Below are 56,694 nucleotides of genomic sequence, written 5' to 3' on the forward strand. Positions count from 1 at the left end.
AGCTCAATGGGCATGATCCGTATGCCTATTTGAAGGATGTACTCACACGCTTGCCCACTCAGCCCGCCAGCCGTATTGCTGAACTGTTGCCGCATAATTGGCAACCACAGACAGCGATGTAAAAAAAACAGGTTAAAGAAAACCGCTGTCAAGATGAGATGGCCGAACGCTTACTGTTGATAGGAAAATGCCTGCATTAATTAAACAATGCAGGCATTTTTTATACACAAAATATTTATTGAAGCATTAAAAAAAACCAGCTTCATGGTTTGGCATTTTTCTGTGCCACATAACGGGCCAGCAGTTTATCCAGCTGATTGGCAAATGCTTTCTGGTCTGCGTGGTTAAAGGCTTTAGGCCCACCGGTTTCAATGCCACTGCTACGCAATTCTTCCATCATGTCGCGAATCGCCAACCTTTCCCGAATATTTTCTGGTGAATACAGCTCACCGCGCGGATTCAAGGCGGTTGCTTTTTTATCAATGACTTCGGCGGCCAACGGGATATCGGCCGTGATCACCAAGTCACCTGCCTGTGCCTGAGCAACAATATAGGCATCTGCCACATCAAACCCTTTGGGCACCTGTCGGGCCTGAATAAAAACAGAAGGCGGTACCATTAACATCTGATTCGCCACCAGGGTTGTATGGATTTCCCAGCGCTTGGCTGCCCGAAACAGAATTTGTTTGATAACAACGGGACAGGCATCAGCATCCACCCAGATTTTCATCATTTATTATATTTTTCCACTATTATTGAATTTAAAAATCGATTCACGCGGTTTTCCACACCAAAAGGTTGCAGCACCCTTATACGTAATGCATAACCAGCTTATGATTCTGAACTGGTACAATTTTGGCATCCACACCAAACAAACGCTGCAGGTTTTGAGGTGTTATAACATCATTTGGCTTTCCGTGCAGCACCAATTCGCCCTGCTTCATGCCCATGATGCTATCGGCATAGGCCGAAGCATAATTGATGTCGTGCAATACAATAATAATCGTCCGCTTGTACTCATCGGCAATCTGACGCAACAAACCCATTAAATGACGGGCATGGAACATATCCAGATTATTCAAGGGCTCATCCAGTAGCAGGTAATCGGTCGACTGGCAAAACACCATCGCCACTAAAGCACGTTGCCGTTGTCCTCCCGATAAATCCGCCACAAACCGTGATGCCAGCTCTGCCAGATTAAACTGCTTCAGGGTTTGTTCCACAATTTCATGATCCTCTTGGCCCGGGTTGCCTTTATGATAGGGAAATCGTCCAAACATTAACAGTTCCCGCACGGTAATGCGGCTGGTGATACTATTGTCCTGCCGCATAATAGCCAATTTTTTGGCAATCTCACTATTGGGTGTTTTGGACAAGTTTATCCCGTCAAAACTGATACGGCCAGCTTTCAGGGGAGTCAAGCGCGCCATCAACGATAGCAAGGTGGATTTGCCTGCCCCGTTAGGACCAACCAAAGCGGTAATGCCCCCTTTTTCAATCGTTGCACATATGTTTTTCAGAATAGGTAAACGGCCCACCTGATAACTGACCTGATCCAATACAATCATAATGCCTTTCTCTTCAAGAGGAATACCAGAAATACAATCCCGCCCAGAAACTCAACCACCACGCTTAGCACGGCTTTCATGCCCAACACATGCTCAAACAGCATTTGTCCTGACACCAAACACAAAGCACCCACCAGGAAAGCAGCCGGTATTAATATTGCATGACGGTGCGTTTTCATTAACACATAGGTAATACCCGATACCAGCAAACCGAAAAAACTCACCGGGCCCACCAGGGCAGTGGACACCGACACCAAAATGGCAATCAGGAATAAAACAAGCATATTGCAGCGACGGTAAGAAATACCCAGATTAATGGCATGCTCCCGGCCCAATGCCATGACATCCAGAATGTGTCGCAAGCGCCAGATCACAAAACTGACTCCCACAATAAGCACCAAACTGATTTGCAGCAATGAGGTGTTCACCACATTGAATTGGGCAAAGCTGGCATTTTGCACCACGGCAAAATCATCGGGATCAATAATCCGCTGGATAAAACTGGCCAGGCTGCGAAACAGCACCCCTAAAATGACTCCAACAAGAATCATGCGATATAAGTCTCCCGTATTGCTAAAAAGCAATGAAGAAAATATCAACAGGGAGGCGATCAGCATAATGCCGATTTCAATCGAGAACTTAAACGAAGGGTCGAGCATGGCGTAGCCAAGCCCGCCGAGCAACAGCACCAGCGCACTTTGAATTAATAAATACAGGGAGTCAAATCCCATTATATAAGGCGTTAATATACGATTGGCCGTGAGTGTCTGGAACAATACCGTGGAAATGGAAATGGCATAAGCAACCAGCAACAAGGCAAGCAGTTTGCCGCCACGAAAAGGCAGCACAAAATCCCAGTTGCCCGAACTGTTAACCGTCATGAACAAGACCATGGATACAAGCAGGCCACATGACATTATGATTAGTTTTTTAGCGTACATGAGCGGGCTTTACAAATAGCAGATAAAGGAAAACCAGGGTGCCCACAATACCAATAATGGTGCCTACCGGAATTTCATACGGGTAATTGGCCAGACGCCCGATTAAATCACAGGCCAGAACAAGGCCTGCCCCCATAATGGCAATCCATGGCAAGGTAACGCGCAGATTATCGCCCATCAGGCGGCTGATAATGTTGGGAACCACCAGACCAATAAAGGGAATAGCACCCACCGTGACAACCACAATCGCTGTAATAATGGCCACAATACCCAAACCAATAGAAACAATGGTGCCATAATCCAAACCCAGATTGGTGCTCATTTCCTTGCCAAGGCCGGCAATCGTAAACTGGTTGGCGAATAGATAGGCAATCACACCCAGAATACCGGTTAGCCACAACAGTTCATAACGCCCTGCCAGTACACTGGAAAAATCACCGTTGATCCAGGCTGCCAGAAACTGCATCATATCCATTTCAAAGGCAATGAATGTAGCCACCGCTCCAATTACACCACCATAAATGATACCCAGCAGCGGTACCATCAGGTACGCAGTAGGCGGCAAACGACGGGCTATCAGCATGAACCCATATAAACCGATCAGAGCCGTGATACAGGAGACGAGCATTTTAAACATCAGCGAAGCACCGGGATACAGTAAAGTAACGGCAATAAGCCCCAGTGTTGCGCTTTGCGTGGTCCCTACCATAGACGGCTCAACAAAGCGGTTTTTCATGATCATTTGCATGATCAGACCGGCAATGGACATGGATGCCCCGGTAAGGATAATAGCCAGGGTACGGGGAAAACGGCTGGTGAGGAAAACGTTTAATGCCTGCGGATCATTGAATAATGATCCCAGGCTAACATCACTGACGCCAACAAACAAACTGGCCACCACCAGAAAAAAAATAGTGGCCAGTACAAGAATTTTTATTTTCATGCTGAAGATTCAGGAATTTATTTACTACCCTTGAAGGCTTGGGTCAGCAACTCGAGTTCAGCCATCAGTTGATGATAACCGCCGGAAGCAAGATATGAAGAAGCATCCAGATAAATGACCTGGTTCTTGCTAAAAGCGGTTGTGTTTTTCAACAAGGGATTGTCCAGCACCACTTTGGCATTCTCACCTTTGGCATTAATGGCAGAGGTACGATCCATGACAATAATCCAGTCCGGATTGAGTTTTTGTATAAATTCAAATGAAACCGGTTGACCATGGTTCGCATCATTTTTATTCAAATCAGCCGGCTCAATGCCAATCTCATTAAACAAATAGCCAAACCGTGACTCAGCGCCAAACGAGGCAATTTTTGGACCATTGACCATAATCATCAGGGCCTTGCCCTTGCCTTTGACCGCTTCCTGTGCCTGCTTCAGGGCATTTTCAAGATTGGCGATTAATGTGGCCGCCTCTTTTTCTTTCTTGAAGATTTTTCCATACGTGGCGATACGCTCAAATCCTTGTTTAAACGCTTCCTTGCCATTCAGGGTCATGTCCAGCGTTGTACCCACTTTGGAAAGTACGTCATAATTGGGGGCCATGCGGCCACCAACCACAATCAAGTCAGGCCCCATGCCACTTAAAGCTTCAAGATCAGGGTCTTTGACAGTGCCAATATGTACATCCGCTTTTTCAGACATATCAGCCAGGTAGTCCACATAGACATCCTTGATGACGCCTTTGGGCTGAATACCCAAAGCTTTCAAGCTATCCAGCGCGGCAATATCATATACAGCCAACGATTCAAGCGAATCAGGAACCTTGACGGTACCTCGGGCAGTTTCCACTTCAGTGGCATGCACCAATGAAAAAGCGGCGCTTGCCAAACAGACAAAAGACTTAAGAAAAAACGATTTCATGTGTTCACCAGTGATACAAATCCACATCACAGCACATGAGATTTCTTTATCAGACCAAAATACAACAAGAAAATCGGCAACATGGTTTCACTGAAAGCATGTGCTGTGAGACATTATTTTCGCACAAATAAATGCGAATCATTCTTATTGTCTTATTTTTTACAATAGAACACAAGCAAAAATGATTAATGTTTCATCTTTAATGGATTCATTACAATTACTCAGGGCAAATGAGATGGCTTATTTCATCCACACCTGAAATAATATTTACGGCTGAAAGGCACCCACGAAAATGGCCGGATCCACCCGGGTATCATTAAGACTTACGTTCCAGTGTAAATGCGGACCGGTAGAGCGGCCTGTTGTGCCCACCTTTCCAAGCTGCTCGCCTCTTTTAATGGTTTGTCCTTTTTTGACATCAATGCTTGAAAGATGACAATACATGGTGACCATGCCCTGCCCGTGATCAATAAAAACTGTTTTACCATTGAAATAATAATCATCCACGATAGTCACTACCCCATCGGCCGGGGCTTTGACAGGCGTACCGGCCGGCACGGCAATATCCAGCCCGGAATGAGGATTACGCTCTTGTCCATTAAAGAAACGGCGCAGTCCAAACGGACTGGAGTAGCGACCACCTTCTACAGGACGGTCAAGAATGACATTGCTGGGACTGCCCGGCCTGAAATTGGCGTAAGCATTGGTTTGGGCTGCCAATTCACGCTTGATGCGGGCCAGATGCTCTTCGGAAGGCGTGACATATTTATTGGACTGCAACTTGATATGCTGCTCTTTATATTTCTTTGCCTGGACCTGAAACGGCACCTGTTGTGAACGGTTTGATGTTTTAAGCTGAAGCTGGTGCTGGCCCGATTTGCTTTTAAGCGGAATACCAACAATAGCCAGATACTCGGACGTATTGCCATTGGCCACTACCATTACCGGCTTGTTGCGGTAATGAACGCTGGGCGATTGCTGATGTTCGCCAAGACTGACGACTGCAATTCCTCCTGGAACCGGATGATGCAATTTATCCTTGATGTAACTGCTGGCCAGAGAAAGGCCAGACATGAAAAAAAGCACGACCCCCCCAATTATTCCAATCGTTGATTTCATGCTTTTCACACTGCTTCCTTGCTAATATCTAGTGATTCTCTTTGGCGTGGTTGATTGTATACTTCGGAATCTCGATGACAAGATCGTTATTGGCTATTTTAGCCTGGCAAGACAATCGGGAGGTGGATTTCAATCCCCACGCCCTATCCAGCAAATCCTCTTCATCATCGGTCGCCTCTTCCAAAGAAGAAAAGCCTTCCTTGATCACAACGTGACAAGTCGTACAGGCACATGACAGTTCACAGGCATGTTCAATTTCAATATGATTGTCCAACAAAACACGGCAAATGGACTCCCCCACAGGAGCATTTTCAATCACGGCCCCCTCTGGGCACAGTGACTCATGTGGCAATATGGTTATCTTGGGCATTTATTTTCCAATTATGCTATTTGATCTAAGGTTTTACCTGAAAGCGCCTGACGAATACTGCGATCCATGCGGCGGGCCGCGAAATCATCAGTCGCCTGGGACAAAGCTTGTACGGCCTCACGAATATCATCGGTTGCGCCACTCTCTGAGCACTTTACGGCTTCAGCCAACAAACGCTGAATATGTGCCAGTTCATCAACCTGCAACAAATCTCCATCTTTTTCGATCGCCGCCTCAATGGACTCCACCAATTGGCGGACTTCAACCTGCTGTTCACGATGCATGCGCATTTTGGCATCTTCATCAGATTTTTCAATACTGTCCTGCAGCATTAAGGAAATCTCATCATCAGACAAACCATACGAAGGTTTAACAGTTACTGCCGCTTCTATACCGGTGCTTTGCTCACGGGCAGTCACGCTAAGCAGGCCATCCGCATCAACCTGAAAGGTTACCCGGATACGTGCGGCACCCGCCACCATGGACGGAATACCGCGCAATTCGAAACGCGCCAATGAACGGCAATGATCAACCAGCTCACGTTCCCCCTGAACCACATGTATGCTCATGGCGGTTTGACCGTCTTTGAATGTCGTGAACTCCTGGGCGCGGGCAACAGGAATGGTACTGTTTCGCGGAATCACTTTTTCCACCAGACCACCCATGGTTTCAAGACCCAATGACAGCGGCGTGACATCAAGCAACAACCAGTCATCATCGGCACCACGATTGCCTGCCAGTAAATTGGCCTGCAATGCGGCACCCAGGGCCACCACTTCATCAGGGTTCAGGTTGATCAAAGGTTCCTGTTTAAAGAAATCAGCCACCATGTTGCGAATCACCGGCATGCGGGTAGCACCGCCCACCATGACAACCCCCTTGATATCCTTCACATCGAGTGAGGCATCTTTCAAGGTTTGCTTGATCCGATCCAATGAACGATTTACCAGGTCTTTGGCAATATTCTCAAAATGATTGCGGGGGAAATTCTGGTCGATGTGCAAGCCATCAGACAGGGATATCTGAAAAACGGCACGTGAATGATCGGTGAGTTTTTCACGTACTTGCTTGGCCAGGGTACGCAAGGCCCGCTTGTCACCAGCAGTGAGCTTGCTTTTATCATGATGCTTCATGACATCGTTGATGATCAGCTCATCAAAGTCATCACCCCCCAATTGCGTATCGCCACTGGTGGCGATAACCTCGAACACACCCTTGCTGAGCTTGAGGATGGAGATATCAAAGGTGCCACCACCCAGATCATAGACCGCATAAATACCTTCAGCGGCGTTATCCAGGCCATAAGCAATGGCGGCTGCAGTGGGCTCATTGATCAGCCGCAACACGTTAAGACCGGCCAAACGCGCGGCATCACGGGTAGCCTGACGCTGGGCATCATCAAAATAAGCCGGTACGGTAATGACTGCACCCACCAATTCGTCACCCAGCACATCTTCTGCCTGCTGACGCAATTTGGCCAGAATTTGCGCTGAAACCTCGACGGGGCTTACCGGTCCCTGAACCGTTCCAAGACGAACCATTCCAGGTTCATCGATAAGCGTATAAGGTAGTGCGTATGTCGAGGCTTCATCAAATGAACGGCCCATCAGACGCTTGACAGAAACAATGGTGTTCAGCGGATCTGAATCCTGCTTTTTAACTGCAGGATAACCAATTTCAACATCACCGTTTTGCAGATAACGCACCACAGAAGGCAGAAGTTTTTTTCCGTTTTTATCGGTCAGGATATCGGCAACACTGTTGCGTACCGAAGCAACCAGAGAATGGGTTGTACCCAAGTCTATACCAACCGCCAGACGACGTTGGTGGGGTGCGGGTGAAGCGCCAGGTTCTGAAATTTGTAAGAGGGCCATATTGTACTTCGTAATTAATAAGTTAAAGTTTACAGTGCCTTAACTTCCTGATGCATTTTATTGACAAACATCCATTCGCGAACCCTTTTGGTCGCGCCGGCATAATCTTGTCGGGCATCGATTAAATGTTTCATTTCATCAAACAGTTCAAGCTGTTTTGCCTGAATTTCCAGCAGGAGCGCATCCAACCCATGACGCTGTGAATCGTTACGAACATCATCAAGCTGCTCGCGCCACTGCATCTGGGTCATCAGAAATTCCGTCCCCATTGCCGTATTGCTTTCTGCCTCAATGGGAAAACCTGCAAGCTCACACATGTAAGCAGCCCTGCTTAAAGGATTTTTCAGGGTTTGGTAGGCATCGTTCACACGCGCTGCCCACTGCACAGCAACCCTTTTTTCAGCCGCCGATGCCGTGGCAAAACGATCAGGATGAACCCTGGACGAAGCCTGTTTCCAGGCCTGTTCCAGGGCCTCCTGAGAAAGGTCGAACTGCTTGGGTAAATTCAATAAACTGAAATGATTATCCAAAGAAATTCCACCTATACTGTGAATGATTCACCGCAACCGCAGCTGGCTTTCTCGTTGGGGTTTGAAAACTTGAAGCCTTCATTCAAACCCTCACGCGCGTAATCCAGTTCGGTGCCGTCAATATAAGCAAGACTTTTCGGATCGACAAAAATTTTCACACCAAAACTCTCGAACAGAACGTCGCTATCATCAGGTGTATCGACATACTCAAGCTTGTATGCCATGCCTGAACAACCTGTCGTTCTCACACCCAGGCGCAAGCCAACGCCCTTGCCTCGTCTATTCAGGTAGTCCTGAATGTGATTTGCCGCTTTTTGAGTTAATGTAATTGCCATAATCAGCTCGTATGTTTTTCCTTGTAATCCTGGACGGCTGCCTTGATCGCATCCTCAGCCAGAATTGAACAGTGAATTTTTACCGGTGGCAAGGCAAGCTCTTCGGCAATTTGGGTATTGCGAATATCCAATGCCTGATCCAGCGTTTTGCCTTTGACCCATTCGGTGACCAGTGAACTGGAAGCAATGGCAGAGCCACAACCATAGGTTTTAAATTTGGCATCTTCAATAACACCTTCTTTATTAACCTTGATTTGCAGTTTCATTACGTCACCACAGGCAGGTGCACCTACCATGCCGGTACCCACCGCATCATCGTCTTTGTCAAAAGAACCAACGTTACGCGGGTTTTCATAGTGGTCTAAAACTTTATTACTGTAAGCCATGATAATACTCCTGCTTTAAATTAGTGAGCGGCCCATTGAACCGTATCAAGATCAATGCCCTCTTTGGCCATTTCCCACAAGGGAGACATGTCACGCAGTTTGCCTACGCGTGATTTGATCAGTTCAACAGCGAAATCAATTTCTTCTTCGGTGGTAAAACGGCCAATGGTGAAACGGATTGAGCTGTGTGCCAATTCATCGTTCCTGCCCAGTGCTCGCAATACATAAGAAGGCTCCAGACTGGCAGAGGTACAGGCTGATCCACTTGAGACCGCCAATTCCTTGATGGCCATAATCAGGGACTCACCTTCCACATAGTTGAAGCTGACATTCAGGTTGTGAGGCACACGCTGATCCATATCGCCATTCAGGTAGACCTCTTCAATTTCTGACAGGCCATTCCACAAACGGTCACGCAATGCGCGAATACGTTCGTTTTCTTCCTGCATATGCAATTTAGCCAAATGGAAAGCCTCTCCCATGCCCACAATCTGGTGAGTTGCCAGGGTACCCGAACGGAAACCGCGCTCATGACCGCCACCGTGCATTTGCGCTTCGATGCGGATACGTGGTTTACGACGGATATACAAGGCACCAATACCTTTGGGACCATATGTCTTGTGGGCCGAGAACGACATCAGATCAACCTTGAGCGTTTGCAGATCGATATCTACTTTACCGGTTGCCTGGGCCGCATCAACGTGAAACACGATACCTTTTTCACGGCATAGCTCACCAATTGAGGCAATATCCTGTACAACACCAATTTCATTATTTACAAACATGACGGAAATCAGGATGGTGTCGGGACGAATAGCCGCTTTCAGCACGTCAAGATCAATCAGACCATTTTCCTGAACGTCAAGATAAGTAACTTCAAAACCCTGACGCTCCAGTTCACGTGTCGTATCCAGGACGGCCTTGTGTTCGGTTTTGATCGTGATGATGTGCTTGCCACGCTCTGCATAGAAATGAGCGGCACCTTTGATCGCAAGGTTGTTTGATTCAGTAGCACCCGACGTCCAGACAATTTCCCTTGGGTCTGCGTTGACCAGCTCAGCCACCTGTTTACGGGCATTTTCAACGGCTTCTTCCGCTTCCCAGCCAAAAGCATGGCTACGTGAAGCCGGATTACCAAAATGCTCATATAACCAGGGCACCATTTTTTCCACAACTTCGGGATCGACCGGGGTCGTGGCGGAATAATCTAAATATATCGGGCGCTTTGCCATAACATCAAACTCCAAAATTTATACAATGACGGAAGACAGGGAATCGGTTTTTCTTTGCATCATGACACTGCTTGTTTGCGGTGCCTGGTTCAACTGACGCATACGCTGCTGGTCGACTAAATCCTGAAGCGTTACTGAATCCAGGTAATCAACCATTTTTCGGTTCAGGTTAGTCCAGAGATCGTGTGTCATGCATTTCCCTGATAAATGTCCGTCTTTACCAGAGGAACACTCGGATTTATTGCCACAACTGGTCGCATCCAAGGGTTCATCCACAGCAAAAATAATATCGGCGATTGTAATTTCTCTTGCGAATCGGGCCAGAATATAACCACCGCCTGGTCCACGAATACTTTCCACCAACTCGTGACGACGCAACTTCCCGAACAGCTGTTCAAGATATGAAAGAGAAATATTTTGTCTTTCGCTGACTGTTGATAAAGTTATGGGGCCGCTGTTCTGGCGTAAGGCCAGATCAATCATTGCCGTGACAGCAAATCGACCTTTCGTAGTTAATCGCATAATAAATTCCTTGCCACAATAGCCGAGTAATTTACTCAAGTATATCAAATAGTCGACTAATTTACTAGGATTTATTATTGATACAGGAAATTTTGCACAAATATTGTCATATTTGTGCAAAAGTCAGATTTTAAAGGGATTATGCAGCTTGATATTGTTTGACACGCTTGCTGACTATCTCAAAAACCCCCTGGCAGGCATCTTCAAGGTAATCCAGCATTTTGAAGAAACCGTCCAGACCACCGTAATAAGGATCAGGCACGGTTGCTTCTTCGTAATCATTGGCGAAACGCATTAACAGCATGAGTTTATGTCGCAGGGGCTTGGGACAGATTTGCTGCATGTAGGAAAGATTATCCCAGTCCATGGCCAGAATCAGATCATATTCGGTAAAATCCTCTACCGTAACCTGACGGGCGCGGTGCTGGGAAATATCATAGCCACGCTTGCGGGCTGCCAGTTGTGCTCGACCATCGGGCGCATCACCAATATGGTAGTTATGAGTACCTGCCGAATCAACCTGAATTGAGTTTTGCAGGCCTGCCTCTTGGACGAGACGACGCAATACCCCCTCGGCACTCGGCGAGCGACAGATATTGCCCATACAGACGAAAAGTACTTTAGTAACCATAGCCCTATAGTTTGAGGGAAAACCCCAGTAATGGCAAGCTATTTTTAATCATGCTCAATAAGTGAGCATTTTTTAAAAATATTTTTTGCCTTAAAAAACAACAAGTTAAAGAACGACAAATTTTACAAGCAATTTTCTTAAATCATACACACTTTAAAATCAAGTGAAAATAGATATTTGACAAAATTAAATAAGCCTTAAGAAAACAGCAGCACAATGCCCGCTCAAAAGACCGCACTAACCAACTCGATCGATTTGAGTCTTGCCTCGACATCATAAATCCGCGCCGTCATCATCAACTCATCCACACCCGTCATTTCCACAAACCTTGAAATCCCATGAGCTACTGTTTGTGGGCTGCCCACCATGGAGTAAGCAAGCTTGCGCTCAACACTGAGACGCTCTGCTGGCGAAACATGATCATCCAGATTTTCAACCGGCGGCTGAAGTTTTCCGGGGACATTTCTCAGAAGCTGCACTGATGCCATCTGATGAGAGGTAAAGTAGTACCGGGCAAGCTCATCGGTGGATGCCGCCACAACATTCACACAGGCACTTGCATAGGGCTTGTCAAGATAAGCCGAAGGCCTGAATGAAGAACGGTAAACTGACAAGGCATTCATCAGATCGGCAGGCGCAAAGTGTGACGCAAAAGAAAAAGGCAAACCCAGATAAGCCGCCAATTGCGCACTGTATAAACTGGACCCCAGCAACCACACCGGCACCCGAACACCTGCCGCAGGAACCGCCACTATTTGCTGCCCCTCTTCGGGCTGGCGAAAATAATACTGAAGCTCCTGAACATCTTGCGGGAAATTTTCCGCACTGGCCTGCAAATCCCGTCGCAGCGCCCGGGCTGTATTCATATCCGTGCCTGGCGCCCTGCCCAGCCCCAAATCAATCCGGTCAGGATACAAAGAAGCCAAAGTGCCAAATTGTTCCGCAATAATCAGGGGTGAATGATTAGGCAACATGACACCACCCGACCCGACGCGAATGTGACTGGTTCCGGCAGCTATATAGCCAACAGCCACCGCAGTGGCAGAACTGGCGATACCCGGTATATTATGGTGCTCGGCAAGCCAAAAACGTGTAAAACCACATTCTTCGGCTTTTTTTGCCAGCAACAAAGAATTTCGAAGTGCATCGCCCACCGTCTCTTTTTGATTGATCGGTGATAAATCCAGGATAGAAAAGGGAACCAAAGCAATACCTAATTTTCAAAATAAACAAAGCAATAACTTACACTATTTACCTGAAAGCGTCTTTAAAAACTTTTCATCATCAGGGCTTAACAAGCCTTGACGTCTTGCCTGGACAATCAGCTCAGGACGACGCTCAAGCGTCAGCTTAAGAGACATCTGACGACGCCAGGTGGATATATTCTTATGATGTCCCGACAACAAGATATCGGGAACCGACTCACCCTCGAACACCTCGGGACGCGTATAGTGCGGACTATCAAGCAGGCCGGACAAAGACTCATGAAAAGAATCCTGCAAAGCCGAGGCCGCATCATTGAGCACTGACGGCAATAACCTGACCGCTGCATCAATCATGGCCAAGGCCGCGATTTCCCCACCTGACAGGACAAAATCACCCAGTGAAATTTCCTCATCGACATAATGATCGATAAAACGCTGGTCTATCCCCTCATAACGTCCGCAAACAAAGGTAACACCACCCGAATTTGCCAACTCCTGGGCCTTATGCTGATTAAAGGGTTTGCCAGTTGGACTAAGCAGAACCACTTTTGCAGGCGAGGCATTTTCCTGCTGACGATCCTGACGGATATCCTGTACCGCCCTTTTTAATGGCTCGGCCAGCATGACCATGCCAGGCCCCCCACCGTAAGGACGATCATCAACCGTCTGGTGAATATCCGAAGTATAAACACGGGGATTCCACGTTTTAAGTTGCCAGATAGCCTGCCGGTGCGCCCTTCCCGTTACCCCCAGGTCACGGACCACGGAGAAAATTTCGGGAAACAGGGTAATGACATCAATTCGCATCAAAAATCTACCGGCCAATCTGTCTCGATTCGCTTTTGCTTGATATCCACAAACGGCACATGCGCCTGCACAAACGGCACCAGGAGTTCTTTTACCCGACCCTTGTCATCTTTCAGGAAAACCGGATTACCCTGCTCATCAATACCTTGTCTGCCAATATGAAGCACGGCATGCGCGCCATTATCGGAAACGTCCTGCACAAGGCCCAATAAAACGGGTTCAGGGGCATCGGCCGTACTGTAAACAGAACAGCCAATCAAATCAACCCAATAAAACTCATCATCTGACGCGCTTGGAAAACACGCACGTGACACAAAGATAGAGGTTCCCTTAAGTGCCTCGGCCTGATCCCTGTCATCGCACCCCGCAAGAAGTGCCACAATAGCACCCCCATGTTCACGAGCACGTGAAACACTGACAAGACGATACGGTTCTTGCTGCACACCCGTTCGGGAAAAACGGGCCAGCCACCATTCTTTTACATTAAGCAAAATGCTTTCCTGGGCGGAATGCGGCTGAACCTTCACCATGCCACGCACACCATAAGCCGATACAATACGGCCCAGTTCTACTAGATCATCTGGAGTTGCCATTAACCCACCACACCCATTTACGCAAAAAAACAGAAGCCAGCTCACAAAAAACAAAACGACCGCCAGCCATCGCAAACGGTCGAATCATTTTGTCTGACAGAAAAACTATCAGGCAGCTGCTTTGGCAGAAAACTCTTTAACCAAACGCTGTACAACAGGTGACAGTTGCGCACCATTACCAACCCAGTGGTTCAAACGATCAAGTTCGATACGCAGGGCCTCTGCACCTTCTTTGGCAACAGGATTGTAAAAACCAACGCGCTCGATGAAGCGACCATCACGACGATTGCGTGAATCAGCGGCAACAATGTTGTAAAATGGGCGTTTTTTTGAGCCACCACGGGCTAGACGAATCACCACCATAGGTAGTCCTTTCTTGTAAAATTAAATAAATATGAAACGAGTGATTATATCAACAGATGAAGACAGAATGCAATCTTAATTTATAAAGCCAGTCAAAAGCAAGAGACTAACACCCCGCTTTTGACATATAGGCAACATACACTATCTTCGTTTAAGGTAATGCACCGCGCTGGCATCAAGAACCTCTTGGGCCACCAGCTCATTTTTGGTCTGGGTCGCAAAAGCCTGGAAATCCTTAATGGCATTTTTATCAGTCGTAATGACCTTCAGGACCTGTCCACTTTCTATGGTAGCCAGAGCCTTTTTAGCCTTAAGGATTGGAAGTGGACAAACCAAACCACTGGTATCCACCTCCAAAACATAAGAATATTTCTCAGACATGTTTATACTTTGGCCTCAACCCAGGCACGAACTCCGGCAATCGCAGCATCCAAAGCCTGAAGGTCGGTACCGCCACCCATTGCCATATCGGGGCGGCCACCGCCTTTGCCTCCGATTTGCGTGGAAACATGAGACACCAGATCGCCAGCCTTGACTTTACCGGTAGTATCGGCCGTGACACCGGCCGCAACACTGATTTTGCCATCGGCCTCTGCCGCCAGCACAATCACCGCAGTCTTCAGCTTGTCTTTCAGCTGATCAATCATACCGCGCAGTGATTTAGGGTCAGCCCCTTTAATGACTGCCGCCAACACCTTGATACCATTCACATCCACCGCCTGGGATGACAGATCGGCACTGGCTGCGGAAGCGACTTTGGCCTTGAGCTGATCCACCTCTTTTTCAAGAGAACGGATATGTTCTTGTGCCTGACGGGCCTTTTCAACCAGTTCGGCTGGATTAGCCTTCAGGTGAGCCGCTGCTTGCTGAACCGATTTGTTAAGGTTACGAACCCAGGCCAGTGCATTGCTGCCGGTAATGGCCTCGATTCGACGAATCCCCGCTGCCACACCGCCCTCGGACACAATCTTGAACAGACCGATATCACCGGTACGATGCACATGAGTACCCCCACACAACTCACGGGAAAAGCCAATGTCCAGCACACGAACCTCGTCACCATACTTCTCGCCAAACAGGGCCATCGCACCACCAGCCACAGCATCATCAAAAGACATCAGCTGCGCGGTAACGTCAGTATTGTTAAGGATTTCAGCATTGACAATATCTTCCACCCGGCTGATTTCTTCGGCGGTAACAGGTGCATCATGCGCAAAGTCAAAACGGGTTTTATCAGGATCCACCAAAGAACCGCGCTGCTGCACGTGTTCGCCCAGCACCTGACGCAACGCCTTATGCATGAGATGAGTCACCGAGTGATTGCGCATGGTGCGCTGGCGACGCTCGACATCGACATGCGCATCAAGCAGATCACCGGTCTTGATCGTTCCCAAGGTAACGGTACCATGATGACCAAAAACATTGGATTGGATTTTTTGGGTGTCATGAACATTGAATTGACTGCCAAAACCGGCCAGAATGCCGGTATCACCCACCTGGCCACCCGATTCCGCATAGAATGGCGTGTTATCAAGGACAATAACAGCATCCTGCCCTTCGGCAGCAGACTCAACCAATGCGCCATCCACATAAACAGCCAGCACCTTGGCATTGGTTTGCAAATGCTCATACCCCTCAAAACGGGTTTGCTCACCAGAATAGCTCAAGGCCTGCGCCATTTTGAACTTGCCACTTGCCCTGGCCATTTCACGCTGACGATTCATGGCCTCTTCATAGCCCCGCTCATCCACCTCATAGCCCCGCTCACGACAAATATCTGCCGTCAGGTCAAAGGGAAAACCAAAGGTATCATAAAGCGTAAAGGCCGTTTCACCATTAAGGGCGCCACCTTTAGCTGTGGATTCCAATTCGGCGTCCAGGATTTTCATGCCTTTTTCAAGGGTTTCCTGGAAGCGCTCCTCTTCTTGCTTAAGCACCTGGGTTACACGCTCCTGATGCTGGACCAGTTCTGGATAGGCTTCGCCCATTTCCTTGACCAGGTCGGCCACCAGTTTATGGAAGAACGGCTTGGCCTGACCCAATTGATAACCATGACGCAATGCACGGCGAATAATGCGACGCAATACATAACCACGGCCTTCATTGCCGGGAATAACACCATCAACAATCATGAAACTGCAGGCACGAATATGATCGGCAATGACTTTAAGGGAGTTGTTCTCAAGATCGGCCACACCCGTTTCACGGGCAGCCGCCTTGATCAGGTTCTGGAACAGATCGATTTGATAGTTGGAATGCACATGCTGCAAAACAGCAGAAACACGCTCCAGGCCCATACCGGTATCCACACAAGGACGAGGCAGCGGATGCATGACACCGGCCGCATCGCGATCGAACTGCATGAACACCAGGTTCCAGATTTCGATATAACGATCCCCGTCTTCCTCGGGAGAGCCCGGTGGGCCACCCCAGACATCGGGACCATGATCATAGAAAATTTCCGAGCAGGGTCCACAAGGACCAGTATCGGCCATTTGCCAGAAGTTGTCGGACGCATAGCGCGCGCCCTTGTTGTCGCCAATACGAATGATTCGCTCTACCGGAACACCTACCTCTTTGTTCCAGATTTCATACGCCTCGTCATCTTCATGATAAACCGTTACCCAAAGCTTTTCAGCAGGCAGATGGTAAACCTGCGTAAGCAGTTCCCATGCGTTCTTGATGGCTTCCCGTTTGAAGTAGTCACCAAAGCTGAAATTGCCAAGCATTTCAAAGAAGGTGTGATGGCGAGCGGTATAACCCACATTTTCAAGGTCATTATGCTTGCCACCTGCACGCAGGCATCGCTGTGAAGAGGTTGCCCGTTTGTACGGACGGGTTTCTTTACCGGTAAAGACATCCTTGAATTGCACCATGCCTGAGTTGGTAAACAACAGGGTTGGATCATTTCCGGGCACCAATGACGAAGATGGAACAATGGTGTGGCCTTTAGACTCAAAGAACTGTAGAAACTTTTGTCTTATTTCTGCTGATTTCATCGTGTAAAAGTGGCTGAATAAATTTGATTTAACCGCCAATTATAAGGGGTGTTTAGCAAATAAGTGCATTTTTGACACTTGAGCATGCTAAATGCCCCCTCCAAGGCCACATAAAAACGCCTGCTCACATTCTAAAGACAGGTTTATTGGATGTTGTTTTCTTGCCAGTGACGTGCCCGCACCACCCGGTTTCCCGCCCTTAAGGACAGCTCAGCCCAGTTTCCCTTGATAATAATGTAAGGATCATTGCGATAATAAGGCAAGGGTTTCTCGCCTTTGGCCTGAACGGCAAAGATTGCCGGTATGGCGGCCTCTGGCTCAAATTGCAACCATATTTCATTGCCCGTGCTAAAAACCTGCAAAGGTGCAATCTCGGGATCGCCGCTTAAAGACCAATCAAAGGAATATTGGTTAACACTGCGATTGGATACTTCCCATTGGGGATAAAGACGTTTACGGACCAACCATTCGGGTTGTGTTGCACAGCCCGTGAGCATGCCTGCCACCAGCACACAGGCAAAAGGACGAATTATTCCTGCCATGATTAACCTGACTCAAGTTACGAAACCCAATCATCATGCAACGCAGGACACCACCCGACAAGCTGCGACATTTACGGACGGACAAAAACGCAGCGTGACGGGAAGGTGGTTTCAGGCCAAGAATCAGGCCTTGGCCGCATCCAGCCGGGCCACATCGGCTTCGGAAGTGAACGAGTCGGCATAAAACTCGTTTTCGGGAAGACTGCAATTGGCCACAAATTCCTTGCGCGCACTGCTGACCATGATTGGCGCACCACAGGCATAAACCTGATGCGATGACAAATCAGGGAAATCCTCGATAATGGCCTTGTGTACAAACCCTGTCCGGCCTGTCCAGTTGTCTTCGGGCAAGGCGTCTGAAATAACCGGCACAAAGGTAAAGAATGGTAACTGCGCTTCCCACTGGCTAACCAGTTCGCTCATGTACAAGTCTTTGGGTCTGCGGCCGCCCCAATACAGAGTTACGGGTCGGGTAATGCCCTTTTCAATAATGACTTCCATCATGGCTTTTACAGGCGCAAAACCGGTTCCACTTACTACAAACACAATGGGTTTGTCCGAGTCTTCACGCAAAAAGAACGAGCCCAGCGGACCTTCCGCACGCAAAATCTCACGCACCTTCATTTGTGTTTCACCAGCACCAAAAACATGATCGGTAAATACGCCACCCGGCATATGACGGATATGCAACTCTACCGGCTCGTTACCGTTAGGGGCAGAAGCCATGGAATAACTGCGACGACGTCCATCCTTAAGAATGAATTCCACATATTGGCCGGCATAGTAAAGAAATGGCTCAGCGGCAGGCATTTGCAATTTCAGTACCATGACATCATCGGCCACTTTTTCCATATCTACCACTCGAACAGGCATTTTCCTGACCTGAATATCGCTGGCCATGCGGATTTCGTGACTTTCAATTTCAAGATGACTGGTTGCCGTTGCCTGGCAGAACAGGGTTAAACCCTGTTCCCGCTCTTCTTCGCCAACCACCTGGGAAACGGCAGGAGACTGCTCTATGGTGCCTGACAGAACCTTGCCTTTACATGAGCCGCAGGAACCGCTTTTACAGCTGTATGGAAGAATAATGCCAGCCTCAAGAGCTGCATCAAGAATGGTTTGCCCTTCTTTGGCAATAAATTGATGGTTACTTGGGTGAACCGTGATATTAAAGCTCATAATATATTCAAAATTCGTTTAAATCTTTCAAATAAAAGGAATCGTGTCATAACTGACTGCAATTATGACACGATCAGATATCGGCAAAATTGCTTCCCGTTAAATTACCGGAAAAAGAACCGCCTGCTTCATGCGCACATCAAGCTGTTTTCCCTTGCGGGCACGCTTTCCTATATATTCCTGCAAATCACCCAAGGCCAGGATTTCATCCACCTGTTTGTTCCGGTAGATGCCCGAAACCGTCAACCCTTGTTCACTGATGGGAATCAATTGATCGAGCTGATCGTTTTTATCCAGCGACATCAGGATTGTACCCCGTCCGCCCCCCGACAAAGATTTGACCTCGCCCAATTCAATAACCAGAAAACGCCCCCCTTTTGTCAGCATGGCCAGATATTTGGCCTCTTCAAACAAAGGAACCGGCCGCATCAGGACATCTCCCTTTTCAAGCGTAATGAACTGTTTACCCGCCTTTTGCCGGCTGCTCATATCGGAAATCCGGGCACTGAAACCAAGGCCGCCGGTTTGTGCCAACAGCCAGCGACTGTCAGAGGCCCCTGCCATGATATGAATAATATGCGTACCGCTTTCAAGATCCACCATCGAAGTAATGGGCTGGCCATCGCCTCGCGCAGAAGGCAGACTACCCACTGCCACCGAGTACACCCGACCGTTATCTCCAACACCAATCAGCGTGTCAGTACTGCGACATTCATAGGCGGCATACAACTTGTCGCCCGACTTGAAATTGAATTGATTGGTATCATGACCATGCCCCTGACGGGAACGCAGCCAGCCTTTTTCAGAAACAATCACCGTTACCGGCTCATCAACCACTTTGGTTTCAATAATCGCCCGTTCAGCTTCTTCAATCACCGTTCGGCGATCGTCACCATATTTTTTGGCATCCGCTTCAATTTCTTTGATAATCAGTCGTTTCAGAACACCCGGATTATCCAGCAAGTCCTGCAGCTTGAGCTGCTCCTGTCGTTTGTCTTCCAGTTCTTGCTCTATTTTGATGCCTTCAAGCCGTGCCAATTGGCGCAATCGCATTTCAAGAATATCTTCGGCCTGACGCTCGGTCAGGTTAAAGCGCGTCATTAATGCGGTTCTTGGCTCATCGGAATCACGAATGGTTTGCACAACCTCGTCAATGTTAAGGTAAACCAGCATCCTGCCTTCAAGCACGTGAATCCGATCCAGCACCTTGTCAAGGCGATGGCGGCTGCGACGCGTGACGGTTTGTGTCCTGAACGCCAGCCATTCTTCCAAAATGGTACGCAAATCACGTTGTCGCGGACGGCCATCAATACCAATACACACCAGGTTAACGGGAACGCTGCTTTCCATGCAGGTATGCGCCAGCAACAAATTCACAAACTCATCACGGTCCACGCGAGAGGATTTGGGCTCGAATACCAACCTTACGGCAGCATCCTTACCCGACTCATCACGCACGGCATCCAGCATGGCCAACATGCTGGCCTTATTATTTTGCTGGTCGGCTGTTAAAGACTTTTTGCCTGACTTGACTTTGGGATTGGTCAGCTCCTCTATTTCTTCCAATACTTTTTGCCCGGAAGCATTAGGCGGCAATTCAGTGACCACCAATTGCCACTGGCCACGCGCCATTTCCTCAAAAACCCAACGGGCACGCGCTTTCAGGGAACCTTTGCCGCTGGCATAAATAGCCGCAATTTCCTCACGGGAAGAAATGATTTGTGCCCCACCCGAGAAATCCGGCCCGGGAATAATCGCATGAAGTTCTTCATTGCTGATTTTGGGCTGTTTAAGCAAAGCAACGCAGGCCTGGGCCACCTCACGCAAATTATGCGATGGAATTTCGGTAGCCATACCCACCGCAATGCCCGAAGCCCCGTTAAGCAGCATCACCGGCAGGCGAGCCGGCAACATTTGTGGCTCCTGCTGACTACCATCATAGTTAGGTGCAAAATCCACCGTACCTTCATCAAGCTCATCCAGCAACAGGGCCGCAATAGGTGTCAGCCTTGCCTCGGTATAACGCATGGCGGCCGCACCATCACCATCGCGCGAGCCAAAATTGCCCTGCCCGTCCACCAGCGGATATCGCAGGGAAAAACTTTGCGCCATGCGTACAAGCGCATCATAGGCTGCCTGATCACCATGGGGATGGTATTTACCCAGCACATCACCCACAACCCGGGCCGACTTCACCGGCTTGGCACCGGCACGCAATCCCATCTCGCTCATCGCATACAAGATACGGCGCTGCACGGGCTTTTGTCCATCGCCCACATCGGGCAAAGCCCTTCCTTTTACGACTGAAACCGCATAATCAAGATAGGCCTGTTCAGCATAATGTCCCAGCGTGATGGTCTCATCATCACCAGGCTCGTTATTCAATATCGTATCCAATTCACTCATTACACATCCAATTCGGCCAGATTACCTTTTTCTTCAATCCAGGCACGTCGTTGCGACGACTCACCCTTACCCATTAGCATTTCAAACATTTTTTTGGTCTCTTCCGGCGTTAGTTCACCATAGCCCACCGGCAGTAAACGACGGGTATCCGGGTTCATGGTGGTTTCCCACAGCTGCTCGGGACTCATTTCACCCAAGCCTTTAAAACGGCTGATTGACAAGGCGAACGGCTTGACGCCTTCGGCATTCACCAGCTTGTCCTGAACCGCATCCAGCTCGGCCTGGTCAAGACAATAAATTTTTCTGGCGGGACGCTTGCCTTGTGCAGGCACATCCACCCTGAACAGCGGTGGCTTGGCAATAAACACAAAGCCGTTTTCCACCAAACGGGGAAAATGCCGGTAAAACAGGGTCAGCAATAAAACCTGAATATGGGACCCGTCAACGTCCGCATCGGAAAGAATGCAAATGCGACGATAACGCAAACCGGACAAATCCGGGTTATCTTTGGGACCATGGGGATCTACACCGATCGCCACCGAAATATCATGAATTTCATTATTGGCAAAGAGGCGATCACGATCCACTTCCCAGGCATTCAACACTTTACCCCGCAAGGGCAAGATCGCCTGAAATTCTTTATCCCTGCCCATTTTGGCCGAACCACCGGCCGAGTCACCTTCGACCAGAAACACCTCGGTACGGGTATTGTCATGTGACTCACAATCGGTCAGTTTTCCTGGCAACACCGCAACACCCGAACTTTTGCGTTTTTCTATCTTCTGGTTTGAGCGGGTACGGGCCTGCGCCTGACGAATAGCCAGTTCCGCCAGTTTTTTACCATATTCAACATTACTGTTTAACCACAGCTCCAGGGCACTCTTTGAAAAACCGCCCACCAACCTGACGGCATCCCGACTATTGAGCCGTTCTTTGATTTGTCCCTGAAACTGAGGATCGAGCACTTTGGCTGACAACACAAAACTGGCCCGGGAAAAAACGTCTTCAGGCAACAGCTTGATCCCCTTGGGCAATAAGCTGTGCAAATCGGCAAAATTCTTTAAGGCGTTGAAAAGCCCCTCACGCAGGCCCGACTCATGGGTGCCCCCGGCTGAGGTAGGAATCAGGTTGACATAAGACTCGCGAATCACCGGACCTTCTGTTGTCCAGCACACCACCCATTCGGCCCCTTCCCCCGGGGCAAAGGTTTCATGGTTTTTTCCGGCATATTCCTTACCCGCAAACATGGGAATCAACAATTCCGTATCAGCCAGGGCCTCTTTCAAATATCCCTGCAGACCGTCTTCATAATGCCACTCACGTGATTCACCCGTTTTTTCAAGGGTTAAAGACACTTTAATACCAGGCATCAAGACAGCCTTGCTGCGCAGCAAATGCGCCAACTCCGCCACTGGAATGGTGGGCGAATCAAAATACTTATTGTCTGGCCAGACACGAACCCGCGTACCGGTTTTTTTACGTGGCACCGAACCGGCCGCCACATGCAAAGGCGTCAGGACATCACCACCATTGGCAAAAACCAGTTCATTGATTTTTCCGTCGCGCCATACCTGCACTTCAAGTCGCTGAGACAGTGCGTTAGTGACCGACACCCCCACACCATGCAAACCACCTGAAAACGCATAAGCGCCACCGGCCTTTTTATCAAATTTGCCCCCTGCATGCAGGCGGGTAAATACAATTTCAACCACGGGCACTTTTTCTTCAGGATGCAAACCGATCGGAATACCTCGTCCGTCATCTTCAACCGTCACACTATGATCAGCATGCAAAATAACCTGAATATGTTTTCCGTAACCGGCCAGCGCCTCATCGGCCGCATTATCAATGACTTCCTGAATGATATGAAGCGGATTTTCAGTCCGCGTATACATGCCAGGTCGCTCACGAACAGGTTCAAGACCTTTCAGAACCCGGATGGAAGCCTCGTCATAACTTGTTTTGATCGCCACGTTAGTCTCTATACTGTGCAAAAAAACAGACATTTTAAAGTCTGATTAGTGATTTTGTCGTGCCATTCGGGCATTTCCATACAATCTTTAGATATAAATGTTATTCTTACAGGAGTGGCAATACACATTGTGTTCCTGAAACAAGCGAACAATTTTCCAAGCCAGTGTACTTGGCTATTACAATTTCACCAATATAAAATTTAATTCGTATGAGCGATACTATCAAACACGCGACAGAATCCAGCTTTAACGCTGACGTTCTCAAGTCTGACAAACCCGTACTGGTTGACTATTGGGCCCCTTGGTGTGGTCCCTGTAAAGCCATTGCTCCTGTCCTTGAAGAGGTTGCCAAAGAATACGAAGGACGCCTGCAAGTCGTCAAGGTAGATGTTCAGGATCATCCTGAAGTGGCAGCGCAATTTGGCATCCGCGGCATTCCTACCCTGATGGTTTTCAAAAATGGCGAAGCCGTTGCCACCAAAGTGGGTGCGGTCAACAAGGCACAACTTACAAGCTTTATCGATAGCGCCATCTAAAATCACCCAACGTATTTTATTCGTCGCGCGGGCTCATCCGTAGCCCGCCAATGTTCTCACTCTCTAATTTATTCTCATTAAAAATAATGCATCTTAACGAACTCAAGGCACTGCATGTGTCGCAGCTGCTTGAAATGGCAGCCACCCTGGAAATAGACAACGCAAACCGTTTTCGCAAGCAGGAACTCATGTTTGCCATCATGAAGCGACGGGCAAAACAAGGCGAACAAATTTTCGGTGATGGTGTCCTGGAGGTTCTTCCCGACGGTTTTGGTTTCCTGCGTTCTCCAGAAACTTCTTATCTGGCCAGCACCGACGACATTTATATTTCCCCCTCGCAAATTCGTCGTTTCAACCTGCACACTGGCGACTCTATCGAAGGTGAAGTTCGCGTTCCCAAAGACGGAGAACGTTATTTTGCATTAGTCAAGGTTGAAAAAGTGAATGGTGTGGCACCAGAACTGATGAAACACCGCATCATGTTCGAAAACCTCACACCCCTGCATCCAAACAAACCGATGATTTTCGAGCGCGACATCAAAAGCGAAGAAAACTATACCGGTCGTATTCTGGATATTTTCGCCCCCATGGGTAAAGGCCAGCGCGCTTTAATTGTCGCCAGCCCCAAATCCGGTAAAACCGTCATGATGCAGCACATTGCGCACTCCATTTCGGCCAACTACCCGGAAGCCGTTTTAATCGTTTTGCTGGTTGATGAACGCCCCGAAGAAGTGACCGAAATGCAACGCACCGTTCGTGGTGAGGTGGTTGCCTCTACCTTTGACGAACCTGCAACCCGCCACGTACAGGTTGCCGAGATGGTCATTGAAAAAGCCAAGCGTCTGGTTGAGCTGAAAAAAGACGTGGTCATTTTACTCGACTCAATTACCCGTCTTGCCCGTGCCTACAATACGGTTGTACCCGCTTCAGGCAAAGTATTGACCGGTGGTGTGGATGCCAACGCCCTGCAACGCCCCAAACGTTTCTTTGGCGCCGCACGTAACCTTGAAGAAGGTGGCTCACTGACCATTATTGGTACGGCCCTGATTGAAACCGGCAGTCGCATGGATGAGGTGATTTACGAAGAATTCAAAGGCACCGGTAACTCCGAGGTTCACCTTGAGCGCCGTTTGGCTGAAAAACGCCTGTACCCGGCCATCAACCTGAACAAAACGGGCACTCGTCGCGAAGAGTTGCTGATGAAACCCGAAACCCTGCAAAAAGTATGGGTGCTGCGTAAATTCATTCATGAAATGGATGAAGTTGAAGCAATGGAATTCATTATGGATAAAATCCGCGCAACGAAAAACAATGATCAGTTTTTCGACATGATGAAAAAATAATTCATATCTTCAAGCAAATAAAAAAAGCCTGTTCATAAACAAACAGGCTTTTTTTGTTGACGACAACCGCTATTATGCGATTGCAGCAACGGACATAAAACCGATATTTGTATTGTGATGAACAATACGTTATGCTTGATACAAGCGTTGACAATAATAACAATAACCCAAATCTGGCTCAGATCACTTTTCAGACCATTTAGGTGTCTAACCACTCAAGGAGATAAAGATGGAAAAGGAAAAAGAGATGGAAAAGGAAAAAGAGCAAAAATTGATGTTAATGGACCCCGATACCGGTGAGGTCCACTCACTGCAGCACTGGATTGCCACCAAACCCATGTGGGAAGGCTCGCTAACCAACCCCATGGAAGGGCTGATTCAAGTCGTGAAAGACGCCAACGGCAAATGGGTTCCCAAACATGAAAAAGGCATTGGATAATCAACAGACAATTGGCCTGATGAATTAACCTTCAGGCCAATTAAATTGAACGACATAAAACCACACGAATTCTCAAACCTTCTTCTTTGTGCAAAACAACGGTTTTCACACATTAATGCCGGTGCAGCCTTACAATATCGGCTTGTTTAAATCTCCCTCATCAAGACATGTCTGTTCTCGGAATTATTGCCGCCCTGCACCAGGAAATTGCCAGCCTTCTACAGGCCATGGGACCCAATGTGCGCATCCATCGAATTGGCCAGCGCGATTATCACGAGGGCACTATCATGGGTCGCCCCTGTGTAGTTGTACTATCACGTGTTGGCAAAGTCGCCGCTGCAGCAACAACCGTAACGCTCATCCGGGAATTCAAGGTCAACGCAGTACTGTTTACCGGTGTTGCTGGCAGTCTCAATAAAAAGGTCAAGGTGGGGGATGTGGTTGTCGCCACTCAATTATTGCAATATGACATTAATGCAAGCCCGCTTTTCCCCCGGTATGAAGTGCCCTTGCTCGGCGTCAGCCATTTTGATGCTGACAGCAGCCTTTCCGCACAGCTGCAACAATGTGCGCAGGATTACATTTACCAAGACCTGGCCATAGACGTTGATAGCGCTTCCCGGGAAACATTCAAGCTTTATAAGCCGCAATGCCATACCGGCATTATCATCAGCGGTGACTGTTTTGTCAGTGATATCAACCATTCCCTGCAATTGCAACAAGACCTGCCCGCTGCCTTATGCGTAGAAATGGAAGGAGCCTCGGTCGCTCAGGTATGTTATGAATATGAGATACCTTTTGCCATCGCACGTATCATATCGGACCATGCCAATGGCTCGGCACACATTGACTTTAATGCTTTTCTGGAGCAAGTCGCCCGGTTTTATTCAGCCGGCATTCTGAGACGCTTCTTAAACCATGAAGCACCTCAGGGGCGAGCGGCTTTCTAAAGGCATTCAAATATTTCCACAAGCCATATACAAGTCTATAACTCTGATCTCAGGCGCCTAAGCGCTTCCTGAAATCGCCTGCTTCTGTCTTGCTTCATGGAAAGACAACTATCCTGTTTGACTGCACTGTTAATCGCATTGAACTGCTCAACCCGATGGGAAATGGCCTGCCCATACTCATCATTATCCGACACAAATTCAGTATAACTGCTGATAAAATCCGCCACGAAAATGTAAGCTTTTTGTTTGCTCAGCTGTAAAATCTGCCGGGCATCTTCCTGCATTTTCTGTTCAAGACTGTCTGCTGAAAGCGTTGGGTCATAGGGCACGCAAAACTCATGCAAAAAATAATAATCAAAAGCGGCAGTAAAAACCATCTCCTGGGTTGTTTCTGACACCTGTTGCGAACCAGCCATACATGGCCATATCAAAAAAAACAGGACAAGCCATTTGTTTGCATTCATTTTCATGACTTCCTTTTATGAAAAAAATTCTGTACAGCCCGTTCCAGTCCATATAAAATCATTTCCCGGATTTATTTTTGTTCATTTTTTCCAGTATAAAAATACTGAAAAACAACGGCAATACCGTTTAATCAAAAAAACCTTTTGGAGATTGCGATTCGAGTCGATCTTGTTTTTAATATAGAAGCTTCATCATGAATGCAATAAATGACATTTTATCAGCACTGGAAACCCATGGCTGGGCGGTTTGTGATGCACTCATCCCGGCCTCCCTTACACACCGTCTATTTACAGAGGGGCAGCAACGCTGGGAACAGGGCCAGTTCCATGATGCCCGTATTGGACGCGAACAGCAACTGGCACGGGTAACATCCATTCGCGGTGATTCTATTCTTTGGCTTGAACCAGAAAGTCAATACCCAGCCAGCCAGGAAATATTTCAATTAACCGGTTTAATGCAACAGGCATTAAACCGGTATTTTTTTCTGGGCCTGAAACAAATGGAATTGCACTATGCCCGTTATGCGTCGGGCACCGGCTATGCCCGTCATCTGGACCAACACAAAAACACCACCTTCCGGAAAATCACCCTGGTCAGCTACCTGAATCCGGAATGGAGCCAAGCGGACGGTGGAGAGCTGGTCTTGTATGATCCTGAAAATCCCCGATTAGAAATTCAACGTATACTTCCCGTTGCAGGCAGAACAGTCATTTTCAGAAGCGACCTGATTGAGCACGAAGTCTTGCCCTGCCAAAAACCCCGCTGGAGCATCACCGGCTGGTTCAGGGATGACGAAAGACTGTATGATATGGCCGCATAACAATCATTACCTATATTTCGCACTATTTATTCATTAAAATTTGAAAATCTTCCTGCAAATTCTTATTCATGCAAAAAATAAAAAATATAATCAGACCCTACAAAAAACACATAAAAACACTTTTAAAAAAACCTTAACATGTATGATTTGATTGGTGACATTCACGGCCATGCACTACCCCTGAAACAGCTGCTTGCAAAGCTGGACTACACTGAAAAAAACGGGTTTTGGCAACACCCCGAACGTAAAGTTGTTTTTTTGGGTGATTTTATCGACCGGGGCCCCGAACAAGTGGAAGCTGTCCTGATAGCCAAAGCCATGGTGGAAAACAATGCTGCGCTGGCGGTCATGGGCAACCATGAGTTTAACGCCGTTGCCTGGACAATGCCCAACCACGACAAACCAGGTGAGTTTCTTCGCCCCCATACCGAAAGATATTTACGACAACATCAGATTTTTTTAGAACAGGTTATTGAAGGCTCCACCCTGCACCAGGAAATCACCGACTGGTTTGCGACGCTGCCCCTATTCCTGGAATTTCCGGGCTTCAGGGTGATTCATGCCTGCTGGCACTTACCCTCATTGAAAATACTGGCCCCTTTTCTGGATACCCAAAACCGCATACAACCGCAGGCCTGGCCAATACTTGGAACAAAAGGAACGGAAATTTTCGAAGCCATGGAAACCGTTCTGAAAGGACTGAATATTGAACTGCCTTCAGGATACGGTTTTGATGACAAAGACGGCAATTTTCGCAATGAAATCCGTGCCCAATGGTGGGAGCTTAATGGATTGACCTATCGTGACCTGGCCATGGTTCCCCCCAGCGCCATCGAGCAAATTCCACACATCCCCGTTCCCAATGACATTGTACCGGGCTATCAAAGTGACAAGCCTCTGTTTGTCGGCCATTACTGGATGACTGGAGAGCCCGAACCTCTCACACCTTATATTGCCTGCCTTGACTATAGCATTGCAGCCAGGAACACGAAATCGCTCACCAAGGGAAAGCTTTGCGCCTATCGGTGGCAGGGAGAAACCGAATTACTGCGTGACCGGTTTATCTGGGTCAGCTAAGGCACTTAAACCCAGCCCCAACGCAACGGGCCCGACAAATAAGGTCAGGCCCAGTTTCAAAAAACAAGAAATACCGCCCACAGGCTGCGATCGGAAACTGATATTAAAGACGATCAATTCTGCCTTAAATTATTTTCCTCAATCACCCCGGACCAAATGGCGGAATCCCTGGCAATGGTATCCTGCATGGTTTGCGAATTAGTGTAATAAGGATACGCACCGACCGCCTTGAGCCTGGTCTGGGTATCCGGATCATTAACAACGCTTGCCAAGGCATCCGACAGAATTTTTACCGTAGCGTCAGGCGTATCTTTGGGAACCACCAAACCAGACCATGACACCGCTTTGCTTGCCTGAATATCCTGCTCTTTCAGTGTTGGCACATCCGGCAACTCCTCAAGCCGCACATCAGTATTGACCGCGATAGGACGCAAATTACCCGCCTTGATCTGAGGAAGTACGGCTACCAGATCAGAATACATGACGGGCACATCACCTGCCAGCAATGCGGTTACCGCTGGTGCACTACCCCGATAAGGGATGTGCGTCATTTTGATGCCCAAATCTTTTTTAATCAATTCCATGGCAAGATTGGCCGTACTGCCAATGGCGGCTGACGTATAGTTGATGCCATCTTTACTGTTTTTGGCTGCCTGTGCCAATGACTTCATATCGGTAATGTCAGGATGTTTTTTAGCATTTACCACAATAACCAATGGCGTGATATAGGCAGTACCCACTGACTTGATATCCTTCTCCAGATCATAGGGCGCTTGTGCCAGTATGAATGGTGCGGTCAAACTGGGGGCGGCCAGACCCGCTACCGTGTATCCATCTGGTTTGCTTCTGATCAGTTGGCTAATACCAATGGATCCGGAGGCTCCTGATTTATTTTCCACCACAACGGTCTGGTTCAGTTTTTTACCCAAAGCATCAGCCAGCACACGACCAGCTACATCAGTCGGCCCCCCCGGCGGGAAAGGAACAATAAAATTCAATGGTTTATTGGGAAAATCATTTTTTTGTGCGCTGGCAACTGGTGCAACCAGACATTGACTTAGCATCAAGGCACCAAGAACGGTCAATTTATTCAATAACTTCACGGTAATCTCCTATCCTTTTTTAATAATTTAATTGATCGAAGCGTACCCTGAAAATCAATTCAAAAATATTGGTATATGTCCTCGTTCAGCAATTTGGAAAGTCGGGTTCAATAAAATAAAAGGACACTTCGGACACACATTTTATTAGGCCTGTTAATCATGCCTTTTAAGCAAGCCTTCAAGCACCAACCGATAAAACTGCTCAAAAGCATCACCAATGCGCATGCCGGTTTCCTCTAGAAAAACCGGATTTCTAAGCCGATGGGCAGCACCCAAAATGGCTTCCGATACCAATCTGGGATGCTGTGGAGCAAACACCTGCTGTTTAATCCCTTCCTCAATAATGCCCTCCAGTCCCCTGACCCGTGCCAATTGATAGTCGTCAAACAATTTTCTGCCCTGCTCTGTCGCTTCCAGATCAATCAGGCACGCTTTGCTGATACCCGAGGTATTTAAGGTTGCCGTCAAATAAGCCTTAATAATCCTGACGGGTTCACTTTCTTTATTGGCCTTGGCAAAACCCTGCTCAAGTTTCGAATTGAAAACCTCACGACAAATATGAAGAAACAATTCTTCTTTGCCCGGTGCAATCTGATAGATTCGTCTTTTTGAGCACTTCAAACGGGCGGCAATATCGGCAATGGTCAATTTGGAAATACCTTCCGTGATAAGCAGCGCTGTCAATTGCTGCATGAATACCGCTTCTGTTCGTCGTGCCATCGTTTTCATCGCCTTAAAAGTTTCCCATTATAACTGCTTGAGTATTTTTGGTACTTTCCCTATTGACTTGGTACCACAATATCAATAATACTCATAAAAACGGTACCGTAATAACCAAATTAGTACCACAATCAATAGAGACAACTCATGCAGCCGAAAACCTCAGCCCTTTACAGCACCACCACAGTGCCCGAACTATTCCTTTCCGCCTTCAAGGCTTTTCCAGAGCGCCTTGCCCTGGCAGATTCAAATCAGCAACTCACTTACCGGGAAGTGGCAGCCAAATCCTTTCAAATTGCCCATCTGTTAAAACTTAAAGGCATGAAACGCCAGGATACCGTTGCCTTGCTCTTAAGCAACAACATTGATTCCCTGGTGACACTCATTGCCGTGCAATTATTGGGTTTACGGTATATTTCCCTGCACCCCATGGCATCGGAAAGCGATCATTGTTTTGTTTTACAAGACGCCCAAGCACGCATGCTGATTGCCGACGGCATTAAATTTCCTGAACGCGTGCAAGCCCTGTATCAAAAAAACACGGTTGAGCAAGTACTGACCCTGGCACCATCTTCAATTGATGCTGGTTTATTGCAACAGGCTTTAACCATGAGCACCGAACCAATCAGTATTGAATCCCTGCCTGATGACTTCACAAAAATTTCATATTCGGGTGGAACAACCGGTCGTTCAAAAGGCATTTTACAAACTCACCGCACGGCGATCACCATGGTTACTTACCAGCTCGCTTACTATGAATGGCCACAAAACATACGCTTTTTGGCAACCACGCCCATTTCGCACGCTGCCGGCTCTTTCGTGCTGCCTATTTTCCTGCGTGGGGGCACCATGCACTTGCTGGACAAATACGCTGCGAACAGCTTCATGGAATATGTCGCGCAGCACCAGATCAATGCAAGTTTTATGGTGCCAACCCAAATTTATACATTGCTGGATTATCCACAACTGGATCAGACCAAATTGTCCAGTCTTGAATATATCTTATATGGTGCTTCTCCCATGGCGCCTTCCCGTCTACTTGAGGCTTTACAGAAAATTGGTCCGGTTTTTGGACAACTTTATGGCCAGGCTGAAGCCCCCATGATGATCAGCTACTTGCGCAAAGAAGATCATGACCCCTCCCGCCCCCATTTACTTCGTTCCTGCGGTCGCGTTATTCCTGGCAATACGGTCAAGTTACTGGATACGGAATTGAATGAAGTTCCAACAGGAGAAATTGGTGAGATTTGTGTCCGTGGTCCGCTTGTCATGGAAGGCTATCTGAACCGCCACGAAGAAAATGAAAAAGTCTTTGCCGGTCAATGGTTGCATACCGGAGACATGGCCCGACAGGACGAACAAGGTTATCTGTACATTGTTGACCGGGCCAAAGACATGATTATTTCAGGAGGTTTTAATGTGTACCCCAGTGAAATAGAAAATTGCCTTGCCACACACCCTGCCATTGCCATGTCTGCCGTCATTGGTGTACCACACGAAAAATGGGGAGAAGAAGTCACTGCCATTGTTGTGTTAAAACCAGGCACCAAACCAAGTGAAAAAGAACTGATTGATTTTGTACTTAAAGAAAAAGGACCGGTAAACACCCCTAAAACCATCTTCTTTGAAGAGGAGCTTCCCTTAACCTCACTAGGGAAAATCGATAAAAAAACCATTCGCAACAAATTCTGGCAGCAGCAGGACAGACAGGTCAGCTAGGCCTGTCATAAAAAATGCAGACAGTCACCCGACCTGCATAACACTAGGAGACATCAATGATATTGAAAAAAATCTTAATTACAACTTGCCTATCCATGGGCGTATTAAGTAGCACTGCATTTGCGGTGTCCGAATACCCCAGCAAATCGATCCACTTAACCGTTCCATTTGCCGCAGGTGGTGTTACCGACCTTACCGCCCGCACGTTTGCCAAACAACTCTCCGGTTCCCTTAAACAACCTGTTATTGTAGAAAATCGGCCAGGAGCCGGGGCCACCATTGGTGCCAATCATGTAGCCAAATCAAGCCCAGATGGCTACACCCTATTGCTTGGGACCAATGTTACCCATGCCATTACACCCCAAATGATGCAAAAGGCACCTTACAATCCACTTGAGGATTTTCAGCCGATTGCCATGTTTGGCCTGAACGGGAATGTGCTGCTTGTAAAACAGGATTTCCCGGCAAATACCTTTGAAGAATTTATTGACTACATCAGAAACAGCAAAAACGAACTGAATTATGCATCGGGCAGCATTGGCAGTTCTGCGCATCTTGCCGCTGAATTACTCAAAATTGAGGTCAAGGACATTCAATACACGCATATCCCGTTCGGTGGTCCTTCTGAAGCCATGTCAGCCTTAATCGGTGGCCACGTTGATTTCATGTTTACCAATATCGGCGCTGCGGTCAGCCAGACAAAATCGGGCAAAGTAAAAGCCCTGGCCGTGACAACATCCAAACGCACCACTGAATTACCCAATGTTCCCACCATCGCAGAATCGGGTGTGCCCGGATTCGAGGTAGTGGGCTGGCTGGCAGCCTTTGCACCTAAAAACACCCCTTCTGCCACCACACAAAAACTTAACGCAATCATCAATGCTTCCCAGGAGAACCCTGAGTTGCGTAAAACCATGGATACCGCATCGGTCATTCCTGTTATTTATACACCGGAAGAAACGGCAACTTTTGTGAAAAATGAATATGAAAAATGGGGAAATGTCATTCGCGCAGCCAACATCCCCAAAATGTAAACACCCAGTTTCCCGGAGTTTGTAATGACGATCAAAAACAAGGCCTATATTGTAGGCGCTTATGAGCACCCTACCCGGTTTGCTCCCGATAAATCAGTTGCCCAACTTCACGCCGAAAGCGCGCTGGGTGCCTTGCAGGATGCAGGGCTGGAATTAAAAGATGTGGATGGCTACTTTTGTGCCGGTGACGTTCCCGGTGGCAGCCCGATTTCCATGGCTGAATACCTTAACCTTAATCTAAGCTGGCTGGACGGTACGGAAATTGGGGGGTGTTCTTATATTGCCCATGTGGAACACGCGGCACAGGCCATTGCCGCAGGTAAATGCCGTGTTGCCCTGATTACCCTGGCCGGCAAACCCAAAAGCACGGGGGTGGCCACTGGCACCGCCCCCCGTATACTCGGGCCGGAACGCCCGGAAACCCCATGGGATTTACCGTACAAACCGACCATTACCGGCATTTATGGCATGATTACCCAGCGGCATATGCATGAGTATGGTACCACCGCCGAACAACTGGCCGCCATCAAGGTCGCTGCCTCACATCATGCCCAATATAATGAAAATGCCCTGCTAAAAAAAGTGGTCACGGTTGAGGACGTCATTAATTCACCCATTATTGCGCCTCCCCTGCACAGGCTTGACTGCTGCGTCATTACCGATGGTGGTGGTGCACTTATTGTTACCACGCCTGAGATAGCAAAGTCGCTCAAGCGTCCTTTAATCAAAGTCATGGGTGCCAGTCACACCATTAAAACCAGCCATGGTGCCTATATTGCACCAACAGAAACAGGCGCCATCAAGACCGGCCCTGAAGCTTTTGCCGAGGCAGGCGTTACCCCCGATGATATTAAATACGCCTCTATTTACGATAACTTTACCATTATGGTTCTCATGCAGCTTGAAGACCTGGGTTTCTGCAAAAAAGGCCAGGCAGGCCATTTTGTGACCGAAGGCAATTTAATTTCAGGCACAGGCAAATTGCCATGGAACACTGATGGTGGTGGCTTGTGCAATAATCACCCATCCAATCGCGGTGGTATTACCAAGGTTATTGAAGCAGTTCGCCAGTTGCGTGAAGAAGCCCACCCGGCCGTACAAGTGAAAAACTGTGATATCGCACTGGCAGCCGGCCCAGGCCTTGTGGTTGGTGAAGGTCATGCCCATGCCACCCTTATTTTAGGAAGAGAATAAATATGGATAATCTGGATAATAAAACCCTGGACTTTCTTTCCGATGCCTATGCCAATGCTTACCCGGAAACCAAACCCTTTTGGGAAGCGGCGGAAAAAGATGAACTCTTGCTAAAAACCTGTCACGACTGTAACAAACCCCATTGGTATCCGCGCATGATTTGCCCCTTGTGCGGCAGTGCCAATACGGGTTGGCTAAATGCAAGCGGTCAGGGCACGCTGTATGCCTTTAGCCATATTGAAAAAGCGGACCCACCTTACACGCTGGCTTATGTTCAGCTAGATGAAGGCCCCATCATCATGAGCAATATTATTGATGCCGAGGTTAGCCAGTTAAAAATTGGCGTACCCGTAACAGTGACCTTCCAACGCATGAAAGAAGGCAGGAAAATGCCTGTTTTCAGATTAAGTGAATGAGGGGAAGTTTTCATAACCCATAAAATAAAGACGTCTTGCCTCTAGACGTCTTTAAATATTAATGAACCGCGGATTTTCAGGGCCAGCGCTTCTGTAATCCGCTTCAAAGCCCCCACCATTTTGTCGTGATTCTGTTCTACGCGAACCGTCAGTGTTGATACACTCAAGGCACAGACGCCATTACCATAAGCATCCCTGACCGGCATTGATAATGAGCGAACCGGCAAATCAGGGGCATCCTTGGTGGCGTACCCCTGCGTTCTTGCCTGGGCAATAATTTGCATGAACTCATTGATGGACGGTTCTGCACGTGCGGCCAGCAAAGCGGCATTTTTCAACAGGATTTTTTCCACTTGCTCATCGCTCATGGTGCTGAGCAAAGCGATGCTACCAGCACCGCAACCCAACGGACGCCGCTGCCCTACGCCCAGGTTCAACACACGAATGGGAAAGTGGCCTTCAGCGCGATCAAGACAAACCACATCATAACCACTTTTGACCGTTAAAAAAGCGCTGTCTCCGGTAATTCCCGACAGCTCCTGCAACGCTTCTTTACACAGTTGCTGGGCAGGCACCGATGAACTGGCGGCAAGGCCAAGTTCATACAATAGTGGCCCCAGATGATAGTTTCGGGTCAATGGATTCTGCACCAGCATGGACTCAGCCGTTAAACGTCGCAATATTCGATGAACGGTAGGTCTTTCAATACCAGACCTTTCTGCTATTTCTCCCAGTCCAAACCCCAACCCGTCCGAGGCGGCAATGACGCGCAGGATTTCGGTTGCACGGCCAATACTTTGCGTTCCCCCCACCTCTTTTTTATTATCACTATAGTCCATATTGTGGATTCCTTATGTTTACTAGTTCATCTTTTAGCATAATAATACATTCAAACAATACAAAACAAGACCTTGCACTTACAACACCAACACTGAGGAGACCTACATGAACTTTCCCAAACAGCTAAAAAACTGTTTTGCTATTGCCGGAATGATTTCCCTTACAGGCACGTCAATGGCTGCCTACCCTGAAAAACCGGTCAGCACGATTGTGACCTTCCCACCCGGCAACTCTGCCGATCTGGTGGGCCGCACCATGGCCCAGCAACTTGAGCAGGCATTTGGCCAAACATTCATTATTGAAAACAAAGGCGGTGCCGGCGGCACGATTGGGGTTGAACAACTCATCCGAAGCAAACCCGACGGTTACACCATTACCATTACGTCACTGTCTCCCATCAGCATTATTCCAGTCACCAAAAAACTGCCTTATGATCCACTGAAAGATCTGGTGCCCATCTCCCTGCTTGCCCAGGGCCCTATGGTCGTCCTTGTCAACAAGGATGCACCTTTCAATACCATGCAGGAGCTGATTGATTATGCAAAAGCCAATCCGGGAAAACTGAACTACGGCTCACTGGGTGCCGGTACGATCAGCCAATTGACTACAGAACTTTTCAAGGAAGCTGCCGACATTGACATCAAGGAAATTCCGTACAAAGGCAGTACCCAGGCTATTCAAGACCTGATTGGCGGCAGGATACAAATTCTTTTTGATGGCAACGCTTCAGCTGTCCGGCAAATTGAAGCCGGCGCGGCAAAAGGCCTGGCCGTCACTATCCCACAGCGTTCCCCTCTGATGCCCGACACCCCCTCCATTGCTGAAACCAATGTAGAAGGATTGAAAAACTTTACCTCCCAGGGCTGGATGGGTGCTTTTGCACCGGCAAACACACCACCGGAAGTCATCAAAGCCTTACACGAGAAAATGCAGGTTGCACTTAAAGCCCAACCCGTTATTGAACGCTTTAATGCATCTGGATTACAGGCAATTGGCTCGGAAACACCTGAAAAATTTGAAGAGTTCGTCCAGGAAGATCTCAATCGCTGGAAATCAGCCGCAAAAATGCTGGGTATCAGCCCCGATCAATAAGGATAAATCATGAACAAAACCTACGAAACCATAAAAGTCGAAGAACCGTTTCCCGGGATTCTGCTGGTCACCCTTAACCGCCCTGAAGTCTCCAATGCCTTCAACACTCAAGCCGGACATGAGCTGTATGATGTATTTCACCCCCTGGAGCTTGAGCACCGCAAATATCGCTGCGTTGTTATCACTGGTGCTGGTGACAAGGCGTTCTGCGCAGGCGGAGACTTAAAAGAGCGCAAAACCCTGACTGAAGAGCAATGGGTATTACAGCACGAACTTTTTGAGCGCACCTTCCGCTCAATTCTCAACTGCCCACTACCCATTCTGGCTGCCGTCAATGGCCATGCTTTTGGTGGCGGCTTTGAATTGATGCTGCAGTGTGATTTTGCCTATGCATCGCGCAACGCCCGCTTTGCCCTGACAGAAGTATCCCTGGGTATCATGCCTGGCGGAGGCGGTACACAAACCTTGCCAAGGGCTGTTGGCGAACGTCGCGCAAAGGAAATCATTCTGACCGCAAGTCCTTTCAGTGCCGATGAAGCTTGCGAATGGGGAGTCGTCAACCGTGTATTCGAACCGGATGAAGTCCTGGAAAAAACACTTGAAGCCGCACAAAAAATTGCCACCAATGCCCCGCTTTCAATCAGGCAGGCAAAACACTCAATCCACTACGGCTTACAAATGGATCTGAACTCCGGCATGATGTTTGAACTTGAAGCGTATCAACGCATGGTTCACAGCCAGGATCGCAAGGAAGGCATTCTGGCCTTCAATGAAAAGCGCAAACCCAATTTCAAGGGCTGGTAAGAATGAAAATGAACACCATGAACACCATTAAACCATTGCCATTGCAAGGCTACACCGTTTTTGAAATTGGGCAAAATGTTGCTGCCCCATTTGCCGCCCAAATCCTGGCTGATTTAGGTGCCACGGTGATTAAGATTGAAAAACCGGCGGGTGACGATGCCCGTCACTGGGGCCCGCCAGACTGGGAAGGTGCTTCGGCCATGTTCCAGACCTTAAACCGGAACAAACAATCCCAAATTTGCAATTTCAGGGATCCACAACAGGTTGAACAACTCAGAAAACAATTCATCGCCCAAGCGGATGTCATTATCCAGAACTTCAGACCGGGTGTCCTGGAAGGCCTGGGCCTTGATGAAAAAACCCTGCGTGCCACTAAACCCGAGCTGATTTACTGTGATATGGGTGCCTTTGGCAGTGGTGGTCCGTTATCTGACCTGCCTGGTTACGACCCGCTGATGCAAGCCTATGGTGGTTTAATGAGCGTGACCGGTGAGCCGGGTCAGCCCCCGGTCAGGACGGGCTATTCAGTCATTGACTGTGGTACTGGCATGTGGGCCGCCATTGGCATTCTGTCTGCCCTGTTACAACGCGAGAAAATGCAGGAAGGTGCTCATGTTGAGGTTTCCCTTTTCGAAACTTCCTTAAGCTGGATGCAGGTTGCCAGCGCCCAGCATATGTCCAGCGGACAGGTTCCAGGTCGCCATGGATCAGGGGCGGCAACCATTGTACCTTACCGCGCCTACCAGACAGCGGACGGACATTTGGTGGTTGCCGCAGGCAATAACGGCCTGTTTGCCAGGCTGTGCAAAGTACTGGCCCACAGCGAATGGGCTGAAGATGAACGTTTTGCCAATAACCCGCAACGCGTCATCCACCGAAACATCCTTGATGAGTTGATCCAGAATGAATTACGCCAGCAAACACGCGAATACTGGACTGCCAAATTGCGTGAAGCCAACGTGCCTTGTGCTCCGGTACAGGACACGGCTGAGGCCTTTGGCTGCGAACAGGCGCAAGCCTTGGGTGTTATGCAGGATGTCCCCGATTCAGCCATGAAATTCATGGGTCTGCCCATTCGCCTTGACGGACAAAGGCCTGCCATCCGGCTTGCGCCCCCTGCCCTGCAACCCTTGACTGAAGAGAGCTTATCATGACTGATAACAATCAGGTCTTCGTGCGGGAAGTCGGTTTGCGTGATGGCATTCAGAGCCTGGATACCATTGCCACCCAAGACAAAATAGAATGGCTCAAGGTTGAGTCTGAAGCCGGTGTTCGCGCCTTTGAAATCACCTCGTTTGTTCCCGCGCATGTGATCCCCCAATTCTTTGATGCCCAAACAATGGTCGAGCAGGGGCAACTGAACCCCAGGCTGGTGCTTTCAGCACTGGTGCTGAATGAAAAAGGCGCCATGCGCGCCCTGGAGGCCGGTGCAAAAAATATTGTATTTGTCCTTTCAGCCAGTGCCACGCATTCACAAAAAAATGCCCGCACCACACTTGAAAATGCGCTGGCTACAGTGGCAAGATTAATTGAAATGGTCAAGCAACAGCCCGAACCGCCACACATCACCGGTGCCATTGCCACTTCTTTTGGCTGCACCTATGAGGGCCATATTGAAAGCAAGACAGTTCTGAATATTGCAGACAGAATGGCACAAGCCGGTGTTGACCATATTGCATTGGGAGACACGGTTGGTTTTGCGGGCCCCAGACAAGTCAGAAACCTGTTTACCCAACTGCGTCAACTACTCGGCAAGCTGCCGGTTGGCGCTCATTTTCATGACACGCGCGGCATGGGTATGGCTAACGTACTGGCTGCCCTGGACGCTGGTGTCAGACACTTTGATGCCTCTTTGGGAGGCTTGGGTGGTTGCCCGTTTGCCCCCGGCGCAACCGGTAACATCGCTACCGAAGATCTTTGTTTCCTGCTGGAAGAGTATGGCCTGCAAACCGGTATTAACCTTGAAAAACTGCTTGAGGCCCGGCGCTGGCTGGCCCACCTGCTTCCTGACGAGCCATTACAGGGTGCTTTGTCACGTGCAGGACTGCCCACCATCATTACACATTAATTCTTAAGATCAGGAAAAGAACCATGGATACATTAAGCACACAAAACACTCCCGTTTCCATTGAATTGGGAAATGACTATCAAGACATCCGTGAAAGTGTTCGCCGCATTTGCGAGGACTTTCCCGGCTCATACTGGAGAAACCTGGACGAGCAGCAAGGCTACCCCTCTGAATTTGTCAATGCCCTGACCGAAGCCGGTTATCTGGGTGCTCTGATTCCCGAAGAATATGGTGGCAGTGGCCTGCCCCTGCGTGCAGCATCGGTTATTCTGGAAGAAATTCATGCGGCCGGCTGCAATGCAGGTGCCTGCCACGCACAAATGTATATCATGGGTACGCTTTTGCGTCACGGCAGCGAAGAGCAAAAAAGAAAATACCTGCCCGATATCGCCAGTGGCAAACTGCGCCTGCAGGCCTTTGGTATTACGGAACCCACCACCGGCTCAGACACCACCCAAATCAAGACCCGGGCCGTGCGTGATGGTGACAACTATATTATCAACGGCCAGAAAGTATGGACCTCACGTGCCCGTTATTCCGACCTTATGCTATTACTGGCCCGAACCACGCCTGCCGATCAGGTCAAGAAAAAAACCGATGGCATTTCCGTGTTCCTGGTGGATTTGCGTGAAGCCCGTGGCAATGGCGTTGAAATCCAACCGATTCGTGCCATGATCAACCATAATACAACCGAGGTGTTTATTGAAAACCTGGTGGTTCCCGCCTCCAGTCTGGTTGGTGAAGAAGGCAAGGGATTCCGATATATTCTTGACGGCATGAATGCAGAACGTATTCTGTGTGCCTCGGAAGCGATTGGTGATGCAAAATGGTTTACCAAGACAGCCGCCGCCTATGGTAATGAGCGTGTTGTATTCGGTCGTCCGATTGGCCAGAACCAGGGGATTCAGTTCCCTATCGCCCGTGCTTATGCCGAGACTGAAGCTGCCGAGATGATGGTACGCAAAGCGACCGCCATTTTTGCCGCAGGCCTGGATTGTGGTGAAGCCGCCAACATTGCCAAACTGCTCGCGTCCGAAGCGGCCTGGCATGCTGCCGAGGCCTGCATGCAAACACACGGTGGATTTGGCTATGCCGCTGAATATGATGTTGAACGTAAATGGCGTGAATGCCGGGTCATGCAAATTGCCCCCATTTCTTCCAACCTCATTCTTTCCTTCATTGGACAACACGTCCTGGGTATGCCACGTTCATTCTAGGAGACGTAATGAAAACACTGTCACGGCAAATGGCCGACTTCATCACCAGTGATATTGCAGGACAAATCACCCCCGAGGTTTGCCAAACCGTGCAGCTGGCCTTTCTTGACACTGCCGGCTGCATTCTTTCCGGGCGTGATGAGGAAGTAACCCGCCTGTTTGCATCCTGGGTAAACAGATGCTACCAGAATGAGCAGGAAGCCAGCGTATTTTTTTCACCGCAAAAACATACCGCAATGGTTGCCGCCATGCTTAACGCCGTTTCAGGCCATGCACTGGACTTTGATGATGTTGCCCTGGCCGGACACCCGAGTGTTGTCCTGGTTCCGGTTCTGCTTGCCGAGTCAGACCGCAGTGGTCTGACCGGGCAGGACCTCATCAGCGCCTACTTGAAAGGTTATGAGATTTGGGCGGATTTACTTAACCGGATACCCGACCCTTTACATGAAAAAGGATGGCACCCCACTGCCGTGCTGGGTACGATGGGTGCCACCGCCGCACTTTGCGCGGCGCGTCAAATTGATAGTGAAAAAACCACCCATGCACTGGGCATAGCTGCCAGCCGCGCCTCTGGATTGGTCGCCAATTTTGGTTCGATGTGCAAACCCCTGCATGCGGGTTGGGCGATCGAATATGCTTACGGGGCTGTTGAAATGGCCGCCATGGGTGTAACGGCTTCAGCCGATGCTCTGGAAGGATCAACCGGTTTCCTGACTGCTTTTTCAGACCGGCATGCGCCGGATCGCGAACGACCTTTCGAAAAGCAGCAGGCATTAAGCATCAACACGGTTAAACCAAGTATCAAAAAATATCCAGTCTGCTATGCTTCACACCGTGTGATTGACGGTGTATTGCAATTAAGGCAACAGCATAATATTCCCATTGAACACATACAAACCATTACGGCAACCGTCAGTGAAACCAATGCCAGAGTGCTTAAATACCAGCACCCAGGCACGCCTCTTCAGGCGAAATTCAGCATGCCTTTTGCCTGTGCCTCGGCGCTGGTTTATGGTGAAGTAAGCCTGCAAAAAATGACTGAAGATGACATTACCAACCCAGCCATCCGGACATTGATGGAAAAAGTTAAGGTTTCAATCAATAATGAAGCCTGCCCGCTTGAACCCAGCTTTGCCCTTCACGATGACGTTACCATTACTCTCAAGGATAACACCCGCCTTGAAAGTGGCCCGATCCGTTTTGCATTGGGTCATGCCCATTTTCCGCTTGCACCGGCACAATTGGAAGCTAAAATCCTGTCCTGTGTCAAACCGGCCGAACGGGAAAGCACAATGGCATTAATTGCAAAGTTAAACAACCATTTCACTGCAATGGCACTATGATGCAACTAAAACCATGTCATTGACCACCCCAACACAGATAAAAGAGACGACAATGAATACACTGGCTGATTCCATTACACTTGAAGAAAACATCACTGAAACCGAACAGGCCCTGCGGGCCGAGTTGGCTGCCTGCTACCGGATTTTTGCGATGCTGGGCTGGACAGAACTGATCTACAATCATATTACCGTTCGCATTCCAGGCCCGGAAAAGCATTTCCTGATCAACCCGTTTGGCCTGCACTACACCGAAGTGACCGCAAGCAATCTGGTCAAGATAGATCTTGATGGCAATGTTATCGGCGCCTCCAAATGGAAAGCCAATCCAGCCGGTTTCATCCTGCACTCAGCCATTCACAGCGGTATTGAAAACGCCCACTGTGTCATGCATACCCACACCACAGCTGGCTGCGCCGTTGCCTGCTCGGCTGCGGGATTGTCGCGAGATAATTTTTATGCTGCCCAATTGCATAATCGCGTTGCCTACCATGATTTTGAAGGCATAACCATCCATGCCGATGAGCAACCAAGGGTACAGCGTTCCATCGGCAACCGGCAGGCCGTGATCCTGAAAAATCACGGCTTGCTGTCATGGGGAAGCACCATTCCCGAGGCCTTTGCCTACCTGTGGACCTTACAGCGTGCCTGCGAAATCCAGGTGGCTGGCGCGGCACTTGGCCCAACTACCCCCATCCCTGAAGAAATACAAATCCAATCCAGTATTGACGCCCTGCAATTTGATCCTCGATATGGTGCTGGTCGCGATGTTTTTGAAGCGTTAAGACGCCAAGTCGATACCATTGACACCAACTATAAAAACTAACGACCTTAAAGGAATTTATCTATGAAAATCTGTATTTATGGAATCGGTGCAATAGGTGGTTTAATGGCGGCACGGCTAGTACAGGCCGGTTATGACGTCAGTGCTGTAGCACGTGGCGCCACGCTTGAATCATTACAAAAAAACGGGCTTCAATTCTATCCAGCGGGCAGCGATACGGCGCAAAGCCACCCGATTAAGGCAAGCCAGTCTCCAGCAGAGCTGGGTGTACAGGACATTGTCATTATCGCTGTAAAAACCACCGGACTGCAGTCCATAGCCAAAAATATTGCGCCCTTAATAGGACCAGACACCACCATTCTGTCTGCCATGAACGGGATTCCATGGTGGTTCTTTCATGGGCTTGAACATGAAAACGGTCATCTGAAACTGGACTCGGTTGACCCGCAGGAAATTATTTCCAGACACATCCCGGCCAATCAGGTCATCGGTTGTGTCACCCACCTTTCCGCCACCACGCCCGCCCCAGGTTCGGTTAAACATATCGCAGGCAACCACTTGATCATCGGAGAGCCCAACGGCACCCAAACCCCAAGGCTGAAGCAGCTTTGCGCAATACTGGAAAAAGCCGGATTTGATGTGGAAAATACGTCATGCATCCAGAAAGACATCTGGTTCAAACTATGGGGAAACATGACCATGAATCCTGTTTCAGCCATCACGGGTGCAAAAAGCGATCATATTCTGGATGATCGCTATGTCCGCGATTTCATGTCACGTATCATGCAGGAAGCTGCCGCAGTCGGAGCACGAATTGGCTTGCCAATAGAGGCCGACCCTGAACAAAGGCACCAGGTTACCTATAAGCTTGGATCCTTCAAGACATCCATGCTGCAGGATGCGGAAGCTGGCAAACCGCTTGAACTGGATGCTCTGGTAACATCAGTCACCGAAATTGCCCACCAGCTGGAAATCTCTATCCCCTGGACTGAGTCATTGCTGGGCATCAGCCGATTACAGGCCAAAACACGTGGGCTCTATCAATACTGATCACTCACAACGCTACCAAACGGGACATATTCCGCACCAGGATTTTATATATTTCATGGGAAAAGTTCTGCTTTTCCTGTGATAATGTTTGACTGATCTCTTCTGCGTTATGAACTGTACCCAGGTACTGCCAATGCCAAAACACATGCTTCAGATTGTTTTCAGGCAAAACTGCATAACCCCTGAAAGGCCATTGCGCCAAATCACCTGTCTTTCTGCGCCTTGGTTGTTTGTTTTTTTCCGGTTGACACTGCTTAATCAATTTTTCTTCGGTCAAAAAAGCATCCAGTTCACCGGCACACTCAATATAATCCACCCGCCTCACACGATCAGAAAATGACTTTTCGGCGGGCAAGGCCCGATCTTTGGCAAAAAAAGTCAGCACCCGCTGGCGAAGCTTATTGCCTTTACCCACAAAAAGAAGCCTGTCATCATCGCCATAGAGCAAGTACACACCAAACCGGTTGGGAATGGACTCAATTTCTTCTGGGTCAATATGCTCAGGCAAATGGGGAATAGTCATCAGTTCTTGAACGACCTGTTGCAAATAAGCGCCCTCAAACTGCCGGTTGACCAATTGCCAGAATTGCAATAACACATGCGCATCGCCATATGCCCGGTGCCGGTGTTTGATTTCAAGCTGGTGTCGCTGAACCAGATAATCAAGCCCATGCCTTTCGTAAGCAGGATATAGCCTGCGGGACAGCTTAACCGTGCACAATTTGGGCGTTTTGAAATCAATACCCACCCGTTTGAATTCACTTTTGATGAAACTGTAGTCAAACCGCGCATTATGTGCAACAAAGACATGCCCCTCAAGCAGTGCGCGAATTTTTTCTGCCACCTCAGAAAAAAGAGGTGCTTTTGCCACCATTTCATTACTGATACCCGTCAGGTTTTCAATGAAACCGGAAATACGACAGGTTGGATTGATCAGGGACTGATAAGTAGAAACTTCTTGACCGTCATAACGGATAATAGCGATTTCGGTCAGTCTATCTTGCCCAATCACCCCCCCCGTAGTTTCAACGTCCACAAAAGCGAAGGGGGATTCATAAGTAAAAATCATGGGGGGTCGGTTTTGATTGTTTCAGGCAGCAGAATAAGGCACCCTGCCAATGACGGGATGCCCTGGATCATTATACCCGGGTGTAGAATTATGCCCTGTTACCACCAACTCATCTACCAGCGCCTCATCATCAGCTGTCAGTTGATAATCAAGGGCCCGCTGATAAGCCTGCCATTGTTCAAATGTACGGGGCCCTACAATAACGGAGCTGATCAGTTGATTATTCAGCACCCATGCCAGGGAGAAATCTGCGGCTGAAATGCCTTTTGATTCGGCATGCTGCCTGATACGCTGCGCAACCAATAATGACTCCCGACGCCATTCTGTTTGCATGATACGACGGTCGTTGCGACCGGCACGCGAATCGGCCGGTGGCGCAGTATCCGGGTCATATTTACCGGTTAAAACACCCCGTGCCAGAGGACTGTATGACACAACACCAATACCGTAATGGGCAGCGGCAGGCAATTGCTCAACCTCGGCAACACGGGAGACCAGATTGTACAAAGGCTGACTGGCCACTGGTCGATCAATACCAGCCTGATCAGCCAACCTGACAGTTTCGGCAATACGCCACCCCCTGAAATTGGACACCCCGAAATACCGGATTTTTCCTTGCCTGATCAGATCAGCAAGCGCACGGATGGCCTCCTCCAATGGCGCATCGGGTATTTCCCGGTGCAAATACAGAATATCCAAGTAATCGGTTCCCAAGCGTTTCAGGCTGGCTTCAACCGCCTGAAAAATCCATTTGCGAGAAATGCCACGCTGGTTAACCCCTTCGCCAAACACATTGCCCAGTTTGGTTGCAAGAACCCAGTCATCACGGTTACTGGCAATGGCCCGCCCAACCACCGCTTCAGATTCCCCATTGTTATAAACATCGGCCGTATCAATAAAATTGATGCCCCGGTCTTTGGCATCGGCAATAATCCGATGTGATTCCGCTTCGCTGGTTTGCCCGCCAAACATCATGGTTCCCAGTACCAGTGGGGATACTTTTAAACCACTTTTGCCAAGATTCCGGTATTTCATGACTGCTCCACATTGAGTTCTTAATTGAAATAAATTCAAATTTATCGACAACGGGCACCTACGTCAAGCTGAAGTTTTTTATTTCTCAAAAACACCTTGCAATGAAAAGATTCATGATTTTTTTGGGGCCATTATTGCTTTACGCTTGCCATGGTTGACCTTTTTTACCATAGGTCGTCCTATTGCCGACATTATCTGCCTGATACTGCAAGTAACCCTTATTGGCTGGGTTCCCGCCAGCATATGGGCAGTCTATTCCCTCAGCCAATACAAAACTGATCAAAAAATCAAAGAAGCACTGGGTTCCCGCCAGTTTTGATTAACTCGACTCCACCAAAATAAAACCGCAATCTGTGAATCAGTTTTTTTGTACAGGATTCACAGACCGCGGTTAATATTTATTAAAACCTTATTTCTTAAACCCTGCTTTTAAAGGGTTAATCAACCCGGTCAGGAACAGGCAGACCCAACCAGTTTTTATAGAACGATTCAATATCCGGCTCAAAGTCATGAATAACCGGATACCACGGTGTGGGCGCTTCCACGTCATGCAACACCCCACATTCCGGACAGTAATACTCCCGATATACCTGCCAGTCTGTATCGGGCGCCATCAACTCAGGGTAAATTTCCTGCATGGCTTCGGGGGTATCCCGCACATAAATGGCCGCATCCATTTTCCAGTTATGGCGGTAATCACCAAACTCATGACCGCAGCTGCACTTGTTCACCCATTGTCCGGTAGACTGGGATTGCGCAATATATAGATGAGGCCCCAATGGTAGGATGATCCTGTCTTTCCAGGAAACCTTGTCTTGCAGTACGCTCAGGTACAGTTCAAAACGTTCTTTGTCCTTGGGGGTTTGCAGCATACGAAGGGTGGTGTCCCAATCAAGCTTGCCATCCACCAGATTATTAACCTGTTCTCTTGTAAATACTGACATAACTTATCTCCTTGATCTTTTTTATTTCATGGCCTTACGATTCGCAAGGCCATGATCCTGCTTTATTCGTCAACCAGAACAACGGTACTGACGCCCGGCATTTCTGAAATGTCATTGCGATAGGTTGATCCAAATGAAGGAACTCCCAACTCGGATTCCGGCAATGACCACGCTTCGGGCAAGTCCCAGAATTGCTTGAACTCATTGGTGAATTTCTCACTCAAGGCAAAACTGGTTGAGTACATATGACGTACCTGAACTGAAGCACTCTTGGTCAGGATCCGCTCACGCTCTTCCTTCATCCATTCACGGGTAGGTACCGCACGCTGCAACCGTTCCTTGCGAATTTCAGCACGTCGTACCGTTGTTTTCTCAGAATCAACCACCCAGTTGCCTTCGGCATCTTTGTCAATAACCGCACCATAAACCTTCCGGGCAAATTCAGGTAACACGAAACGGTTGTTAAGGTCACGGGCAATGGCTGCCGGCTCACGATCCAGCGGATCACCAAAGCCCGGACCGCCACGGATATAGTTCAGGTACAGGTCATGATCCTCAAAAATGGTTTCCGTGGTCATGCATTGCTTATCACGTTTAATCTGGGCAGTCGCACTGATATGACGCTCATAATCCGGTTCACTCGGGTTACTGTCTGCTCCCAGTGGAATAGAAAGTTTCTGTTCAATCCGGGCTTTAAGATCGGTATTATGTGCTTCAAAACGGTAACCGGTGGCTGCCGGATAACCTCCCATCAGTCCCCAGTCACTGTTCATATAACCGTTACCCGAAAAGAACATGGTCCAGTCCTGGGCATGCCAGACCATACGCAGGGTTTCCAGTCCACATCCACCCCGGTATTTGCCATAACCACCCGAATTGGCTTTTACGTTACGTCCCATAAACAACAAGGGTTCGGCCATTTCCCAAATTTCAATATCACCCATATCTCCTTCAGGATTCCAAACCGCTGCGGCATGATTCAGGCCATCCTTGACCGCGCAGGCACCGGTACCGGTTGCCGCCGTTTCAAAACTGTTAACTGCATGAATTTCCCCATCCTGGTTGATACCCCCACCCTGTAGCCAGTTACTGGTATTACCATTACCGGCATTTACCTCTTCCAGATAACCGCGGCTGAAATAAGATTGGCTCATTGCCCGCCACATACCTGTCCAGGCGGAAACCAGATAGTGCCAGGCATCCGAGTGGGCCGTCCGGCGATCATCCGGGTTCATCCAGGTGCCTTTGGGAATATTGAATTCCGTTGCATAATAAGCACCATCGTTAATCCGTTGGGTTGGCACCAGTGTTTGCGTTAGCATGACCCAGATACCGCTGGTAAAAGCCACCTGGTTGGCATTGAAGCTGTGCCAGCACCAGCGACTTCCGCCTTCAAAGTTCATGCGCCAGCTGGCATCTGGCCGGATGGTCAACTCGGTGGGAGCATGCATGATGGTATTCATTTTGGCGTAAGAAGCCGTTAACTGAACATCCTCATGGTTATAGGGAACATCAACAAAGGCCACTTTGCGATAAACACCTGGAATGGTCATGTCTTTCAGGCGGGATTGCAGGCCACGGCGACCTTCCTCAATAATTTCATAGGCAAACTTCTCAAAAGCCTCCACCCCTTCGGACTCAACCACCTCTTCAACCAGTTGACGAATCATATGACAGCCGGCAATTCGGGTACGTTCGTCCAGAATCAGATATTTGGGTGTACGGGTTGAGCGCTGGCTTTCATGCAGCCAGTCACGTAATGGCTCATCATTCACACCCGTTTTGCGGCAGGTCGTCATGTAGCCATCCCCAAAACGGGAGGTTTGCCCGGTGGACATCGAGCCTGGAGAGATCGCGCCCGTATCAATGACGTGAGTGACTCCACCCACCCAGCCAATCAGTTTGCCTTCCCAGAAAATGGGTACGATCGTGGCAATATCACAAGGGTGTACGTTGCCGATAGAGCAGTCATTATTGGTAAACATGTCACCCGGATTAATGCCTGGATTGGTTTCCCAATCATTCTCGATCATGTACTTAATGGCTGCACCCATGGTGCCCACGTGAATGATAATACCGGTCGAAGTCAGAATACAGTCACCGGCGGCGTTATACAGGGTAAAGCACAATTCGCCTTCCTGCTCCACGATAGGTGAAGCGGCAATTTTCTTGGCGGTTTCACGGGCATGCACCAGCCCCCCACGTAACCTTGAAAACATTTTTTCATAACTGATCGGATCGCTTTCCTTGAACGCCAGTGTTTCAAGCGCGTTGTAATAACCGCTCTCTTTAGTTCTGGCCAAAACGGCATCACGATGTGCTTTCAGCGTCATGCCATTACCCAATAAGTTCCCCAGCCCGACTTGTTTCATTGACATCATATTCATGTTGTGTCTCCTTAACTTTATTTATTTCACTTCTTTCAAATGAAACAGGCGATGTTTGTCCAGTGTGGTTTCAAACCCTTTTGGTACCACAAAAGTGGTGGCATCAGATTCAATCACCGCGGGGCCAACAATATGATTACCCGCCTTCAGGGCCTCCATTGACCATACATCCGCGTCATGCCATTTTTTATGCCGGTAAAACGGACGCTTACCAATCAGGGCCTCTTTGGGCGGCTCTTTACCTGACAGCTCCTCCTCGGGCAACTCAGGCTTTTGTGATATAACGCTACCACGCATAATTACTTTGGTAACACCAAAACCAAGCTCTGGCGAACTGGCGGAAGTGGCATACACCCGACCATAAGTTTCATCAAAAGCGGCCACCATTTTTTCCCAGTCTTCAACGCTTGATGCCGCACTGATGGGAGAGTCAATTTCAAGATCATTCAACTGGCCCAGGAACTGCATGCTATAGGCCGGACGAAGCATGACGTCCTCAGGCTTGAAGCCATTGATCACAAACTCTTCAATCACTTTTTCAGCCAATTCATTCCAGCCCTTTGTAAGCGTAATACCCGCTTGTTGCTTGACCTCATCTGAAGACCCGGGAGGTACGGCAACGTCCACACTCATGTCATAGCGATACTCGTACTCGGCACAGGCACAGCCAAACGCTGAAAATCCGGCAGCCCAGGCAGGCACGACCACATCCTCAAATCCCAGACCTTCGGTATAGCCATAGGTATGTACAGGACCGGCACCGCCATAAGAAAAGCAAACAAAATCGGCCGGGTTATACCCTTTGGCGCTAATCGTGGAGCGCATGTATTCTCGCAACTGCAAATCCAGCAATTCAATCACCCCTGCCGCCGCATCTTCGACAGACAATCCCAGAGGATCTGCAATTTGTACTTTAAGATAATGCCGTGCCCTCTCCACATCCAGCTTGATCGCCCCACCCAGGAAGTTTTCCGTATTCAGATAACCCAGCACAACGTGACAATCGGAAACAGACACGGTATCCAGACCGCTTTCCGGCCAACACATGCCCACACGATAACCGGCACTGTCCGGACCCAGCTTGATGGAGCCGCTGTATGGGTCAATCCGCACAAAACTGCCCGCACCCGCCCCCACCGAATCCATGGCGACCAGTGGCAATGACAGAACCAGGCGAGCCATGTCCGGATCTGATTTAATGGCAAAACTGCCTTTGGTAATCATGGCCATATCAAAGCTGGTGCCACCAATATCACTACAGGCAATATTGTCGTAACCCAGCAACTCACCTAAAAACTTGGAACCAATAACGCCGCCAATAGGACCCGATACAATGGTACGCGCCAGCTCTTTGGCTTTCCAGCCAATCGTGCCACCATGAGTGGCCATCACACGCAAGTCAAATTTACCGCCATGTTGCTTGAATCGGTCACTTACACCTTTAAGCGTTTTACGGGAAGGTTCGGCAGCATAAGCTTCCAGAACAGTGGTATTAGTACGATGACTTTCCTTGCGTGACGGGTAATAATCTACCGTTGCAAAAACTGGAATATCCGAACCCAGTTTTGCAAGTTCTTCCAGACAAATATCCCTGGCCCTGCGTTCATTGTCCCCATTTTTATGCGATTGCAACAAGCTGATGACAATTGCCTGCGAACCCTTTGCAAGCAGCTCACGGGTTGCTTTGCGGACATCATCCTCATTAAGTGGAATAACCACCTTGCCCTGTACATCGGTACGCTCGGCGACACCCCGGGTACGGGACAGCGGAACCAACGGTTCATCATAACGGTGTGTATTCAGGTGAATACGGTCTTCCAGCGCATAGCCCAGATAACTTTGCAAGGCGCGTCCCATCGAGTGCACGTCCTCAAACCCCTTGTTGCACATCAAGCCCACATCAAGCCCTTTACGCTGCACCACCCGGTTCAGCATGGCCGTACCGGAATAAACGCAGGTTAACAGCTCAGGATAAACATCCTCAACCCTTCGATTCCATGCAGCCAGCGCATCATTGGAAGACTCATAAATGGCTTGGGCCTCATCGGCCGGATTACTTTGCGCCTTGCCAACGACAAACCGACCGTCACTGCTGACAAAGAATGTATCGGTCATCGTACCGCCTGCATCAATACCCATAACCTGTACGGGAGTGGATTCAGTCCGCATAACACATCTCCTGAATAATTATTCTCTTTTGCTCTGGAATTCCTTTCATTACTTCCTCAAGGATTCCGCTCCTTTGATAACAGAATCATCTGTCACATCGATGTATAAGCAAAACCCGTGCCAATTATGCTTTTGAAATCCCAATCAATTGATTCATATATGAAAAATTTAAAAAACCATCTAGCATAAAAAACAATCAATTTCATTAAAATGAAATTCGTACGTTCGATTTCCGTACGCTCAGACTCATTTCAACCAATATCCGGACAATAGGGTTAATACTGAATATAATTAAATCAGCATAAATAAATGGACAGCACCCCCTCTTTAACACAACCTCCAGGTTGCGTCTGAAGATGGAAAAAGCTATAGTCGAGAAAGAATTAAAAACGATGCGTAATATGTATTTTTTGAAGTCAAAACAAGCAGTACGACCAAGGCAATAAAAACAAAAAACGCATCATTGAGCTGTAACTAACTATCAAGCATATAGCATCAAGTTCAGCCGGAGACAATATGACAGGCTCAATCAAAAGTCAGCGTTTATCTAACCCTGACAACGATAATCGTGTGATTTCCGCATGGGAAAGTGTGATGAATGGTCATTCTCCCGCACCCAATGCCCTAAGACGTTTAATCAATGATTCCTGGAGACGATGTCTTGATGCCAGAATTGACCCTGTGCACCTGCACCCACCTTCAGTGCTGGAAGATAATCAACTGCTAATACTTCAGCAACGGCATTCAGAACTGGTCACAGCCAGCCAACCGGTCATGATGATGGCCAGGGATTTTTTAGCTGAAACAGGGAGCGTAATGATTCTGACTGATCCGGAAGGCGTCATTTTATCCATTGAAGGTGATCCTCGTGGTCTTGATGCTGCTGCATCCATCCAGCTAACAACCGGTTATAACTGGAATGAATTACGTACTGGTACCAATGCCATTGGCACGGCCCTTATGACAGGACAAGCTGTCCAGGTCCATGCCGCTGAACATTTCTGTTCCGGTGTCCGGGAGTGGACTTGCACAGCTGCTATCATTCGTGACCCCTATGATGGACAAACACTGGGAGCCATTGATATTTCGGGCCTGAAACATACATTCAGCCCCCATAGCCTGGCCCTGGTGGCCACGACTGCCAGCCGTATTGAAAGCGCACTAGCCAAAAGAGAGCTCAGGTTTCGTTATCAATTACTGGAACAAAGCGTTGCCAGATTCTCTGGCAGTAATGACGGTATTATCATTTGTGACCGAAGAGGTCGCCCGATTAAGCTGAATGAACAAGTTAACTCAGCCTTGCTGGCACAAAATATCAAATTGGATCTGAATAAATCCGAATCTCTTTTTTCCCTGGATTTGAATCAAATCAGTAACGTTCATCCAACACAAAAACCAGAATGGCTACAAGACGACTGGATCGAACCCGTTATCAATGAAGGTGAACGCATTGGTACTGTCCTGACTATCCCCAGTCCTATCCGAAGCAATAAACCGGAAGCCCCATCCAGGCAACTTTCTGCTCACCGTTCTGATAAGCCCACTGAAGACAGAGGATTTAACCAGATCATCGGTCAGTCTCCCCCCTTAAAAAAAGCCATAGAAAAAGCACAATTATTGGCAAAAACCAATGTCCCGGTCTTGATTCATGGTGAAACCGGTGTCGGCAAAGAAAACTTCGTAAGAGGAATGCATCAGGCTAACGATACAGAAACCGCAGATAAAAGACCTTTTGTTGCCTTGAATTGTGGCGGCTTAACTCCGGATCTACTGGCCAGCGAATTATTTGGTTACTGTGAAGGCGCTTTTACCGGGGCTCGAAAAGGAGGAATGATCGGCAAAGTGGAAGCAGCAAATGGCGGTACCTTGTTTTTAGATGAAATTGGTGAAATGCCACTTGATTTACAACCGCATTTTTTAAGGGTTCTGGAAGAAGGTGAGATTTATAGGATCGGAGAAAACAAGCCCAGAAAAATCAACTTCAAATTAATCACAGCCACCAACCGGGATTTACAGGAGGAAGTATCACAAGGACGTTTTCGAATGGATCTTTATTACCGTATTTCTGTCACAAGTATCCATATACCGGTACTAAGAGAAATTAAAGAGGATATCCCCATCCTGGTTGATTACTTCCTGGGCATACTAGAACATAAATATGGCTATGGATCCAAAAAGATAAACCCCGAAACCTTAAAAATACTGGATGAATATAATTGGCCGGGCAATATCAGGGAATTAAGGAACACCATTGAAAACATGTACTTGATGAGTCAAAGCAATGACTTATTACCTGCAGATATTCCTGAACAGATCCTCTCAACCATCAGGAAAATCGATATCCCTTCCACTTATGCAACTTCTATGCCCGATACGGGACTGCTTCAGCAGGCAGAACTTATCTCAATTGAAAAAGCACTGGCATTACATCATGGCAACATGACATTAACCGCAAAACATTTGGGTATCGCCAAAAGCACCCTATATATGAAAATCAAAAAGTATGGTATTGAAACAAAAATTGCACAAATCAGGAATGAGCCCATCTAATTGACAAGAATCATCACCCAATAATTTCCATTAGCTTTTCAAGTTCCGCCTTGCAAAGCAATCAGCTAAAGCGTATGTGATCAAAATCAAGTCTTTCAACCAACTCCCTGGCAAGTTCGTCCGAGATTTTCTTTTCCCGGGCTAATTGATAAATACTGATACGGGCACGATCAATCAAAGCCAGGCGCAGCATACGTTCAACCTGGTATTTATCATATTCAAGATTTTGCTCTTCGCTCTCGGGTTGAAACCCATTCACGAAATCAGTCATTAATCTGGTTTTAACATCTTCATAAAACTTGGCATCAAAATTATCATTTTTCTCCAGATTGGCAATGACTGAATCAAGATGCATGTTCACTTGCTCACAGGCAACCTTGATGGCCATTTTCTTTTGATTGGAATAACTGATCATAAATTCTTTACTGGGTGATATATCTTTCAATAACAAGGGTAACGCAATACTTGCAGCGATAAGAGAAATAATAATGACCGTAGCAGCCAGAAAAACAGCCAGGTCACGCCCGGGAAATTCGGATTCATCGGGCAATAAAAAAGGAAGCGTCATTACACCTGCCAATGTCACAGCACCACGCACACCGGCAAAAGACAAAATTAAAATATGACGCCACTGCGGTAAAGAGGAAGGCTTTCCAGTTCGTGCCCACAAATAGGGGACATAAATACAGACAGTGACCCAAATAAATCGAAAACCTGTCAGGGAAAGGCAAATAACAATGGCATACATCAACAACCACCAAGGATTGTAATGTCCTGTTTGAGTTACCAAATCAATGGCCTCATTAAAAATGGTCGGTAATTGCTCCCCCAATAATATGAACATGAACCCGTTTAGCGTAAACTGCAAAAGATCCCACATAGCAGTACGCCGCATTCGGGTCATGGGTGAAATCCGACCCGACAACTCAAAAGAACTCATGGCCAAACCCGCTGCCACCGATGACAAAATACCTGAACCACCGATAGCTTCCGCAAGCACATAAGCGGCAAAAGGTGTCAGCAAGCTTAAAAGAATTTCTGCTCCTTGATCTTCACTCAAAAAATAATAAATACGTTGGTGCATTAGGAAAAGTAACCAGGTAGTGATAAGACCCATCGAAATACCGGCTGCCGCTACCCAAATAAAAGAGGTCACCACCTGTGAAATTGAAAATACCCCCGTCATCGCTGCCAAAACAGCCATTCTGAAGGCCACTAAACCACTTGCATCATTAAATAGTGCTTCTCCTTCAAGAATTGACATTAAACGTCTGGGCACAGGCAAACGCCTGGTAATACCTTGAACAGCTACAGGATCAGTGGGAGATACAATGGCAGCAAGCGCAAATGCAACAGGCAATGGCATTGCAGGAATCATCCAGTGGATGATATAACCCAAGCCAAAAACAGTAAGAATAACCAACCCAAAAGCAAGTTGAAAAATCCCCGCCTTATCGCGCCATAATTCATCTTTAGGTATTCTCCAGCCATCAAGAAACAAAAGCGGTGGTATAAGCAGCAGGAAGAAAACTTCAGGATTTAAAAGGATACCTTCATCAAAGACGCCGGAAATAATGAAGCCAAGACCTATTTGTATTAATGGTAAAGGAAGCCCCCATGGCAAAACCCTGCCAATTAGGCCACTGACAAGAATAGCAACGAGTATGGTAAATACCAGCTCTATGCTTTCCATATTAATCTCCAGAAATATAAATTCTTTGAAGTTTACAGTAGTAAATAATTTTTTGAAAAAAATTATTCTTTTTTGACTTAATTTATATTTAATCTATTGTTATGTTAGATCTGCTTGATAAGCATAGCTGCTGTTTGCTGTTTGCTGTTTGCTGTTTGCTGTTTGCTGTTTGCTGTTTGCTGTTTGCTGTTTGCTGTTTGCTGTTTGCTGTTTGCTGGCAATGATAATAAACGAAAAATAACAGATACAAGAAATTTTATCATTTTTGACCGGCAATAAAAAAACCCCTTCAGTAGTGCTGAAGGGGTTTTTCGTAATAAAGAGCCTGACGATGACCTACTTTCACGGATGTCCATCCACTATCATCGGCGCGAAGGCGTTTCACTGTCCTGTTCGGG

General features: G+C 48.1%; 56 protein-coding genes. 21 read left to right on the forward strand and 35 right to left on the reverse strand.

From position 1 onward, the window contains the following. Positions 1 to 122 (forward strand): transposase domain-containing protein (locus tag KU392_RS13245; protein WP_217735121.1); only part of this gene is annotated, 122 nt, incomplete at its 5' end. A 140-nt stretch (positions 123 to 262) separates the two neighbouring features. On the opposite strand, the gene KU392_RS13250 is transcribed toward KU392_RS13245, so the two are convergent. The 24 genes from KU392_RS13250 to parE form a co-directional block, all read right to left on the reverse strand. Then, the gene (locus tag KU392_RS13250; protein ID WP_169294693.1) at positions 263 to 730 is read right to left on the reverse strand and encodes a YaiI/YqxD family protein; all 468 of its coding nucleotides are present in this window, start codon (positions 728 to 730) and stop codon (positions 263 to 265) included. Positions 731 to 809: 79 nt separating this feature from the next. Further along, positions 810 to 1,568, reverse strand: coding sequence for an iron ABC transporter ATP-binding protein (locus KU392_RS13255; protein ID WP_217735537.1), 759 nt, complete (start codon positions 1,566 to 1,568; stop codon positions 810 to 812). Further along, positions 1,565 to 2,449 carry an iron chelate uptake ABC transporter family permease subunit gene (locus tag KU392_RS13260; protein ID WP_217735538.1) on the reverse strand — a complete coding sequence of 295 codons (885 nt, stop codon included), beginning with the start codon at positions 2,447 to 2,449 and terminating at the stop codon, positions 1,565 to 1,567. The genes KU392_RS13255 and KU392_RS13260 overlap by 4 nt, the downstream gene beginning before the upstream one ends. Before the next feature lie 49 nt (positions 2,450 to 2,498). Then, positions 2,499 to 3,452 (reverse strand): ABC transporter permease, encoded by a 954-nt coding sequence (locus KU392_RS13265; protein ID WP_169294343.1) that lies wholly within the window; start codon positions 3,450 to 3,452, stop codon positions 2,499 to 2,501. A 17-nt stretch (positions 3,453 to 3,469) separates the two neighbouring features. After that, positions 3,470 to 4,372, reverse strand: a complete 903-nt coding sequence (locus KU392_RS13270; protein WP_169294342.1) for a siderophore ABC transporter substrate-binding protein — start codon at positions 4,370 to 4,372, stop codon at positions 3,470 to 3,472. A gap of 267 nt (positions 4,373 to 4,639) precedes the next feature. After that, the gene (locus KU392_RS13275) at positions 4,640 to 5,446 is read right to left on the reverse strand and encodes a peptidoglycan DD-metalloendopeptidase family protein (RefSeq protein ID WP_169294341.1); all 807 of its coding nucleotides are present in this window, start codon (positions 5,444 to 5,446) and stop codon (positions 4,640 to 4,642) included. A gap of 73 nt (positions 5,447 to 5,519) precedes the next feature. After that, the gene (gene fdx / locus KU392_RS13280) at positions 5,520 to 5,861 is read right to left on the reverse strand and encodes an ISC system 2Fe-2S type ferredoxin (protein WP_169294340.1); all 342 of its coding nucleotides are present in this window, start codon (positions 5,859 to 5,861) and stop codon (positions 5,520 to 5,522) included. 11 nt (positions 5,862 to 5,872) lie between these two features. Next, positions 5,873 to 7,735, reverse strand: a complete 1,863-nt coding sequence (gene hscA, locus KU392_RS13285) for a Fe-S protein assembly chaperone HscA (protein WP_169294339.1) — start codon at positions 7,733 to 7,735, stop codon at positions 5,873 to 5,875. A gap of 29 nt (positions 7,736 to 7,764) precedes the next feature. Beyond that, positions 7,765 to 8,271 carry a Fe-S protein assembly co-chaperone HscB gene (gene hscB, locus KU392_RS13290; RefSeq protein WP_169294692.1) on the reverse strand — a complete coding sequence of 169 codons (507 nt, stop codon included), beginning with the start codon at positions 8,269 to 8,271 and terminating at the stop codon, positions 7,765 to 7,767. A gap of 5 nt (positions 8,272 to 8,276) precedes the next feature. Then, complete coding sequence (gene iscA, locus KU392_RS13295; protein ID WP_169294338.1) at positions 8,277 to 8,600, reverse strand: iron-sulfur cluster assembly protein IscA; 324 nt, start codon at positions 8,598 to 8,600, stop codon at positions 8,277 to 8,279. A 2-nt stretch (positions 8,601 to 8,602) separates the two neighbouring features. Continuing rightward, positions 8,603 to 8,986 carry a Fe-S cluster assembly scaffold IscU gene (gene iscU / locus KU392_RS13300; protein WP_169294337.1) on the reverse strand — a complete coding sequence of 128 codons (384 nt, stop codon included), beginning with the start codon at positions 8,984 to 8,986 and terminating at the stop codon, positions 8,603 to 8,605. A 20-nt stretch (positions 8,987 to 9,006) separates the two neighbouring features. Beyond that, positions 9,007 to 10,218: an IscS subfamily cysteine desulfurase gene (locus KU392_RS13305; RefSeq protein ID WP_169294336.1), complete on the reverse strand. Its 1,212-nt coding sequence runs from the start codon at positions 10,216 to 10,218 to the stop codon at positions 9,007 to 9,009. An 18-nt stretch (positions 10,219 to 10,236) separates the two neighbouring features. Continuing rightward, positions 10,237 to 10,740, reverse strand: a complete 504-nt coding sequence (locus KU392_RS13310) for a Fe-S cluster assembly transcription factor (RefSeq protein ID WP_169294335.1) — start codon at positions 10,738 to 10,740, stop codon at positions 10,237 to 10,239. Between the two features lie 139 nt (positions 10,741 to 10,879). Beyond that, a complete protein-coding gene (locus KU392_RS13315) occupies positions 10,880 to 11,371 on the reverse strand; it encodes a low molecular weight protein-tyrosine-phosphatase (RefSeq protein WP_169294334.1) in 492 nt (163 codons plus the stop codon). Between the two features lie 224 nt (positions 11,372 to 11,595). Further along, positions 11,596 to 12,576, reverse strand: coding sequence for an LLM class flavin-dependent oxidoreductase (locus KU392_RS13320; protein ID WP_169294333.1), 981 nt, complete (start codon positions 12,574 to 12,576; stop codon positions 11,596 to 11,598). Positions 12,577 to 12,618: 42 nt separating this feature from the next. Next, positions 12,619 to 13,383 carry a tRNA (guanosine(37)-N1)-methyltransferase TrmD gene (gene trmD / locus KU392_RS13325; protein ID WP_169294691.1) on the reverse strand — a complete coding sequence of 255 codons (765 nt, stop codon included), beginning with the start codon at positions 13,381 to 13,383 and terminating at the stop codon, positions 12,619 to 12,621. Next, the gene (rimM, locus tag KU392_RS13330) at positions 13,383 to 13,976 is read right to left on the reverse strand and encodes a ribosome maturation factor RimM (protein WP_169294332.1); all 594 of its coding nucleotides are present in this window, start codon (positions 13,974 to 13,976) and stop codon (positions 13,383 to 13,385) included. The genes trmD and rimM overlap by 1 nt, the downstream gene beginning before the upstream one ends. Before the next feature lie 108 nt (positions 13,977 to 14,084). After that, on the reverse strand, positions 14,085 to 14,339 hold the full coding sequence (gene rpsP, locus KU392_RS13335) for a 30S ribosomal protein S16 (protein WP_169294331.1): 255 nt from the start codon (positions 14,337 to 14,339) through the stop codon (positions 14,085 to 14,087). Positions 14,340 to 14,480: 141 nt separating this feature from the next. Continuing rightward, positions 14,481 to 14,720: a sulfurtransferase TusA family protein gene (locus KU392_RS13340; RefSeq protein WP_169294330.1), complete on the reverse strand. Its 240-nt coding sequence runs from the start codon at positions 14,718 to 14,720 to the stop codon at positions 14,481 to 14,483. A 2-nt stretch (positions 14,721 to 14,722) separates the two neighbouring features. Continuing rightward, on the reverse strand, positions 14,723 to 17,338 hold the full coding sequence (alaS, locus tag KU392_RS13345) for an alanine--tRNA ligase (protein ID WP_217735539.1): 2,616 nt from the start codon (positions 17,336 to 17,338) through the stop codon (positions 14,723 to 14,725). Positions 17,339 to 17,481: 143 nt separating this feature from the next. Beyond that, positions 17,482 to 17,880, reverse strand: a complete 399-nt coding sequence (locus KU392_RS13350; RefSeq protein WP_246587482.1) for a TrbG/VirB9 family P-type conjugative transfer protein — start codon at positions 17,878 to 17,880, stop codon at positions 17,482 to 17,484. A gap of 123 nt (positions 17,881 to 18,003) precedes the next feature. Next, positions 18,004 to 19,059: a CDP-6-deoxy-delta-3,4-glucoseen reductase gene (locus tag KU392_RS13355; RefSeq protein ID WP_217735540.1), complete on the reverse strand. Its 1,056-nt coding sequence runs from the start codon at positions 19,057 to 19,059 to the stop codon at positions 18,004 to 18,006. 99 nt (positions 19,060 to 19,158) lie between these two features. Continuing rightward, the gene (parC, locus tag KU392_RS13360) at positions 19,159 to 21,465 is read right to left on the reverse strand and encodes a DNA topoisomerase IV subunit A (protein WP_169294327.1); all 2,307 of its coding nucleotides are present in this window, start codon (positions 21,463 to 21,465) and stop codon (positions 19,159 to 19,161) included. Beyond that, a complete protein-coding gene (gene parE, locus KU392_RS13365) occupies positions 21,465 to 23,438 on the reverse strand; it encodes a DNA topoisomerase IV subunit B (RefSeq protein WP_287812398.1) in 1,974 nt (657 codons plus the stop codon). The genes parC and parE overlap by 1 nt, the downstream gene beginning before the upstream one ends. A 209-nt stretch (positions 23,439 to 23,647) precedes the next feature. On the opposite strand from parE, the gene trxA reads away from it, so the two are divergent. The 4 genes from trxA to KU392_RS13385 all read left to right on the forward strand — a co-directional run bounded on the left by trxA (position 23,648) and on the right by KU392_RS13385 (position 26,706). Beyond that, the gene (trxA, locus tag KU392_RS13370) at positions 23,648 to 23,974 is read left to right on the forward strand and encodes a thioredoxin TrxA (RefSeq protein WP_169294325.1); all 327 of its coding nucleotides are present in this window, start codon (positions 23,648 to 23,650) and stop codon (positions 23,972 to 23,974) included. An 86-nt stretch (positions 23,975 to 24,060) separates the two neighbouring features. After that, complete coding sequence (gene rho / locus KU392_RS13375) at positions 24,061 to 25,317, forward strand: transcription termination factor Rho (RefSeq protein ID WP_169294324.1); 1,257 nt, start codon at positions 24,061 to 24,063, stop codon at positions 25,315 to 25,317. Positions 25,318 to 25,546: 229 nt separating this feature from the next. Then, the gene (locus KU392_RS13380; RefSeq protein ID WP_217735541.1) at positions 25,547 to 25,756 is read left to right on the forward strand and encodes a hypothetical protein; all 210 of its coding nucleotides are present in this window, start codon (positions 25,547 to 25,549) and stop codon (positions 25,754 to 25,756) included. 167 nt (positions 25,757 to 25,923) lie between these two features. Beyond that, a complete protein-coding gene (locus tag KU392_RS13385; RefSeq protein WP_169294322.1) occupies positions 25,924 to 26,706 on the forward strand; it encodes a 5'-methylthioadenosine/adenosylhomocysteine nucleosidase in 783 nt (260 codons plus the stop codon). A 35-nt stretch (positions 26,707 to 26,741) separates the two neighbouring features. Here the strand turns inward: KU392_RS13385 and KU392_RS13390 are convergent, their stop codons facing one another. Beyond that, positions 26,742 to 27,170, reverse strand: coding sequence for a hypothetical protein (locus KU392_RS13390; protein WP_217735542.1), 429 nt, complete (start codon positions 27,168 to 27,170; stop codon positions 26,742 to 26,744). A gap of 194 nt (positions 27,171 to 27,364) precedes the next feature. Here KU392_RS13390 and KU392_RS13395 point away from each other — a divergent pair, with 194 nt between their 5' ends. Beyond that, positions 27,365 to 27,991, forward strand: a complete 627-nt coding sequence (locus KU392_RS13395) for a 2OG-Fe(II) oxygenase (RefSeq protein ID WP_169294320.1) — start codon at positions 27,365 to 27,367, stop codon at positions 27,989 to 27,991. Positions 27,992 to 28,129: 138 nt separating this feature from the next. After that, positions 28,130 to 29,068, forward strand: coding sequence for a metallophosphoesterase (locus KU392_RS13400; protein WP_217735543.1), 939 nt, complete (start codon positions 28,130 to 28,132; stop codon positions 29,066 to 29,068). 113 nt (positions 29,069 to 29,181) lie between these two features. Here KU392_RS13400 and KU392_RS13405 read toward each other — a convergent pair whose 3' ends face one another. After that, on the reverse strand, positions 29,182 to 30,171 hold the full coding sequence (locus KU392_RS13405) for a Bug family tripartite tricarboxylate transporter substrate binding protein (protein ID WP_169294318.1): 990 nt from the start codon (positions 30,169 to 30,171) through the stop codon (positions 29,182 to 29,184). 153 nt (positions 30,172 to 30,324) lie between these two features. After that, positions 30,325 to 30,891, reverse strand: coding sequence for a TetR/AcrR family transcriptional regulator (locus KU392_RS13410; RefSeq protein WP_169294317.1), 567 nt, complete (start codon positions 30,889 to 30,891; stop codon positions 30,325 to 30,327). Between the two features lie 147 nt (positions 30,892 to 31,038). Here KU392_RS13410 and KU392_RS13415 point away from each other — a divergent pair, with 147 nt between their 5' ends. Genes KU392_RS13415 through KU392_RS13430 form a run of 4 tightly spaced genes read left to right on the forward strand, consistent with a single transcriptional unit; the run spans position 31,039 to position 35,254 of the window. Beyond that, complete coding sequence (locus KU392_RS13415; protein ID WP_217735544.1) at positions 31,039 to 32,610, forward strand: AMP-binding protein; 1,572 nt, start codon at positions 31,039 to 31,041, stop codon at positions 32,608 to 32,610. A gap of 56 nt (positions 32,611 to 32,666) precedes the next feature. After that, entirely contained in the window at positions 32,667 to 33,644 is a 978-nt protein-coding gene (locus KU392_RS13420) for a Bug family tripartite tricarboxylate transporter substrate binding protein (protein ID WP_217735545.1), read from the forward strand. 24 nt (positions 33,645 to 33,668) lie between these two features. Then, complete coding sequence (locus KU392_RS13425; protein ID WP_217735546.1) at positions 33,669 to 34,838, forward strand: thiolase domain-containing protein; 1,170 nt, start codon at positions 33,669 to 33,671, stop codon at positions 34,836 to 34,838. 2 nt (positions 34,839 to 34,840) lie between these two features. Beyond that, positions 34,841 to 35,254, forward strand: a complete 414-nt coding sequence (locus KU392_RS13430; RefSeq protein WP_217735547.1) for a Zn-ribbon domain-containing OB-fold protein — start codon at positions 34,841 to 34,843, stop codon at positions 35,252 to 35,254. 41 nt (positions 35,255 to 35,295) lie between these two features. Here KU392_RS13430 and KU392_RS13435 read toward each other — a convergent pair whose 3' ends face one another. Next, entirely contained in the window at positions 35,296 to 36,093 is a 798-nt protein-coding gene (locus tag KU392_RS13435; RefSeq protein ID WP_217735548.1) for an IclR family transcriptional regulator, read from the reverse strand. Between the two features lie 106 nt (positions 36,094 to 36,199). Here KU392_RS13435 and KU392_RS13440 point away from each other — a divergent pair, with 106 nt between their 5' ends. From KU392_RS13440 to KU392_RS13475, 8 genes are read left to right on the forward strand one after another with little or no spacing between them, the layout of a single operon-like run. Continuing rightward, the gene (locus KU392_RS13440) at positions 36,200 to 37,186 is read left to right on the forward strand and encodes a Bug family tripartite tricarboxylate transporter substrate binding protein (RefSeq protein ID WP_217735549.1); all 987 of its coding nucleotides are present in this window, start codon (positions 36,200 to 36,202) and stop codon (positions 37,184 to 37,186) included. A 9-nt stretch (positions 37,187 to 37,195) separates the two neighbouring features. Continuing rightward, entirely contained in the window at positions 37,196 to 37,990 is a 795-nt protein-coding gene (locus KU392_RS13445; protein ID WP_169294310.1) for an enoyl-CoA hydratase/isomerase family protein, read from the forward strand. Positions 37,991 to 37,998: 8 nt separating this feature from the next. Then, positions 37,999 to 39,144 carry a CaiB/BaiF CoA transferase family protein gene (locus tag KU392_RS13450; RefSeq protein WP_217735550.1) on the forward strand — a complete coding sequence of 382 codons (1,146 nt, stop codon included), beginning with the start codon at positions 37,999 to 38,001 and terminating at the stop codon, positions 39,142 to 39,144. After that, positions 39,141 to 40,058 (forward strand): hydroxymethylglutaryl-CoA lyase, encoded by a 918-nt coding sequence (locus tag KU392_RS13455; RefSeq protein WP_169294308.1) that lies wholly within the window; start codon positions 39,141 to 39,143, stop codon positions 40,056 to 40,058. Before KU392_RS13450 ends, KU392_RS13455 begins: the two co-directional genes overlap by 4 nt. A 23-nt stretch (positions 40,059 to 40,081) precedes the next feature. After that, positions 40,082 to 41,275, forward strand: a complete 1,194-nt coding sequence (locus KU392_RS13460) for an acyl-CoA dehydrogenase family protein (protein WP_169294307.1) — start codon at positions 40,082 to 40,084, stop codon at positions 41,273 to 41,275. Between the two features lie 8 nt (positions 41,276 to 41,283). Beyond that, positions 41,284 to 42,618, forward strand: a complete 1,335-nt coding sequence (locus KU392_RS13465; RefSeq protein WP_217735551.1) for an MmgE/PrpD family protein — start codon at positions 41,284 to 41,286, stop codon at positions 42,616 to 42,618. A gap of 52 nt (positions 42,619 to 42,670) precedes the next feature. Further along, a complete protein-coding gene (locus KU392_RS13470; RefSeq protein WP_169294305.1) occupies positions 42,671 to 43,441 on the forward strand; it encodes a class II aldolase/adducin family protein in 771 nt (256 codons plus the stop codon). A gap of 21 nt (positions 43,442 to 43,462) precedes the next feature. Then, positions 43,463 to 44,449, forward strand: coding sequence for a 2-dehydropantoate 2-reductase (locus tag KU392_RS13475; RefSeq protein WP_169294304.1), 987 nt, complete (start codon positions 43,463 to 43,465; stop codon positions 44,447 to 44,449). Positions 44,450 to 44,453: 4 nt separating this feature from the next. On the opposite strand, the gene KU392_RS13480 is transcribed toward KU392_RS13475, so the two are convergent. Further along, a complete protein-coding gene (locus tag KU392_RS13480) occupies positions 44,454 to 45,518 on the reverse strand; it encodes an exonuclease domain-containing protein (RefSeq protein WP_169294303.1) in 1,065 nt (354 codons plus the stop codon). Between the two features lie 21 nt (positions 45,519 to 45,539). Then, a complete protein-coding gene (locus KU392_RS13485) occupies positions 45,540 to 46,553 on the reverse strand; it encodes an aldo/keto reductase (RefSeq protein WP_217735552.1) in 1,014 nt (337 codons plus the stop codon). Positions 46,554 to 46,662: 109 nt separating this feature from the next. Here KU392_RS13485 and KU392_RS14345 point away from each other — a divergent pair, with 109 nt between their 5' ends. Next, a complete protein-coding gene (locus KU392_RS14345; protein ID WP_343212458.1) occupies positions 46,663 to 46,872 on the forward strand; it encodes a YqaE/Pmp3 family membrane protein in 210 nt (69 codons plus the stop codon). Between the two features lie 118 nt (positions 46,873 to 46,990). On the opposite strand, the gene KU392_RS13490 is transcribed toward KU392_RS14345, so the two are convergent. From KU392_RS13490 to KU392_RS13500, 3 genes are all read right to left on the reverse strand, one after another. After that, positions 46,991 to 47,497 carry an acetone carboxylase subunit gamma gene (locus KU392_RS13490; protein WP_169294301.1) on the reverse strand — a complete coding sequence of 169 codons (507 nt, stop codon included), beginning with the start codon at positions 47,495 to 47,497 and terminating at the stop codon, positions 46,991 to 46,993. A gap of 62 nt (positions 47,498 to 47,559) precedes the next feature. Continuing rightward, positions 47,560 to 49,884, reverse strand: coding sequence for a hydantoinase B/oxoprolinase family protein (locus KU392_RS13495; protein ID WP_169294300.1), 2,325 nt, complete (start codon positions 49,882 to 49,884; stop codon positions 47,560 to 47,562). Between the two features lie 21 nt (positions 49,885 to 49,905). Next, positions 49,906 to 52,053, reverse strand: a complete 2,148-nt coding sequence (locus KU392_RS13500) for a hydantoinase/oxoprolinase family protein (protein ID WP_217735553.1) — start codon at positions 52,051 to 52,053, stop codon at positions 49,906 to 49,908. A gap of 516 nt (positions 52,054 to 52,569) precedes the next feature. Between KU392_RS13500 and KU392_RS13505 the strand changes: the two genes are divergently transcribed. Continuing rightward, complete coding sequence (locus KU392_RS13505; protein ID WP_169294298.1) at positions 52,570 to 54,603, forward strand: sigma-54-dependent Fis family transcriptional regulator; 2,034 nt, start codon at positions 52,570 to 52,572, stop codon at positions 54,601 to 54,603. Positions 54,604 to 54,664: 61 nt separating this feature from the next. Here the strand turns inward: KU392_RS13505 and KU392_RS13510 are convergent, their stop codons facing one another. Beyond that, the gene (locus KU392_RS13510; RefSeq protein WP_217735554.1) at positions 54,665 to 56,296 is read right to left on the reverse strand and encodes a Na+/H+ antiporter; all 1,632 of its coding nucleotides are present in this window, start codon (positions 56,294 to 56,296) and stop codon (positions 54,665 to 54,667) included. 99 nt (positions 56,297 to 56,395) lie between these two features. After that, complete coding sequence (locus KU392_RS13515) at positions 56,396 to 56,572, reverse strand: hypothetical protein (RefSeq protein WP_217735555.1); 177 nt, start codon at positions 56,570 to 56,572, stop codon at positions 56,396 to 56,398. Positions 56,573 to 56,694 lie beyond the last annotated feature (122 nt).

This window comes from Advenella alkanexedens (assembly GCF_019132845.1).
GTDB lineage: Bacteria > Pseudomonadota > Gammaproteobacteria > Burkholderiales > Burkholderiaceae_B > Advenella > Advenella alkanexedens.

Coding starts and splice junctions, on each gene's coding strand:
- KU392_RS13250 (WP_169294693.1), bottom strand. CDS start 730: ATGAAAATCTGGGTGGATGCTGATGCCTGTCCCGTTGTTATCAAACAA.
- KU392_RS13255 (WP_217735537.1), bottom strand. CDS start 1,568: ATGATTGTATTGGATCAGGTCAGTTATCAGGTGGGCCGTTTACCTATT.
- KU392_RS13260 (WP_217735538.1), bottom strand. CDS start 2,449: ATGACGGTTAACAGTTCGGGCAACTGGGATTTTGTGCTGCCTTTTCGT.
- KU392_RS13265 (WP_169294343.1), bottom strand. CDS start 3,452: ATGAAAATAAAAATTCTTGTACTGGCCACTATTTTTTTTCTGGTGGTG.
- KU392_RS13270 (WP_169294342.1), bottom strand. CDS start 4,372: ATGAAATCGTTTTTTCTTAAGTCTTTTGTCTGTTTGGCAAGCGCCGCT.
- KU392_RS13275 (WP_169294341.1), bottom strand. CDS start 5,446: ATGTCTGGCCTTTCTCTGGCCAGCAGTTACATCAAGGATAAATTGCAT.
- fdx (WP_169294340.1), bottom strand. CDS start 5,861: ATGCCCAAGATAACCATATTGCCACATGAGTCACTGTGCCCAGAGGGG.
- hscA (WP_169294339.1), bottom strand. CDS start 7,735: ATGGCCCTCTTACAAATTTCAGAACCTGGCGCTTCACCCGCACCCCAC.
- iscA (WP_169294338.1), bottom strand. CDS start 8,600: ATGGCAATTACATTAACTCAAAAAGCGGCAAATCACATTCAGGACTAC.
- iscU (WP_169294337.1), bottom strand. CDS start 8,986: ATGGCTTACAGTAATAAAGTTTTAGACCACTATGAAAACCCGCGTAAC.
- KU392_RS13305 (WP_169294336.1), bottom strand. CDS start 10,218: ATGGCAAAGCGCCCGATATATTTAGATTATTCCGCCACGACCCCGGTC.
- KU392_RS13310 (WP_169294335.1), bottom strand. CDS start 10,740: ATGCGATTAACTACGAAAGGTCGATTTGCTGTCACGGCAATGATTGAT.
- KU392_RS13315 (WP_169294334.1), bottom strand. CDS start 11,371: ATGGTTACTAAAGTACTTTTCGTCTGTATGGGCAATATCTGTCGCTCG.
- trmD (WP_169294691.1), bottom strand. CDS start 13,383: ATGCGAATTGATGTCATTACCCTGTTTCCCGAAATTTTCTCCGTGGTC.
- rimM (WP_169294332.1), bottom strand. CDS start 13,976: ATGGCAACTCCAGATGATCTAGTAGAACTGGGCCGTATTGTATCGGCT.
- rpsP (WP_169294331.1), bottom strand. CDS start 14,339: ATGGTGGTGATTCGTCTAGCCCGTGGTGGCTCAAAAAAACGCCCATTT.
- KU392_RS13340 (WP_169294330.1), bottom strand. CDS start 14,720: ATGTCTGAGAAATATTCTTATGTTTTGGAGGTGGATACCAGTGGTTTG.
- alaS (WP_217735539.1), bottom strand. CDS start 17,338: ATGAAATCAGCAGAAATAAGACAAAAGTTTCTACAGTTCTTTGAGTCT.
- KU392_RS13350 (WP_246587482.1), bottom strand. CDS start 17,880: ATGGCAGGAATAATTCGTCCTTTTGCCTGTGTGCTGGTGGCAGGCATG.
- KU392_RS13355 (WP_217735540.1), bottom strand. CDS start 19,059: ATGAGCTTTAATATCACGGTTCACCCAAGTAACCATCAATTTATTGCC.
- parC (WP_169294327.1), bottom strand. CDS start 21,465: ATGAGTGAATTGGATACGATATTGAATAACGAGCCTGGTGATGATGAG.
- trxA (WP_169294325.1), top strand. CDS start 23,648: ATGAGCGATACTATCAAACACGCGACAGAATCCAGCTTTAACGCTGAC.
- rho (WP_169294324.1), top strand. CDS start 24,061: ATGCATCTTAACGAACTCAAGGCACTGCATGTGTCGCAGCTGCTTGAA.
- KU392_RS13380 (WP_217735541.1), top strand. CDS start 25,547: ATGGAAAAGGAAAAAGAGATGGAAAAGGAAAAAGAGCAAAAATTGATG.
- KU392_RS13385 (WP_169294322.1), top strand. CDS start 25,924: ATGTCTGTTCTCGGAATTATTGCCGCCCTGCACCAGGAAATTGCCAGC.
- KU392_RS13390 (WP_217735542.1), bottom strand. CDS start 27,170: ATGAATGCAAACAAATGGCTTGTCCTGTTTTTTTTGATATGGCCATGT.
- KU392_RS13395 (WP_169294320.1), top strand. CDS start 27,365: ATGAATGCAATAAATGACATTTTATCAGCACTGGAAACCCATGGCTGG.
- KU392_RS13400 (WP_217735543.1), top strand. CDS start 28,130: ATGTATGATTTGATTGGTGACATTCACGGCCATGCACTACCCCTGAAA.
- KU392_RS13410 (WP_169294317.1), bottom strand. CDS start 30,891: ATGGCACGACGAACAGAAGCGGTATTCATGCAGCAATTGACAGCGCTG.
- KU392_RS13415 (WP_217735544.1), top strand. CDS start 31,039: ATGCAGCCGAAAACCTCAGCCCTTTACAGCACCACCACAGTGCCCGAA.
- KU392_RS13420 (WP_217735545.1), top strand. CDS start 32,667: ATGATATTGAAAAAAATCTTAATTACAACTTGCCTATCCATGGGCGTA.
- KU392_RS13425 (WP_217735546.1), top strand. CDS start 33,669: ATGACGATCAAAAACAAGGCCTATATTGTAGGCGCTTATGAGCACCCT.
- KU392_RS13430 (WP_217735547.1), top strand. CDS start 34,841: ATGGATAATCTGGATAATAAAACCCTGGACTTTCTTTCCGATGCCTAT.
- KU392_RS13435 (WP_217735548.1), bottom strand. CDS start 36,093: ATGGACTATAGTGATAATAAAAAAGAGGTGGGGGGAACGCAAAGTATT.
- KU392_RS13440 (WP_217735549.1), top strand. CDS start 36,200: ATGAACTTTCCCAAACAGCTAAAAAACTGTTTTGCTATTGCCGGAATG.
- KU392_RS13445 (WP_169294310.1), top strand. CDS start 37,196: ATGAACAAAACCTACGAAACCATAAAAGTCGAAGAACCGTTTCCCGGG.
- KU392_RS13450 (WP_217735550.1), top strand. CDS start 37,999: ATGAACACCATGAACACCATTAAACCATTGCCATTGCAAGGCTACACC.
- KU392_RS13455 (WP_169294308.1), top strand. CDS start 39,141: ATGACTGATAACAATCAGGTCTTCGTGCGGGAAGTCGGTTTGCGTGAT.
- KU392_RS13460 (WP_169294307.1), top strand. CDS start 40,082: ATGGATACATTAAGCACACAAAACACTCCCGTTTCCATTGAATTGGGA.
- KU392_RS13465 (WP_217735551.1), top strand. CDS start 41,284: ATGAAAACACTGTCACGGCAAATGGCCGACTTCATCACCAGTGATATT.
- KU392_RS13470 (WP_169294305.1), top strand. CDS start 42,671: ATGAATACACTGGCTGATTCCATTACACTTGAAGAAAACATCACTGAA.
- KU392_RS13475 (WP_169294304.1), top strand. CDS start 43,463: ATGAAAATCTGTATTTATGGAATCGGTGCAATAGGTGGTTTAATGGCG.
- KU392_RS13480 (WP_169294303.1), bottom strand. CDS start 45,518: ATGATTTTTACTTATGAATCCCCCTTCGCTTTTGTGGACGTTGAAACT.
- KU392_RS13485 (WP_217735552.1), bottom strand. CDS start 46,553: ATGAAATACCGGAATCTTGGCAAAAGTGGTTTAAAAGTATCCCCACTG.
- KU392_RS13490 (WP_169294301.1), bottom strand. CDS start 47,497: ATGTCAGTATTTACAAGAGAACAGGTTAATAATCTGGTGGATGGCAAG.
- KU392_RS13495 (WP_169294300.1), bottom strand. CDS start 49,884: ATGAATATGATGTCAATGAAACAAGTCGGGCTGGGGAACTTATTGGGT.
- KU392_RS13500 (WP_217735553.1), bottom strand. CDS start 52,053: ATGCGGACTGAATCCACTCCCGTACAGGTTATGGGTATTGATGCAGGC.
- KU392_RS13505 (WP_169294298.1), top strand. CDS start 52,570: ATGACAGGCTCAATCAAAAGTCAGCGTTTATCTAACCCTGACAACGAT.
- KU392_RS13510 (WP_217735554.1), bottom strand. CDS start 56,296: ATGGAAAGCATAGAGCTGGTATTTACCATACTCGTTGCTATTCTTGTC.